The organism is Streptococcus mitis, from assembly GCF_023109105.1.
GTDB classification, from domain to species: Bacteria; Bacillota; Bacilli; order Lactobacillales; family Streptococcaceae; genus Streptococcus; species Streptococcus mitis_BW.
In genome coordinates, this window is the sequence record NZ_JALDTZ010000015.1 from 1 (window position 1) to 42,010 (window position 42,010).

At 39.1% G+C, this 42,010-nt stretch carries 39 protein-coding genes; 28 read left to right on the top strand and 11 right to left on the bottom strand.

The window, feature by feature from the left end; translation table 11 throughout:
• Nucleotides 1-114 precede the first annotated feature (114 nt).
• Nucleotides 115-315, bottom strand: coding sequence for a PTS ascorbate transporter subunit IIC (locus M1F37_RS08305; RefSeq protein WP_000796544.1), 201 nt, complete (start codon nt 313-315; stop codon nt 115-117).
• A gap of 2 nt (nt 316-317) precedes the next feature.
• On the bottom strand, nt 318-1,325 hold the full coding sequence (locus M1F37_RS08310) for an SPFH domain-containing protein (RefSeq protein WP_247935440.1): 1,008 nt from the start codon (nt 1,323-1,325) through the stop codon (nt 318-320).
• A gap of 191 nt (nt 1,326-1,516) precedes the next feature.
• On the opposite strand from M1F37_RS08310, the gene M1F37_RS08315 reads away from it, so the two are divergent.
• The 7 genes from M1F37_RS08315 (at nt 1,517) to M1F37_RS08345 (ending at nt 9,134) form a co-directional block, all read left to right on the top strand.
• Complete coding sequence (locus tag M1F37_RS08315; RefSeq protein ID WP_247935441.1) at nt 1,517-3,547, top strand: BglG family transcription antiterminator; 2,031 nt, start codon at nt 1,517-1,519, stop codon at nt 3,545-3,547.
• Between the two features lie 3 nt (nt 3,548-3,550).
• Nucleotides 3,551-3,835 carry a PTS sugar transporter subunit IIB gene (locus tag M1F37_RS08320; protein ID WP_000912474.1) on the top strand — a complete coding sequence of 95 codons (285 nt, stop codon included), beginning with the start codon at nt 3,551-3,553 and terminating at the stop codon, nt 3,833-3,835.
• A 12-nt stretch (nt 3,836-3,847) separates the two neighbouring features.
• Nucleotides 3,848-5,194: a PTS ascorbate transporter subunit IIC gene (locus M1F37_RS08325; RefSeq protein ID WP_247935442.1), complete on the top strand. Its 1,347-nt coding sequence runs from the start codon at nt 3,848-3,850 to the stop codon at nt 5,192-5,194.
• Nucleotides 5,195-5,197: 3 nt separating this feature from the next.
• Nucleotides 5,198-6,055, top strand: a complete 858-nt coding sequence (locus M1F37_RS08330) for a transketolase (protein ID WP_247935443.1) — start codon at nt 5,198-5,200, stop codon at nt 6,053-6,055.
• Nucleotides 6,052-6,984: a transketolase family protein gene (locus tag M1F37_RS08335; protein WP_247935444.1), complete on the top strand. Its 933-nt coding sequence runs from the start codon at nt 6,052-6,054 to the stop codon at nt 6,982-6,984. Before M1F37_RS08330 ends, M1F37_RS08335 begins: the two co-directional genes overlap by 4 nt.
• A gap of 230 nt (nt 6,985-7,214) precedes the next feature.
• Entirely contained in the window at nt 7,215-8,918 is a 1,704-nt protein-coding gene (gene ilvD, locus M1F37_RS08340; RefSeq protein ID WP_247935445.1) for a dihydroxy-acid dehydratase, read from the top strand.
• 69 nt (nt 8,919-8,987) lie between these two features.
• The gene (locus tag M1F37_RS08345; RefSeq protein ID WP_247935446.1) at nt 8,988-9,134 is read left to right on the top strand and encodes a hypothetical protein; all 147 of its coding nucleotides are present in this window, start codon (nt 8,988-8,990) and stop codon (nt 9,132-9,134) included.
• Here the strand turns inward: M1F37_RS08345 and M1F37_RS08350 are convergent.
• Nucleotides 9,131-9,472 carry a metal-sulfur cluster assembly factor gene (locus tag M1F37_RS08350; protein ID WP_001204052.1) on the bottom strand — a complete coding sequence of 114 codons (342 nt, stop codon included), beginning with the start codon at nt 9,470-9,472 and terminating at the stop codon, nt 9,131-9,133. The two genes, M1F37_RS08345 and M1F37_RS08350, sit on opposite strands and share 4 nt — an antisense overlap.
• 123 nt (nt 9,473-9,595) lie before the next feature.
• Here M1F37_RS08350 and M1F37_RS08355 point away from each other — a divergent pair, with 123 nt between their 5' ends.
• Nucleotides 9,596-10,444, top strand: a complete 849-nt coding sequence (locus M1F37_RS08355; RefSeq protein WP_247935447.1) for a helix-turn-helix domain-containing protein — start codon at nt 9,596-9,598, stop codon at nt 10,442-10,444.
• A 123-nt stretch (nt 10,445-10,567) separates the two neighbouring features.
• Here M1F37_RS08355 and M1F37_RS10040 read toward each other — a convergent pair whose 3' ends face one another.
• Nucleotides 10,568-10,690: a hypothetical protein gene (locus tag M1F37_RS10040; RefSeq protein WP_282184506.1), complete on the bottom strand. Its 123-nt coding sequence runs from the start codon at nt 10,688-10,690 to the stop codon at nt 10,568-10,570.
• A gap of 112 nt (nt 10,691-10,802) precedes the next feature.
• On the opposite strand from M1F37_RS10040, the gene M1F37_RS08360 reads away from it, so the two are divergent.
• The 15 genes from M1F37_RS08360 to M1F37_RS08430 all read left to right on the top strand — a co-directional run bounded on the left by M1F37_RS08360 (nt 10,803) and on the right by M1F37_RS08430 (nt 26,689).
• On the top strand, nt 10,803-12,050 hold the full coding sequence (locus tag M1F37_RS08360) for a transporter (protein ID WP_247935448.1): 1,248 nt from the start codon (nt 10,803-10,805) through the stop codon (nt 12,048-12,050).
• A gap of 77 nt (nt 12,051-12,127) precedes the next feature.
• Nucleotides 12,128-13,408 (top strand): histidine--tRNA ligase, encoded by a 1,281-nt coding sequence (gene hisS / locus M1F37_RS08365; RefSeq protein WP_247935449.1) that lies wholly within the window; start codon nt 12,128-12,130, stop codon nt 13,406-13,408.
• 717 nt (nt 13,409-14,125) lie between these two features.
• On the top strand, nt 14,126-15,778 hold the full coding sequence (locus M1F37_RS08370) for an LPXTG cell wall anchor domain-containing protein (protein WP_247935450.1): 1,653 nt from the start codon (nt 14,126-14,128) through the stop codon (nt 15,776-15,778).
• A 74-nt stretch (nt 15,779-15,852) separates the two neighbouring features.
• Complete coding sequence (gene pgfS, locus M1F37_RS08375; protein WP_247935451.1) at nt 15,853-16,812, top strand: glycosyltransferase PgfS; 960 nt, start codon at nt 15,853-15,855, stop codon at nt 16,810-16,812.
• A gap of 22 nt (nt 16,813-16,834) precedes the next feature.
• On the top strand, nt 16,835-19,774 hold the full coding sequence (gene pgfM1, locus M1F37_RS08380) for a glycosyltransferase PgfM1 (RefSeq protein WP_247935452.1): 2,940 nt from the start codon (nt 16,835-16,837) through the stop codon (nt 19,772-19,774).
• An 81-nt stretch (nt 19,775-19,855) separates the two neighbouring features.
• Nucleotides 19,856-20,269 (top strand): hypothetical protein, encoded by a 414-nt coding sequence (locus tag M1F37_RS08385; RefSeq protein WP_247935453.1) that lies wholly within the window; start codon nt 19,856-19,858, stop codon nt 20,267-20,269.
• 9 nt (nt 20,270-20,278) lie between these two features.
• Nucleotides 20,279-20,485, top strand: coding sequence for a helix-turn-helix transcriptional regulator (locus M1F37_RS08390; protein ID WP_050198123.1), 207 nt, complete (start codon nt 20,279-20,281; stop codon nt 20,483-20,485).
• The gene (locus tag M1F37_RS08395) at nt 20,485-20,682 is read left to right on the top strand and encodes a hypothetical protein (RefSeq protein WP_247935454.1); all 198 of its coding nucleotides are present in this window, start codon (nt 20,485-20,487) and stop codon (nt 20,680-20,682) included. Before M1F37_RS08390 ends, M1F37_RS08395 begins: the two co-directional genes overlap by 1 nt.
• Before the next feature lie 2 nt (nt 20,683-20,684).
• Nucleotides 20,685-21,425, top strand: a complete 741-nt coding sequence (locus tag M1F37_RS08400) for a DUF3169 family protein (RefSeq protein WP_049515788.1) — start codon at nt 20,685-20,687, stop codon at nt 21,423-21,425.
• A gap of 10 nt (nt 21,426-21,435) precedes the next feature.
• Nucleotides 21,436-22,260 carry an ABC transporter ATP-binding protein gene (locus M1F37_RS08405; protein WP_247935455.1) on the top strand — a complete coding sequence of 275 codons (825 nt, stop codon included), beginning with the start codon at nt 21,436-21,438 and terminating at the stop codon, nt 22,258-22,260.
• Nucleotides 22,253-22,951: an ABC transporter permease gene (locus M1F37_RS08410; RefSeq protein ID WP_045610929.1), complete on the top strand. Its 699-nt coding sequence runs from the start codon at nt 22,253-22,255 to the stop codon at nt 22,949-22,951. Before M1F37_RS08405 ends, M1F37_RS08410 begins: the two co-directional genes overlap by 8 nt.
• Nucleotides 22,952-22,960: 9 nt before the next feature.
• A complete protein-coding gene (locus M1F37_RS08415) occupies nt 22,961-23,602 on the top strand; it encodes a CPBP family intramembrane glutamic endopeptidase (RefSeq protein ID WP_247935456.1) in 642 nt (213 codons plus the stop codon).
• A gap of 17 nt (nt 23,603-23,619) precedes the next feature.
• On the top strand, nt 23,620-23,850 hold the full coding sequence (locus tag M1F37_RS08420) for a hypothetical protein (protein WP_033682917.1): 231 nt from the start codon (nt 23,620-23,622) through the stop codon (nt 23,848-23,850).
• Between the two features lie 156 nt (nt 23,851-24,006).
• Nucleotides 24,007-25,770, top strand: coding sequence for an aspartate--tRNA ligase (gene aspS / locus M1F37_RS08425; protein WP_247935457.1), 1,764 nt, complete (start codon nt 24,007-24,009; stop codon nt 25,768-25,770).
• The gene (locus M1F37_RS08430) at nt 25,748-26,689 is read left to right on the top strand and encodes a YitT family protein (protein ID WP_247935458.1); all 942 of its coding nucleotides are present in this window, start codon (nt 25,748-25,750) and stop codon (nt 26,687-26,689) included. The genes aspS and M1F37_RS08430 overlap by 23 nt, the downstream gene beginning before the upstream one ends.
• A gap of 31 nt (nt 26,690-26,720) precedes the next feature.
• Here the strand turns inward: M1F37_RS08430 and M1F37_RS08435 are convergent, their stop codons facing one another.
• The 5 genes from M1F37_RS08435 to M1F37_RS08455 all read right to left on the bottom strand — a co-directional run bounded on the left by M1F37_RS08435 (nt 26,721) and on the right by M1F37_RS08455 (nt 32,180).
• Nucleotides 26,721-27,707 carry a LacI family DNA-binding transcriptional regulator gene (locus tag M1F37_RS08435; protein ID WP_049487737.1) on the bottom strand — a complete coding sequence of 329 codons (987 nt, stop codon included), beginning with the start codon at nt 27,705-27,707 and terminating at the stop codon, nt 26,721-26,723.
• Between the two features lie 9 nt (nt 27,708-27,716).
• The gene (locus M1F37_RS08440; RefSeq protein WP_247935459.1) at nt 27,717-28,517 is read right to left on the bottom strand and encodes a DUF1189 domain-containing protein; all 801 of its coding nucleotides are present in this window, start codon (nt 28,515-28,517) and stop codon (nt 27,717-27,719) included.
• 145 nt (nt 28,518-28,662) lie between these two features.
• Nucleotides 28,663-29,505, bottom strand: a complete 843-nt coding sequence (locus tag M1F37_RS08445; protein ID WP_004249658.1) for a sugar ABC transporter permease — start codon at nt 29,503-29,505, stop codon at nt 28,663-28,665.
• A gap of 1 nt (nt 29,506) precedes the next feature.
• The gene (locus tag M1F37_RS08450) at nt 29,507-30,799 is read right to left on the bottom strand and encodes a carbohydrate ABC transporter permease (RefSeq protein WP_247935460.1); all 1,293 of its coding nucleotides are present in this window, start codon (nt 30,797-30,799) and stop codon (nt 29,507-29,509) included.
• Between the two features lie 109 nt (nt 30,800-30,908).
• Nucleotides 30,909-32,180: an extracellular solute-binding protein gene (locus M1F37_RS08455; RefSeq protein ID WP_247935461.1), complete on the bottom strand. Its 1,272-nt coding sequence runs from the start codon at nt 32,178-32,180 to the stop codon at nt 30,909-30,911.
• A gap of 479 nt (nt 32,181-32,659) precedes the next feature.
• Between M1F37_RS08455 and malQ the strand changes: the two genes are divergently transcribed.
• The 3 genes from malQ to M1F37_RS10095 all read left to right on the top strand — a co-directional run bounded on the left by malQ (nt 32,660) and on the right by M1F37_RS10095 (nt 37,049).
• Nucleotides 32,660-34,177 (top strand): 4-alpha-glucanotransferase, encoded by a 1,518-nt coding sequence (gene malQ, locus M1F37_RS08460; protein WP_247935462.1) that lies wholly within the window; start codon nt 32,660-32,662, stop codon nt 34,175-34,177.
• Between the two features lie 22 nt (nt 34,178-34,199).
• Entirely contained in the window at nt 34,200-36,458 is a 2,259-nt protein-coding gene (glgP, locus tag M1F37_RS08465) for a glycogen/starch/alpha-glucan family phosphorylase (protein ID WP_247935463.1), read from the top strand.
• A gap of 384 nt (nt 36,459-36,842) precedes the next feature.
• Nucleotides 36,843-37,049 carry a hypothetical protein gene (locus M1F37_RS10095; RefSeq protein WP_075227905.1) on the top strand — a complete coding sequence of 69 codons (207 nt, stop codon included), beginning with the start codon at nt 36,843-36,845 and terminating at the stop codon, nt 37,047-37,049.
• A gap of 108 nt (nt 37,050-37,157) precedes the next feature.
• Here M1F37_RS10095 and M1F37_RS08470 read toward each other — a convergent pair whose 3' ends face one another.
• The gene (locus M1F37_RS08470) at nt 37,158-38,006 is read right to left on the bottom strand and encodes a putative RNA methyltransferase (protein ID WP_075227904.1); all 849 of its coding nucleotides are present in this window, start codon (nt 38,004-38,006) and stop codon (nt 37,158-37,160) included.
• Nucleotides 38,007-38,156: 150 nt separating this feature from the next.
• Here M1F37_RS08470 and M1F37_RS08475 point away from each other — a divergent pair, with 150 nt between their 5' ends.
• Complete coding sequence (locus M1F37_RS08475) at nt 38,157-38,435, top strand: DUF6110 family protein (protein WP_000910910.1); 279 nt, start codon at nt 38,157-38,159, stop codon at nt 38,433-38,435.
• A gap of 1 nt (nt 38,436) precedes the next feature.
• A complete protein-coding gene (locus M1F37_RS08480) occupies nt 38,437-40,500 on the top strand; it encodes a heavy metal translocating P-type ATPase (protein ID WP_247935464.1) in 2,064 nt (687 codons plus the stop codon).
• Nucleotides 40,501-40,575: 75 nt separating this feature from the next.
• On the opposite strand, the gene tyrS is transcribed toward M1F37_RS08480, so the two are convergent.
• Nucleotides 40,576-41,832, bottom strand: a complete 1,257-nt coding sequence (gene tyrS / locus M1F37_RS08485; protein ID WP_247935465.1) for a tyrosine--tRNA ligase — start codon at nt 41,830-41,832, stop codon at nt 40,576-40,578.
• Between the last annotated feature and the right edge of the window lie 178 nt (nt 41,833-42,010).

A 42,010-nucleotide genomic window follows, 5' to 3' on the forward strand; every position in this document is an offset into this window, starting at 1 on the left:
GCCACTGGTTTTTAGGGTTTTTATCAGACTAACTTCCACTTGAATTAGCGATGGAACTTAGTTTGGGAATTTAGCAAAAATTCTCCTGTCCGACCTAGCAGACAGGAGAAGGTCTTAAATATCAATCTCAAATGGTTCGTCAATGGTTTCTGATACGTATTTTCCGTCTTTCTTCCGTTGTTTGACACATTCTGTGAGGAGATATTCGATTTGCCCATTGACTGAACGAAAGTCGTCTTCTGCCCATGATGCGAGTGCAGCGTATAACTTTGTTGAGAGTCGAAGGGGGATCTGCTTTTTTTTAGCTTCAGCCATCTTTAGTAAAGACTTCCTGTGTTGACAATTGGTTGTGCATCATGATTGCCACAGAGAACGACTAGGAGATTTGAGACCATGGCAGCTTTTCGTTCTTCGTCTAGCTCTACCAATTCCCCTTCATTGAGACGTTCTAGTGCCATTTCAACCATACCCACAGCACCATCCACAATCATCTTACGGGCATCAATAATGGCTGATGCTTGTTGACGTTGAAGCATGACAGCTGCAATTTCTGGGGCGTAAGCTAGGTAAGTAATACGTGCCTCAAGGATTTCCAAGCCAGCATCCTCAACACGACTTTGGATTTCTTCACGGATACGGTTGGCTACAATTTCACTAGAGCCACGGAGGCTACCTTCATCTGCTTGCCCGTCACCTGTAGTATCTACATTAGGAGACACATCATAAGGATAGATGCGGACAATATTACGGAGTGCACTATCACACTGCAATGAAAGATATTCTTTGTAGTTATCAACGTTGAAGACTGCCTTAGCAGTATCGACAACTCTCCAAGTTACTGCGATACCGATTTCTACAGGATTTCCTAAGCAATCATTGATTTTTTGACGAGAATTGCTCAAGGTCATAACCTTGAGGGAAATCTGTTTCTTGCCAATTTCAAGATTTACATCATTGCCATTTGATGATTTAGTTCCTAAAAAAGGAGATTTTGTGCTAACATCACCACTTTGACCAAGTCGAGTGTGGTTTGCAGGGTTGACTGCTATGCTAAAAGGATTGACAAAGTAAAAACCAGGTTCTTTGATGGTACCTGTATAGTTACCAAAGAGGGTCAGAACCAGAGCTTCCTGAGGTTTGACAACTTTTAAACCAGCATGAGCTAGGCCTGCAATTAAGCTTAATAAAAGTCCGATAATAATTCCAAAAATATTTTCCGAACCAGCACCCATTATAACTATAAAGACACCAAGTACGAGTGCCAACTCAATGAGTATCAATGCTACTACACCATTTGGTTTTGAATTGATTAGTTTTTCAGTCATAAGAATGACCTCCTGCTATTTGATATCTAAATGATATCACTTTGTTTTTAAAAGTCAATAGAAAGTTGAAAAATAATTACTAAAAAGTTTCAGCCCAATAATTACTTGTAGGAGGTGAGATTATATTGTGCTGAAATACTCTTTTATTCTTATAACTTTTACACTATAATTGTAGTTAGAAAGGAAGAGAAATGTTTGATTATAGAGCACTAGTTATTTTGATGACTTTGATGGATCATTGTGAGCTATCATTATATGAATTATCTGTTAAGGTGAGCTTACCTATAAAGGAAGTCAAAGAAGGAATAGATTATTTAGTGCCTTATCTAGCTAATAAAGGGATAGTGCTGGATAAAAAACAAGGTCGCTATAGTTTATCAAATCGTACGAAGCAGTCTTTGACAGATATTATTAAGTCGGATGAATTGGTTTTACCAAAGTCGACTCGCTTAGCATTAATCTATCTTTACACTTTTTGCCGATTAGATTTTATATCAAATAATCATTACCAAGACTTTTTGAAAGTAAGTAAGAATACAACCTTATCTGATATTCAATCATTAAGAAAGATTATGTTAGATAATGATTTGGAGCTAGGGTACAGTAGAGCAAAAGGTTATACTTTACACGGTTCAGAGTGGAATAAGCATCGTTTAGCTTTTCAAATGGTTAGTGAGCTGCTGGAATCCTCCATAGGGATTTGGGGGTTGGATTATGTTTTATCCAGTTGGGGGTATTCATTAACTTATGACTTGATAAATCAGGTAGTTAAAGATTATTATGAAAAGCTCCAGCTAGTACCTATTGTTAATCAATTAAAAGTTTGCCTGTTTGGTTTAGTGTTCATTATGTGTAGGTATCAAAGGGGTGTTGAAAGAGTATGTCTTTCAGAGACATTAGTATCTCCTATTATTCAAGATATAACCAATATTTTATTGGATACAGTGGTTGATTTGGGAATTATAGATACGGTGTTTTCTGAGGATGATTATCGCTATATTACAGTTTTATTATCAAGTTGTTTTGAAGGTGAAGTAGATGTTGCTCCAGTTTACTTTAATCAATTAACAGAGGCTATTATAAGTAGAATGGAAGATATTTCTTTGTTGCATTTTAAACAAAGGGAAGCATTGAGAGAAAATCTTCGCCGCCACCTTATACCGGCTTACTATAGATTAAAGTTCGGTTTACCTAGTTCAAATGAATATGTGTTGCATGTCAAAGAACATTATCCTGACTTATTTGAGTTAGTGAAGGATTCTTTGACTCCCTTGATGGAAGCCATCGATAAACCCATACCTGATAGTGAAACAGCATATTTTGTGATCCATTTTGGAGGCTATTTAAGGAAATCAGAGACTTTACCTCAAAAATCTTATAAAGCAACAGTTATTTGTCCTAATGGGGTTAGTTCTTCATTGATGTTAAAAGAGAATCTATTAGCATTATTTCCTCAAATTGAGTTCATAGAAACCTCAAATATGGATGATTTACAGGAGAAAACTAGTAGTGACTATGATATGGTTTTCTCTACTATAAAGGTGGAGACAGAGAAGCCAAATTATCTAGTTTCGGTTATGATGACTGAAGAACAAACAACGCAGTTAGTTGAACTGGTATCAAAAGATTTCCCAGATACAGGTTATCGAGATATTGAGCTGAATCAGATAATTAGTATAGTAAGACGATATAGTGTAATTACACAAGAATTAGAGTTGAAATTAGCCTTAAAGCGATATCTCTATCAAGAAATGAACAGAAAGGAAGTGTTACCATTGTTAGAAGAATTAATTACAAAAGAAACCTATCAGGTTAGTTCGAAAAAATTAGGATGGAAGGAGGCGATTCGTTTAGCAGCTAAACCGCTTTTGGATCAACATAAGATAACCGAGAACTACCCTGAGGCAATGATTCAAAAAGTAGAAGAGTTTGGACCTTTTATTAATTTAGGGAAGGGAGTCGCAATTCCTCACGCTCGGCCAGATGAGGGTGTGAATGAAATAGGAATGTCAATGTTAGTTTTGGAAGAACCGATTTATTTATTGGATAATCCAGAACAAGAGGTAAGATTGTTGATTTGTATTGCAGCCATTGATAATGAGAGTCATTTAAAGGCTTTGTCACATTTAACAACAATTTTAAGAGATAAAAATCATGTTCAAGCCTTAATTTCATCAAAAAACTATGATGACATTAAAATGATAATTAAACAGGAGGATTAGATAATGTTAAAAATTGGTACAGCTTGTGGTTCAGGATTAGGTTCAAGTTTTATGGTACAGATGAATATTGAATCTGTATTGAGTGATTTGAATGTTTCAGATGTAGAAGTTGAACATTATGATTTAGGTGGAGCAGATCCAAATGCAGCCGATATTTGGATTGTTGGTCGTGATTTAGCTGATTCAGCAAGTCATCTTGGAGATGTTCGTATCTTAAATAGTATTATTGATATGGACGAGCTACGAGAATTAATTACTAAAATTTGTGAAGAAAAAGGACTTATATAGGAGGCTAGCGTCATGATGAAGTTCATATTGGATATTGTTAGTACACCAGCTATTTTAGTAGCTTTAATTGCAATCTTAGGATTAGTTCTTCAGCAGAAGAAATTACCTGATATTATTAAAGGCGGGATTAAGACCTTTGTTGGTTTCTTAGTTGTATCTGGTGGTGCAGGAATTGTACAAAATTCTTTAAATCCATTTGGTACCATGTTTGAGCATGCCTTTCATTTATCTGGAGTTGTGCCGAATAATGAAGCAATTGTAGCTGTAGCTTTAACAACATATGGTTCAGCTACTGCAATGATTATGTTTGCAGGTATGGTGTTCAATATCTTAATCGCTCGTTTTACTCGATTCAAATATATCTTTTTAACAGGGCACCACACTCTATATATGGCGTGTATGATTGCGGTCATTTTATCAGTTGCTGGATTTACTAGTTTGCCTCTTATCTTACTAGGAGGATTAGCACTCGGTATTATTATGAGTATTTCCCCAGCATTTGTGCAAAAATATATGGTTCAATTAACTGGAAATGATAAGGTAGCTTTAGGTCATTTCAGTTCTTTGGGATATTGGTTGAGTGGTTTCACTGGTAGCCTTATCGGTGACAAATCAAAATCAACAGAGGACATTAAATTTCCAAAGAGTTTAGCTTTTTTACGTGATAGTACTGTTAGTATTACTTTATCTATGGCAGTTATTTACATTATTGTAGCTATCTTTGCAGGGTCAGAATATATAGAAAAAGAAATCAGTAATGGTACAAGTGGTCTAGTTTATGCTTTACAATTAGCAGGTCAATTTGCAGCAGGGGTATTTGTTATTTTAGCAGGTGTTCGCCTTATTTTGGGTGAAATTGTTCCAGCCTTTAAAGGTATTTCAGAGCGTATTGTACCTAATTCAAAACCTGCTTTGGATTGTCCGATTGTTTATACTTATGCCCCTAATGCAGTTCTAATTGGATTTATCTCTAGTTTTGTTGGTGGTTTAGTAAGTATGGCAATTATGATTGCTTCAGGAACGGTTGTTATCTTACCAGGCGTTGTGCCTCATTTCTTCTGTGGAGCGACTGCAGGCGTCATTGGGAATGCATCTGGTGGTGTTCGTGGAGCCACTATTGGAGCATTTTTACAAGGTATTTTAATTAGTTTTCTTCCAGTCTTTTTAATGCCAGTTTTGGGAGGACTTGGTTTCCAAGGGTCAACTTTCTCAGATGCAGATTTTGGTCTATCAGGAATTATTTTAGGAATGTTGAATCAATTTGGTTCACAAGCAGGCATTGTTATTGGTCTTGTTCTTATTTTAGCAGTTATGTTTGGAGTATCCTTTATTAAAAAGCCATCTGCAAAGGAGGAGTAAGGGATGATTTTAAGTGAAAATAGAGAAGATGAGTTAAGAAAATTTGCGACTAAAATCCGATTAAATACTCTTAGAACATTGAATCATCTTGGATTCGGCCATTATGGAGGGAGTCTATCTATCGTAGAAGTTTTAGCAGTGCTTTATGGTGAAATAATGCTAATGACTCCAGAAATTTTTGCATCACGAGATAGAGATTATTTCATATTATCAAAAGGTCACGGAGGCCCAGCTCTATACAGTACACTCTATTTAAATGGTTTCTTTGACAAAGAATTCTTATATTCTTTAAATACAAATGGAACCAAATTGCCGTCTCATCCTGATAGAAATTTAACGCCGGGCATAGATATGACAACTGGCTCTTTAGGACAAGGAATTAGTGTTGCAACCGGACTTGCATATGGTCAGAGAATAAGAAAGAGTCCCTTTTATACTTATGCTATTGTTGGAGATGGTGAGTTAAATGAGGGACAATGTTGGGAGGCTATACAGTTTGCTTCTCATCAACAGTTATCCAATTTAATTGTATTTGTTGACGATAACAAAAAACAATTAGATGGTTTTACAAAGGATATTTGTAGTCCAGGTGATTTTGTAGAAAAATTCTCAGCCTTTGGATTTGAATCCATTAGAGTCAATGGTTCAGATATTAGAGAAATTTATGAAGGGATTGTCCAATTAAAACAGTCAAATAATTCATCACCTAAGTGTATTGTATTAGATACTATTAAAGGTCAAGGGGTTCGAGAGCTGGAAGAAATGAAATCCAATCATCATCTTCGCCCTACTGTAGAGGAGAAACAAATGTTAACTTCAGTTGTAGAAAGATTAAGTCAGGAATTGGAGGAAACAGAATGATGAGAAGTACGAAAGAATTACGCCATGTGTATAGAGATTTCCTTATAGAGGCTAATCAAAGTTATTCTGATATAGTAGTTTTAGAAGCCGATTTGTCAAGTTCGATGGCTACTAATAATCTTGAAAAGGACTTTGGAGACCGTTATGTGAATGTTGGAATTATGGAAGCAGAAATGGTCGGCCTTGCAGCAGGGCTGTCTATTCAGGGGTTTAGACCTTATCTTCATACATTTGGCCCTTTTGCCTCACGACGAGTATTTGATCAATTATTTATTTCTCTTGGGTACGCACAATTGGATGCCACTGTGATTGGCTCAGATGCAGGAGTAACTGCAGAGATGAATGGTGGAACACATATGCCATTTGAAGAAATTGGATTGTTACGTTTAATTCCTAAATCAATCATTTTCGAAGCAACTGATGATATCCAATTTCGTGAAATCTTGAACCAGACATTAGACTTAAAAGGACTAAAATATATTCGAACAATTCGAAAAGCTCCAGAGCCTGTGTATCAAGGTGGAGAAGATTTTTCTAAAGGCTACATTGAGTTAAGACACGGTGAAGATGTTGTAATCGTTGCTTCTGGCATAATGGTTGCTCCAAGTGTTCGAGTTTCGGATGAACTGTCTAAATTAGGTTATTCAGTAGGCGTGATAGATTTATTTAGAATCAAACCGATACCAGAACAGATAAAAACAATGTTAGGTGGAAAAACTATATTTACTGTAGAAAACCACAATCAGATAGGTGGAATTGGTAGCGCTTTATGTGAATTATTCTCTGATGATGGAATGACAAAAATTCATCGGATGGGTGTTCAAGAAAGATTCGGTCAAGTAGGGAAAATGGATTATCTTCTTAATGAGTATGGTTTGAGTGAATCGAATATAAAAGAGAAGGTTCTAGAGTTTTATAATGCAAGATAGATGTTAAATACACTGTTCTGAAGGAATTTCTGTGAAAATTACAGTACGTTATTTAAAGCAAGCGGATTAAAAAGCATATTCTGGCAATCAGAAAGTGCACTGATCCGCTTTGTTGTTTTTAATTTTAAACATTTCATATATATAGAATTTTCTGAAAATTCAAGAATTTTCTTCTGTTCATTGCTTTTAAAATGTGCTATAATAGTAAAAACTGAAATGGGAGGGAACAAATGACTGAATTAGATAAACGTCACCGCAGTAGCATTTATGATAGTATGGTAAAATCACCAAACCGTGCCATGCTTCGTGCGACTGGTATGACAGATAAGGACTTTGAAACACCGATTGTGGGAGTGATTTCGACTTGGGCGGAAAATACACCATGTAACATTCACTTGCATGATTTTGGAAAATTGGCTAAAGAGGGTGTCAAATCTGCAGGTGCTTGGCCTGTGCAGTTTGGGACCATTACCGTAGCGGACGGGATTGCCATGGGAACGCCTGGTATGCGGTTCTCTTTGACATCTCGTGATATCATCGCGGACTCTATCGAGGCGGCTATGGGAGGCCACAACGTGGATGCCTTCGTCGCTATCGGTGGTTGTGACAAGAACATGCCTGGTTCCATGATTGCCATTGCCAACATGGATATCCCAGCTATTTTTGCCTATGGTGGAACTATTGCACCGGGAAATCTTGATGGTAAAGACATCGACTTGGTTTCTGTTTTTGAGGGTATCGGAAAATGGAATCATGGTGACATGACAGCTGAGGACGTGAAACGTCTCGAATGTAATGCCTGCCCTGGCCCAGGTGGCTGTGGTGGTATGTATACGGCTAATACCATGGCGACTGCTATCGAAGTTCTAGGAATGAGTTTGCCAGGATCATCCTCTCACCCAGCTGAATCAGCTGATAAGAAAGAAGATATCGAAGCAGCAGGACGTGCTGTTGTTAAGATGCTGGAACTTGGTCTCAAGCCATCAGATATCTTGACTCGTGAAGCCTTTGAAGATGCCATTACTGTAACGATGGCTCTCGGTGGTTCTACCAATGCTACTCTTCACTTGCTTGCCATTGCCCATGCTGCCAATGTTGACTTGTCACTTGAGGACTTCAATACGATCCAAGAACGTGTGCCTCACTTGGCCGACTTGAAACCTTCTGGTCAGTATGTCTTCCAAGACCTCTACGAAGTCGGTGGTGTCCCTGCGGTTATGAAGTACTTGCTGGCAAATGGATTCCTTCACGGAGATCGCATTACATGTACTGGTAAGACTGTTGCTGAGAACTTGGCTGACTTTGCAGATCTGACTCCAGGTCAAAAAGTCATCATGCCACTTGAAAATCCAAAACGTGCAGACGGTCCGCTTATCATCTTGAACGGGAACCTTGCTCCTGACGGTGCGGTTGCTAAAGTATCAGGTGTTAAAGTGCGTCGTCACGTTGGTCCAGCTAAGGTCTTTGACTCAGAAGAAGATGCTATTCAGGCCGTTCTGACAGATGAAATCGTTGATGGCGATGTAGTCGTTGTTCGTTTCGTTGGACCTAAGGGTGGTCCTGGTATGCCTGAGATGCTGTCACTTTCATCAATGATTGTCGGTAAAGGCCAAGGAGATAAGGTTGCCCTCTTGACAGACGGACGTTTCTCTGGTGGTACCTATGGTCTGGTTGTTGGACATATCGCTCCTGAAGCTCAGGATGGTGGACCAATTGCCTACCTTCGTACTGGCGATATCGTTACGGTTGACCAAGATACCAAAGAAATTTCCATGGCCGTATCCGACGAAGAACTTGAAAAACGCAAGGCAGAAACAACCTTGCCACCACTCTATAGCCGTGGTGTCCTCGGTAAATATGCCCATACCGTATCTTCTGCTTCTCGTGGTGCCGTTACAGATTTCTGGAATATGGACAAGTCAGGTAAAAAATAAACTTAAAAAGCAAGCCAACTTCGGCTTGCTTCTTTTCATCTTCAAAAGTAATTTACCTGCTTATACTCAATGAAAATCAAAGAGCAAACTAGCAAGCTAGCCGCAGGTTGCTCAAAACAGTGTTTTGAGGTTGTGGATAGAGCTGACGAAGTCAGTAACCATATCTACGGCAAGGCAACGCTGACGTGGTTTGAAGAGATTTTCGAAGAGTATTAACGTGGTGGCAATCCAAGGGCAATGCGGCCGTAGCGACTGATTCGTGTGATTTTCCAAGCAGGCGACCAGGTAACTTCAACCTTGACATCTTCGATACCCTCGATTTGTTTCAGACCTGCCACGATTTCGATAGGCAAGCTTTCGGCACAATCGCAGGCAGTATCGGTGAAGGTCATGACAATCTTACAGAGACCTGTTTCGTCCAGATTGATTTCATAAATCAATCCTAGATTGTAAACATCTAATTCCACATCTGTATCAAAAACCTTCTCTAGTTTTTCGATAATTTGGTCTTGCAAGGCCAAAGCACGGTCATTGATTTTGATATCGTCTCTCATAGCAGTCCCTCCACCTGATAAATATCCTCTATTTTCTCATAATTCTGACAATTTGGCAAGTTTTTGATGAATTTTCTGAAAAATATGATAAAATGAAGAAAATACTGAATCAAGGGGAAGCCTATGGAGCAGATTGGAAAAGTCTTTAGACAATTACGAGAGTCAAGAAATATCTCGCTGAGACAAGCAACTGGGGGACAATTTTCGCCGTCTATGTTGTCTCGCTTTGAAACAGGTCAGAGTGAGCTTTCGGTAGAAAAGTTTCTATTTGCCCTAGAAAATATATCTGCCAGTGTGGAGGAAATCCTCTTTCTGGCGAGAGGTTTTCAGTATGATACAGATTCTGAGTTGAGAAAAGAAATCCTAGATGTCTTGGATCCAAAGAATATAGCTCCGCTTGAGGACTTGTATTGCAAGGAGTATCAAAAGCATGCCCATTCTCAAAACAAACAGAAACATATTCTAAATGCCATTATTATCAAGTCTTATATGAAGGGCCTGGATGAAAGGGTAGAGTTAACAGCAGAGGAAGCGAAAGTTCTTCATGATTATTTGTTTTCTACCGAGATTTGGGGAAGATATGAACTCCATTTATTTTCAGTCAGTTCTCCCTTTTTATCTGTTTCTCTTTTTATTAGATATGCACGAGAAATGGTAAAATCTGATTTTCTAATGGAAATGTCTGGTAATCGAAACCTTTTTCACACTATACTATTGAATGGCTTTTTAGCTAGCATTGAGTGTGAAGAATTTACCAATGCCTTTTATTTTAAACGTGTTATCGAAGAGCATTTCTACAAGGAAAATGAGACCTATTTCCGAATTGTCTATTTGTGGGCAGAAGGTCTCCTTGATAGCAAGCAAGGTAGAGTCAAGGAAGGCCAGAAAAAGATGGAAGATGCTGTCCGTATTTTTGAGATGCTAGGCTGTAACAAATCTGCCGAATATTATAGAAAAACGACCGATTATTGAATATCTGCAAACCAAGAAAATAATTTAAAATTTGAAGCGATAGAACTGTTGATCTCTCTCAGGCCATCGAGAAAGTTCTATCGTTTTTTTGCTTATACTCTTCGAAAATCTCTTCAAACTACGTTAGCTTCCATCTGCAACCTCAAAGCAGTGCTTTGAGCTGACTTCGTCAGTTCTATCCACAACCTCAAAACACTGTTTTGAGCAACCTGCGGCTAGCTTCCTAGTTTGCTCTTTGATTTTCATTGAGTATTATTTTGTTTGTTGCATATATTCAAAAGTTTTTCCTCTAAAATTTCTTAGTGCTATACTATAGTCATACTTAATATAGGAATTAGAACAAGAAGGGAAATTACCTATGAAACTATTGTTTAGAAATCAAGCTTATCGACTCTTGACTTTTTCACGCTTCTTCAATGCTTTTGGTGCTTCGATTTTCAACCTGGTATTTATCGTCTATGCATCGACCTTGCCACAAGCATCTTTTGCTGTTGCTATGGCGAATATTGTCATGATTCTCCCGACTCTCTTTACAGTTTTTGTAGGGATTCGGGCAGATTACACGAGGGACAAGGTCAAATGGATGGTCTATAGCGGTTTGTTTCAGGCAGTTTTATTTTTTTTAGCAGCCCTAGTTGTTCAGCAAGCTAGTCTCTTTGCCTTTTCTAGTCTGTGTTTAATCAATGTCATTAGTGATATCGTCAGTGATTTTGCAGGTGGCCTGCGCATGCCTCTTATTAAGGAAAAAGTAGCTGAAGATGATCTGATGGAGGCTTACTCTTTTTCCCAGTTCATCACCTATATTTCAGCTATTGGTGGTCAAGCTTTTGGAGTCTGGCTCTTAGGCCTATCGGTCAACAATTTTTCCCTCGTTGCGGGAATCAATGCCTGTTTTTTCCTCGTATCAGCCTCTGTTCTCTTTTTAGGAAAAAGCAAATTGAGCCTGTCAATTTCATCTGCTGATGGCGAATCACTAAAAAATGAGAATCTTCCTATCAAAGACCAGTTCCTAACGATTTATCGAAATTTACGTCTTGTTTTTCTTAAAGGTGGACAGAAAAACTTTGGTTTTATGTTCTTTGCTGTTTTGCTTATCAATGCCTTGGGTGGCGCCTTGGGTGGAATTTATAATATCTTCTTTTTGAGCCATTCACTTTTGGATTTTTCTTACACAGAGGCGTTATTTATCAGTCAATTCTGTGCTTTGTTAGCAATCATCATCAGTAGCCTTACGGGCAATGATTATGTTGGGAAACAGTCCTTGCCTAGATTGATGATGTGGGCGACTGTAGGACTCAGTCTAGTTGGTTTAGCTAACGTATTCAATCAAGTCGTGCTTGGTTTGCTATTTCTCTTTTTAACTCTGTATGTGTGTGGTAAAGTTACACCAAAGATTAGTGCCATGCTCATGAAAAATCTAGCTCCAGAGGTTTTAGCTCGTACCAGTAATTTTTTAGGCTTATTGTTTACCTTATCCGTACCTGTGGGAACAGCTTGTTTTTCACTTGTAGCCGTATGGAATATACAGTTGACTTGGATGCTATTTGTTGGTCTTTCCTTGCTAGCTATTTTTTTGACAGTTCTTAATCTCAAAAATGATATCTAAATCCTAATTTTTTTCTTACTGTTTTAATCCCTTTATTTATGGTAAAATAAGACTATTAAGTTTAAAGAGGATTCCCTATGAAATTACAAAAACCAAAAGGAACACAGGATATTTTACCTGCTGAGTCTGCCAAGTGGCAGTACGTTGAGGGCTTTGCCCGTGAGATTTTCAAGCGCTATAACTATGCAGAAGTGCGCACGCCTATTTTTGAGCATTACGAGGTCATCAGTCGCTCTGTCGGAGATACAACGGATATCGTAACTAAGGAAATGTATGACTTTTATGACAAGGGTGACCGCCATATTACTCTCCGTCCAGAAGGAACTGCACCCGTTGTCCGTTCTTATGTGGAAAATAAACTCTTCGCCCCAGAAGTGCAAAAGCCAAGCAAGTTCTATTACATGGGCCCTATGTTCCGTTATGAGCGTCCACAGGCAGGGCGTTTGCGCCAGTTCCACCAGATTGGGGTTGAGTGCTTTGGCTCTAGCAATCCAGCTACCGATGTGGAAACCATCGCTATGGCAGCCCATTTCTTGAAAGAAATCGGCATCCAAGGTGTCAAATTGCACCTCAACACTCTTGGAAATCCTGAGAGTCGTGCAGCCTACCGCCAAGCCTTGATTGACTATTTGACACCTCTCAAGGAGACCTTGTCTAAGGACAGCCAGCGTCGCTTGGAGGAAAATCCTCTTCGTGTCTTGGACTCTAAGGAAAAAGAAGATAAGGTAGCAGTAGAGAATGCACCGTCTATCTTGGACTTCCTTGATGAAGAAAGTCAAGCTCATTTTGATGCTGTGCGTCAAATGTTGGAAAATCTTGGAGTAGACTATATCATTGACACCAATATGGTGCGTGGTCTGGATTACTACAACCACACCATTTTCGAGTTTATCACTGAGATCGAGGGCAATGACCTGACAGTCTGTGCGGGTGGTCGTTACGATGGTTTGGTTTCTTACTTTGGTGGCCCTGAAACTGCTGGATTTGGTTTTGGACTTGGTGTAGAGCGCCTGCTTCTCATTCTTGAAAAGCAAGGTGTGGCTCTCCCTATCGAAAACGCCCTAGATGTTTATATCGCAGTCTTGGGAGACGGGGCAAATGTCAAAGCTCTAGAACTAGTACAAGCTCTTCGCCAACAAGGTTTCAAAGCAGAGCGTGATTACCTCAACCGTAAACTCAAAGCTCAGTTCAAGTCAGCCGATGTCTTTGCGGCTAAGACCCTCATCACCCTAGGAGAAAGCGAAGTCGAAAGCGGACAAGTAACGGTCAAGAACAATCAAACTCGAGAAGAACTAGAAGTTTCACTTGAAACTATTAGCAAAAATTTCTCAGAAGTCTTTGAAAAATTAGTATTTTAATAGTAGAATAATGAGTCAGGATATCAGTCCTGGCTTTTTTGAAGCAATTACTAGTTGGAATAACTTAGTAGTTAAAATGATTTAAATAATATTTAAAAATAGAAGAAAACATCCAAGTAGAAGAACTCGATTGTGAAAAGCAAACGATTAAAAAGCCTGAACTTGCTAAAGGTACACAAGTTTTTCTGCAAAAAAGGTAAATAAGGTAGACGACAAGATGCGTGTCGCTGGTTCCTTAAGGATGGAGTGGAGTTCAAGAAAGAATTGATTCGCTCAGAAGAGCCTGAGCAAGTCCAAACCGATATCATTGAAATCGGAATATTGGTAGAAGAACAGATTCAAGAACCATCAGTACAGGTTTGCTAGCATCCCAATGGCTTCATCTCCTAAACAGGATAGGCAGATGAACTCATTGGGAGTTTCAAATCAAGAATCTCAAAAAGTTGAAGTTCCAGTAGTTCAAGGACAGCTCTTGTCAGAGATAGGGGAACAGTCAAGTTTGCTATGATCACTATATGGTTTCTTAATCCTATTCTTAACAATGTTGGGAATAAGTAATAAAAAGAAAGATATGTAATTTCAGTGTATTAGAAATAATTTGATTATAAATAATGCTAAATTGTTATTTTGTTAATGATATTTTCAATACATATTAATTTCTTGAATTTCTTGTAAAAAAATGCTATTATATGCTTGATAAAATTAAAGGAGATGGTAATGCATAATCTAACAAAGAATTCTATGCGTATGTTTGCATTTGTTGGTATGCTTGTATTATCTTTGACAATACTTACAACAGTATTTTCGTCTGATATTACAAATTATACTAACAAGACGGCTATTACAGTGGATGGGAAACCATTGACAGCTGACACTGAGGTTGTTACTGGAAAGACCATGGAAGCTACAAATACAATTTCTTTCCCAGATTCTCAGAAAATTAATGAAGGGGATACCCTTGTTCTTGACCTTCCTAAGGAATTAGGTTTAGTAACTAAGTTAGAATTTCCAATTCTGCATAGTGACGGTCAGGTAGTTGCTAATGCTGTTACTGATCCAAGTACACAAAAAGTAACCATTACATTTACGGACTACTTTTCTAAGAACTATCAAGACAAGGTTATGACTTTAAAGTACTCTGTACGTCCTAATACAGTTACTTTGACAAAGCCAGGGAAATATACATTTACGTTTGGAACTGAACAATATACTCTCAATTACCAAACTGATACGGGTGAGATAGGTGACTATGAAATGAAATATGGTTACCAAGATTCTGAAAATCCTAAACGAATTAAATGGCGTATTCTATTAAATGCTGTTCAAGATAAGCTAGATAACATGGTTATCAAAGATGACTTTAGCGATAACGGACAAGTTCTTGTAGAAGGTTCTCTTCGTGCTGTTCGTTATGCAACTCAACCACAGAAAATTCCTAATGAAGCTGCGCTTCTTAAATTGGAACCAATTGATAACTTTACTAAAAAAGCTGAATTTACACGAAATTCTGATGGTAAAATCACAGGCTTTACAATTAACTTCGGTGATAACTGGAATTGGGCTATGTATATTGAGTATACAACGGAATTAGCTTCAGAACTTCCTGCGGGAACTAATGTTAGCAATTTATTAGACTGGTCAGCAACAAACTTCACTAACCCTCGCTCAATCACTGCTTTGACAAGATTGGAAAGTGGTTCAGGTACTGGTAGTGGTGGTAAGACTACAACAACCACAACTACGACTACGTCAACTACAACAACCACAACGAAGGAGCCAACGACAACTTCAACAACTACAACGAAGGAGCCAACGACAACTTCGACAACTACAACGAAGGAACCAACGACAACTTCGACCACTACAACGAAGGAGCCAACGACAACTTCAACAACTACAACGAAGGAGCCAACGACAACTTCAACAACTACAACGAAGGAACCAACGACAACTTCAACAACTACAACGAAGGAGCCAACGACAACTTCGACCACTACAACGAAGGAGCCAACGACAACTTCGACCACTACGACGAAGGAGTCAACGACAACTTCAACAACTACAACGAAGGAGCCAACGACAACTTCGACAACCACAACGAAGGAGTCAGGAACAGATACTAAACATCCTACGAATCAAGACGGATCACAAGTAATAATTCCGTCAGAAGAGACTTCTACAAAGGGAACAAGCAATTCAACAACAGAAAATACTAATCAACCTACAACTCAGAAAGGATTAAAAAATACAGAAAAGGGACGTAAACTTCTCCCTCAAACTGGTGAAACAGTTGGAGCAGGTTTAGTCATTGCGGGTATCGTAATCCTATCTGGTACAGTTGTATTGAAACGTAAACATTCTAATAAATAATAGATAAGTATTTTTAGAGAGGAGAGAGCGTGGCTCTCTCCTTTTTGAAAAAGTAAATATAATGGAGCATTTAGATGAAACTTTCAATTCTTATCACACTTTTAAATGAAGAATTAGTTCTAGCCCAAACACATAAAGCTATTTCGGAACAACTCAATAGTATGCTCTCTTCAGAACAACTATCTGAGTATGAAATTCTTTATATCGATGACGGGAGTAGCGATAAGACTCTGGAGCTAATTGATAGCATTGCAAGCGAAAATCCAAACGTGAAGTATATCAGCTTTAGTAGAAATTTTGGACGTGAGAGTGGTATTCTTGCTGGCTTTAAATATGCAACTGGGGATGCTGTTATGGTAATGGATGGAGATTTGCAACATCCGCCGTACCTAATCCCTCTCTTTGTAGAAGCATATAAGGAGGGGTACGATATTGTTAGCGGCCAAAGGAGTAGAGAAGGTGAATCTGCAGTAGGTAGTTTCTTTGCTCGTTGTTTTTACGCATTTTCAAATCATTCAATGGATGTTAAGCTTACCGACGGGAAATCCGAGTTACGTTTATTAAGTAAAAGAGCTGTCGATGTATTTATTTCTCTGCCAGAGTACAATCGATTTAATAAGGGGCTATATGAATGGATTGGTTTTAAAGAGAAGGTCATTCCTTATAAGAATGAAGTTCGTAAGGCAGGAAAAAGCAAATTTGGTTTTAAAAAGTCTTTGAACTATGCAGTGCATGGTCTCATTTCTTTTAATGATCGTCCACTTAGGATTTGTATCCAGTTTGGTTTTATTAGTATGGCTCTGTCCTTACTCTACATTGTTTATGAGTTTTGTAAATTCATCGTTTCTTCAGATTATACGAGTGGTTATTTCACTACAATAGCAGCAATCATTTTGTTTAGTAGTGTTCAACTTATCTTTATAGGTGTACTTGGAGAATATATTGGGAAAATATACTATGAAGTGAAGCAGCGTCCTCATTTTATTATTGATAAAACCAATATTGCTAGAGCTAAAGAAGATAAGATTGGTTAAAATTACATGGGAGAAATCAATAATGCACAATTGGTTAATGTACTGGCAAGAATTTAGAAAAAAACATTCTAAAGCACTACTATATATGATGAGTGCTTTGTTACCGATGATGACCATGTTAATTGTTTGGTTTTTCATGGGTAGCTATCCATTTGGGAACAAAAGTCTGATGGCAGTTGACTTTGGTCAGCAGTATATCAGCTTTTTTGGCTTGCTTAAGAATGCAGTGCTTACAGGTGATTTGAGTAGCCTGACTTATTCCTTTACCAAATCGCTCGGCGGAGACATGATAGGGGTTTTAGGCTATTACTTGATGAGCCCTTTTAATATTTTTTATATTCTTATCCCCTTCAAACACTATGGTTTAGCAGTATTTCTGACCATTTGGCTCAGATATGGATCAATCGGCCTTTCTTTCTCTTACTTCCTTATTAAGCGTTATAAGGGAGCAGATTCACGTTTGTGGTTAGTGCCCTTATTTTCAACAGCCTATGCTCTTTCGGGGATGCTCGTTTCCTATCAGATGAACGTCATTTTTTATGACGCTATGATTATGCTTCCTCTGGTTATTGTCTATCTTGAAAAAATGTTAGATGGAGAAGCACCTTATCCATATGCCTTTGTATTAGGTTTAACAGTTCTCCTCCAATTCTATATGGGCTACATGATTTCAATTTTTGTCGTGTTGTATGCCTGTTATTATGTGTCTCCTCGTCTCTCAATTGAAGGTGATTTGAAACAAAAATTAAAGACCTTTATTCACCCATTGTTTAAGACCTTCATCTACTCTGTGCTCGGAGTAGCAACAGCTTCAATCTTGCTAGTTCCTGTATTTTTCAACTTGCTTGAAAGCAAGGGGCAAGTAGGAGATGGAATGCGATTTTCTTTTGCCTTTCAGATTAATCCTTTAGATATATTGTCGAAATTATCTATCGGAGGATTTGACACAACATCAGGCTGGTCAGCTGGTCCTAATTTACCGAACATTTATATCGGAGCACTCGGCTTTATCGGTTTTATCTTATTCTTTTCATCAACTAAAATCTTGAAGGAAAGAAGATGGTCAGCTGGAATCGTTACCCTCGTCTTCCTAATTTCTTTTGTTAACGAATTTGTTAGTAAGATTTGGCACATGGGGCAAAATCCTGCAGGTTTCTTCTTCCGCTTTTCATGGCTTTTCTCTTTCTTTATGCTAATTTTAGCTTATCAGGTTCTGAAAGAGAAGATTGAGACTTCCCGACAGGGGAAACTGATTTCAATTGCCCTTCTAGTACTTTCAGCAATCTATCTTTATACCAAGGAATTCACCTACCTTCCAAAAAAACAACCGGAAAATTTGACCCAGTTTATTTCCAGCAACTATGTCATCTTTTTACTTCTTCTTGTGATTGGAACAGGTGCAGGTTTCTACCTTTATTGGGATAGATCCTCCAAAACTCTAAAAGAGAAAAAAATACGCTTGCTGATTGCAACAGTAGTCATTTGTACTTTAGTTGTATTATTGCAAATAGGCTATCTTTTCTCTCAGGTAGTCCTAACCCTAATTGTCTATCTAGTCATTCTTGCTTTATTACGTCCGAGAATGACTCGATTAGCAGTTGTCTTACTATCAACGCTGACGATATTTGAACTAGGATACAATGCCTACTTATCACAGGTGACCTTGGGTTACGCAGATGTAGATAAATTTGTAGATGCAACGGTATCTGTAAAACGTGTGACTGATAACATTCAAGAAAATGCTGATCGACCTTTCTATCGAATAGCAACCACTTTTGCATATTCACGGACCTTCCCATCACTTGTGGGTTATCCAGGCTTAAGTACCTTCAGTTCGAGCTTGGAGCGTACGACGATGGACCAATTCGCTTATATGGGTGATTTGGGGATCAATGCTGCGACTGAATACGAAAATGGGACTCCTCTAACCGATGCTCTGTATGGTATCCGCTACTACATGGATATTAAGGATATTGACCAAAAAGAAAAAGATGCTCATCCTGAAAAGATCTACTTCAATCGCTTTGCAAGTCGATATGACATGAATCGTTACTTCACAGAGAAAGTCTATGAAGACGAACGCTATATTGTCTATAAAAATCCTAATTCATTCCCACTAGCATTTGCAATAAATGATTTAACGAGAAATATCAACTTTGGTACCAATAATGCTGTGAGGAATCAAGATATCATACTTAACTCTATGGAAGGTGTCCAAAAGAATCAAGAGAATTATTTAGAGTACTTTAAACCACTTGCCTTTGGAGAAGTCGAGACAGAAAATCTAGTGGAAGAAGAAGTGAATATAGAAACTGGAACAGCTATTTATAACCGCGAGGATTCGAGTAAAGAAGCTATCATTCGTTATCGAATTACTCCTCAGACTGATTTGACCTATTACTTCTTTGTACCGGCTTCACTCAATTCAGATAAAGAATACTCTGTCCTATTAAATGGTAAATGGTTGACTCATTCCAAGAGAAATACCCAGCGACAACTTTGGCAGATTGCAGACAATGCAAGTGGTCAAGAAATTGTCTTAGAGTTTCGATTTAAAACGGATAAGGTAGATATGTCAAATGTTGGTGTCTATCGAGCAGAAACTAGTCAAATTCAAAAAGTATTGGAAAACCGTAAAGCCCAAGGGATGCAAGTCGAGAAGTTTTCAAATACCCATATCGTAGGTTCTATTGATATTACTGATGATAGCAAGTTTATGATGACCTCGATTCCATTCAGTGAGGGTTGGAAAGTGAAAGTAGATGGTAAAGATGTACCGACGTCGAAAGCTTGGAATAGTTTTTTATCCTTCCCAATCACTTCTGGACAACATAAAGTTGAATTTGTATTCTCACAAAAAGGTACTTTGCTTGGATTCATCTTAAGCTTGGTAAGTGTAACAATCTTATACATAGATAGAAAATATTATCATAAAAAAGCTAAGCTTACCACTCAAGATTAAAAAAATGAGGAAGAACGAGTTTCTTCAAACTTAGCTAAGAACATGGTCAGGAACCTACTCCTGACCTTTTTCTTTTGCAAAATGACAAAAATCATAAACTTTTTGACAAATATGCTTGTCAAAAAGAAAAAGATGTGTTACAATATAAGCAAGTTAAGAGAAAAGGAGCAAGGAACGATTATGTGGGCATTAGGATTTGTACCTCTTGTGATTATGTATTATATCTACCATTCCCAAAAGGTCAAGAAACTAGAGAATAAAATCAAAAGAATTGAGCAAAAAGAGAAAGGAAATACAGATATGTCAAGATTATTAAAAGAATTGATTGGGAGAACGCCAGTCATCGTTGGACAATTGTTTGGGACAGACAACTGGGAAGTTGTGGATGTTGATGAGGAATGGGTCAAACTACGACGTGTAGATAAAAAGGGAAAAGAAAAATTCAAACTACAACGTATTGAGGAGATCCAAACAATTCAATTTGACGGAGAGTAGGTGTGTAACATGCAACTAAAAAATCGTCTAAAAGAGCTTCGGGCTCGCGATGGTCTCAATCAAACCGACCTAGCCAAGCTGGCAGGAGTTTCTAGGCAGACCATTAGCTTACTCGAACGGGATGAATACACCCCGTCCATTATCATTGCCCTGAAAATATCTCAGATTTTCAAGGAAACAGTCGAATCAGTATTTCGCTTGGAGGAGGACGAGTGATGAACAAGTATAAAGTGATCTATTATGTAGTTGCCATAGCTCTATTAGTCAGCGTGTGTCTACTAATTGGAACAAATCTAGGATGGTTTGATCTCTATTACAGCGACCAATTTACTTGGGTCTATTTTGCCCTCATACCAGTCGTTGAATGGATTGAAAAGAAATCCCAAAATTTAGCAAGTGAAAAAGGAGAATGAATATGAAAAAGAATAAGAAAGGTGGCTTGTTATTTTTAATGTCTATTGTCTTGGGAGGTTTCTTGTACATATTTGTAGATATGTTGAAGGCTGGTGCCGAATCCCACGAAATTATTTTAGATGTAAAAATCTTGATACCATGGATATCAGCTATTGGTTTAGTATTAGGTTTCATTAGCATTCTTTTGACGTTCAATTTCTTAAAGAAAAGCAGAAAATTTCACTCCTTGTATCAAGAGGAAATGGATGATGATCTGAATGAAAGCTATTATGTGCAGATGTATCGGAATCTCGAGTTTGGAACTATTGCTTTTAATAGTGCAAGCGTAGCGATTTTATTGGCTCTCTTCATTTCAGGAAGTGAAGTAATTGTACTCGATATAAGCCATATAACCTTATCCCTTTCCTTTTTGGGGTTAGTGTTAGTTTTAAATGCTCAAAAATATCTTTTTAAGACCATTGCGATTGTTCGTCAGTTTGATTTGGCATTTTTCTCTACACCAAAGGATGTCATGGACTTTATCAATTCTTACGATGAAGGGGAGCGCCAGGCTAATTTGGAACAGAGTTTTCGGATTTTATTCCAACTAAATCAGTATGTCTTGCCAGGTCTCTACATTCTAATTGCTCTCTTTTCCTTACTGACAGGAGAGATTCAGTTACTAGCCTTCTTGCTTGTAGGAGCAATCCATATTTATATCAATGTGATGCAGTTACCTATGGTAAAACGTTATTTCAAATAAAGGAGTTTCTATGATTCGTGTTGAAAATGTAAGCAAAAGTTTTGGGAGCAAAAAAGCTCTTCACCAGATTTCTTTTGAGATTAAGGAAGGTGAAATCTTTGGTTTTCTTGGCCCTTCTGGCTCAGGTAAAACAACCATGATCAACGTCTTGACAGGTCAGTTGGCTGCAGATCAAGGTAAAACAGTTTTGTTAGGCAAGAATTCTCAAGATTTAACTTCAAATGATTTGGAACAAATTGGTATTGTTAGTGATGGCAGTGGTTTTTATGAAAAGATGAGTCTTTACAAAAATCTTCTCATCTATGCTAAGTTATATGGTCTCAAGTCAGATAGAGTAAATCAGGTGCTCCAACAGGTTGGATTGGCAGATGCTAAAGATATTATCGCAGAAAAACTATCTACTGGAATGAAACAACGAATGTTCTTGGCTCGTGCCCTTCTTAATGCTCCTAAGATTCTCTTTCTAGATGAGCCAACCAGTGGTTTAGACCCTACAACATCTAAGATGGTTCATACCCTACTTCAAGAATTAAAGCAGGCGGGGACAACTATCTTTCTGACCACGCATGATATGAATGAAGCAACTCTGCTTTGTGATCGCTTATCTCTTTTGAATAAGGGGAACTTAATAGAGTATGGAAGTCCGCAAGATATTATCCAGAAGTACCATGTGGATAAGAAAGTACGTGTGGTTTATAACGACGGACGAGAACAGATAGTTCCATTTGATGAATTACCACATTTAGACACGACAGATTTGATGGTGGTTCACTCTTGTGAGCCAACTTTAGAAGAAATCTTTATCAGATTGACAGGAGAAAAGTTAGATGTTTAGAAAATTAAATGCCCTACTATGGTTAAGAGTGCAAGTTCTTATCAGCAATTCAACTTTGTTGGCGACTCTATTGATGCCTTTTGGAATAGCTGTTCTATATAATGAATTCTTCAATAAGAATGGAGAATTGAGTATGTTTCTCCTCTCTTCGAGTTTGACGATGGTCTTGAGTATGGGAAGTGGTTATATGGTATCGATTATGATGGCAGAAGATAAGGAAAAGCGCAATCTTAAATCACTCATCCTAAGTGGTGTGACAGCAACAGAATATACTTTCAGTATGCTTGTTCTCCCTATTTTGATAATGTTATTTGCTATGATTGTACTGCCCATCTATCTTAAAGTAGATCTATCAAGTTACTTATTGGCCTATGTTATCTATTTAATCCTAGCAACTATTAGTATTATTTTTCTCAACCTTTTAATCGGTGCAGTGTCAGATACTCAATCTAAAGCGCAAGTCTATAGTATCTTTCCTATGTTAATCGTCTCTTTTTTACCTATAATTGCTCTTCAAAATGATACGCTTCAGAAAGTGTTGGATTACTCTTTTATTGGTCCAATTGTAAATCTTTTAAATAAAAAAGGTGGGGAAATATCTTTTTCTAATATCGGTATGTTACTTGCCTGGGTACTTGTGTTAGGAATAGCAAACCTCTTTGTATTGAAAAACAGCTATAAAGCAAGATAGGAGATCTTTATGAAAATACTTAAAAATATTGGCTGGTTTCTTCTAGCTGTTCTATCCTTTTTCTTTATCTATGGTATCGTTCTGAGTATGGCTGTAGAATCTCTGAAACTAGGCGCTTCAGCTTATGCTGTTACCTTACTTTATGTGGCCTTGGCTGGAGTTTATGTATACTGTGTTTACAAATGGTATCAAAAGGCTCCTATTCATATTGAAGAGAATGGTTTTAACCGATTTATTTGGCTCCCTGCCTTGGTTTGGTTTTTATCTCTTGTCGTTCAATTCTTCCTGCCAAATGATCCTTCAGTAAATCAACAAATAGCGACAGACTTGACCTTGTCTCAACCACTTTTCTCATTCTTTGCTGTGGTTATTTTTGCTCCTTTGACGGAAGAACTTATCTTTAGAGGGATGCTGGCACGCTATCTCTTTCCTAAGCAGGACAATAGGAAACAAACTCTGATTTTTCTTCTGGTATCTAGTGTTCTGTTTGCCTTGATTCATTTTCCAGGTGATGTGCAACAATTTTTTGTCTATTTTAGCCTCGGTTTTAGTTTGGGATTGGCCTATATTAGCAGAAAAGGTCTCATCTACAGTATTTCTCTCCACGCTTTGAATAATTTAATCGGCTTTTTGATGATACTCATGCTATAATAGAGTCAGGAGGTCACATGAAACGAGTAATTTTATTAGCAGTGATTCAAGCAGTCGTTCTATTTTTCATCATTGGGGCGCTAGCTTATGCCTTTAAAGGTGATTTCTTCTACAGCCATCTCGCAGTAGTCTTTGCCCCTATTGCAGGTATCTGGCGTTTTGGGACAGCTTATACAACGGAAATTGTCTTGCCTCGAAAGGCAGCTGAAATCGCTGAAAAGCGTAAAGCAGGCAAAAATTCAAAATAAAAGAGTCCGGTGAAATTTTCATCGGATTTTTGTATGGGCGCTAATTTTTAGGGTCTTCACTTGATTTTTAAAGACTGGCAAACTTTTCTGATGATTTTCATGAAGAGCCTGCGCTTTTATGGTAAAATAGTAACAGAATAAAAGAGGAGAGAAACAATGAAACGTAGTATGTATGCTGGTCGTGTTCGTGAGGAACACATCGGACAAGAAATAACCTTGAAAGGATGGGTTGGCCGTCGTCGTGACCTTGGTGGTTTGATCTTTATCGACCTTCGTGACCGTGAAGGAATCATGCAGTTGGTTATCAACCCTGAAAAAGTCTCTGCAGAGGTTATGGCAACAGCTGAAAGCCTTCGTAGCGAATTTGTTATTGAGGTGACTGGTCAGGTCGCTGCGCGTGAGAAAGCCAATGATAAGTTGCCAACTGGTGCAGTTGAGTTAAACGTGACAGCTTTGACAGTGCTTAATACAGCTAAAACAACACCATTTGAGATTAAGGATGGCATTGAGGCTAATGACGATACGCGTTTGCGTTACCGTTACCTTGACCTTCGTCGTCCAGAAATGTTGGAAAATCTTAAACTTCGTGCTAAGGTGACTCACTCTATCCGCAATTACTTGGATGAGCTCGAGTTTATCGACGTGGAGACACCATTCCTTTCTAAGTCAACGCCAGAAGGAGCGCGTGACTATTTGGTACCGTCTCGTGTTAATAAAGGACATTTTTACGCGCTTCCTCAAAGTCCACAAATTACGAAACAGCTCTTGATGAATGCTGGTTTTGACCGCTATTACCAAATCGTTAAATGTTTCCGTGACGAGGACTTGCGTGGAGACCGCCAGCCTGAGTTTACCCAGGTCGACTTGGAAACGTCTTTCCTTACTGAGCAAGAAATTCAAGATATTACAGAAGGCTTGATTGCGCGCGTGATGAAGGAAACCAAAGGTATCGAAGTAACGTTACCATTCCCTCGTATGAAATACGATGACGCGATGGCTCTTTACGGTTCTGACAAACCAGATACCCGTTTTGACATGTTGCTTCAGGACTTGACAGAAGTGGTCAAGGGTGTAGACTTTAAAGTCTTTTCAGAAGCACCTGCTGTAAAAGCAATTGTAGTCAAAGGCGCAGCGGACAACTATTCACGTAAAGACATCGACAAGATGACGGAAGTAGCCAAACAGTACGGTGCCAAAGGTCTTGCTTGGGTCAAGGTAGTTGATGGAGAATTAAACGGCCCAGTGGCTAAATTCTTGACTTCTATCCAGGGAGAATTGATAGCAGCGCTTGCTCTTGAAGATAAGGACTTGGTTCTCTTTGTTGCTGATACGCTTGAGGTGGCCAATGCAACTCTTGGTGCCCTTCGTGGACGTATTGCCAAAGAGCTTGGCTTGATTGATAACGATAAATTTAACTTCCTTTGGGTGGTTGATTGGCCAATGTTTGAATGGTCTGAAGAAGAAGGCCGTTACATGAGCGCTCACCATCCATTCACTCTTCCACAGGAAGAGACTGCTCACGAATTAGAAGGTGATTTGGCTAAGGTTCGTGCCATTGCTTATGATATCGTCTTGAACGGTTATGAGCTTGGTGGTGGTAGCCTTCGTATCAACCAAAAAGATCTTCAAGAACGCATGTTCAAGGCTCTTGGTTTCTCATCTGAAGAAGCCAATGACCAGTTTGGCTTCCTTCTTGAAGCCATGGACTATGGTTTCCCACCACACGGTGGTTTGGCTATCGGACTTGACCGATTTGTCATGCTCTTAGCAGGAGAAGAAAATATCCGTGAAGTTATTGCCTTCCCTAAGAACAACAAGGCAACTGACCCAATGACACAAGCTCCTTCAACAGTAGCTCTCAAACAACTAGAGGAACTCAGCTTACAAGTAGAAGAAGATGAAACAAGCAAAACGAATTAAGCGGTGGCGCTATTATCTGCGCCGCTTTGCTCATCAGATAAAAATTTTACGTGTCTTACAAAGCATCTCTCGAGAAAAGTATGATGAGAAGATTTCAGCTTCTCTGGTCTATGGTTTTTTATCAGCAGTAGCGGTCAATTTCTTTTTCCAACCAGGACATGTGTATTCGAGTGGTGCGACAGGTCTGGCACAGATTATTTCTGCTTTGAGTAATCACTGGTTTGGTTTTCACATTCCGATTTCACTGACCTTTTACGCTATTAATTTTCCTTTGATGGTTTTGGCTTGGTATCAGATTGGCCATAAGTTTACGATCTTTACCTTTATTACGGTTTCCATGAGTTCCTTCTTTATCCAGTTTGTCCCTGTGGCGACCTTAACGGAGGATCCCATTATCAATGCCCTTTTTGGGGGTGTTGTCATGGGCTTGGGAATTGGTTTTGCTCTTCGCAACAATATCTCCAGCGGTGGGACGGATATCGTCAGCCTGACCATTCGCAAGAAAACAGGTAAGAATGTTGGTAGTATTTCTTTCTTGGTAAATGGGACTATCATGCTGATAGCTGGTTTGACTTTTGGTTGGAAATACGCTCTCTACTCTATGATTACCATCTTTGTCTCTAGCCGTGTGACAGACGCTGTCTTTACCAAGCAAAAACGGATGCAGGCCATGATTGTGACCAATCATCCAGAGAAGGTAATTGAAAAAATCCATAAAAAGTTGCACCGCGGAGCAACCATGATCCACGATGCAGAAGGAACCTATAATCACGAGAGAAAGGCAGTTTTAATTACTGTCATTACACGTGCAGAGTTTAATGAATTTAAACAGATTATGAAACAGGTGGATCCAGGTGCCTTTGTCTCTGTATCGGAGAATGTTCATATTCTGGGACGGTTCGTTGAAACAGATAATTAGTGATTAAAAAAAAACCAGCGTGAGCTGGTTTTTATTTTTCGATAATTTTGTGGGCGATTAACTGACGGTAACAAATTTGTTTATTGCTTTTAGCATCATTGATAATCTGGAGGATGGTTTCAAGGGAAACACGACCCAGTTCTAGGCTATTGATATCGACATAGGCCGCCAAGTTGAGCTTAGGATTGACCGAGTCAAAGCTGAGAACAGGAACATCTAGTTGGTGCTTAGCAATATAGTCACAGACCCCTTCGGCTAGGAGACTATCGGTTGTAATGATAGCATCAATCTGCGGGTCATGCTGAAAGAGGAGTTTGCTAAATTGATATCCTTTTTCTTCTAAGAATTCCGTTGCAAAATAGGTCAAATTTTCATCAATAGGCAGTTGGTGTTGTTTGAGTGCTGACTCATAGCCTGTTAAACGGTCTTGCGTTACGAAGAGTCGCTTAGTTCCTCCAATAAAGGCAATTCGTTTGCAGCCTTTTTTGATGAAATATTCAGTTGCATCAAAACCAGCTTGGACATTGTCGTTATCGACAAGAGGGATAAAGGGTGAAATGGATTTCCCTAGGATGAGGAAGGGGAACTGCTCATCAGCAACTAGTTTGACCAAGGGATCCTCCTCTTCGGCATAAAGGAAGATTAAACCATCCACACGTTTACCGTAAACCATCTGTGAAATAGCTTTCAGGCGCTCTTTTTCATCTTTACCTGTCGCAATCTGAATAGCATAGTGGTTTTCAGAAGCGACTTGGGCGATACCACGGAGGACAGATGGAAAGAAAGGATTTTGATAGAAGGCATCTGAGTCGTCAGGAAGGACCAAGCCAATAACTTGGGTATAACTGCTTACCAAACTACGAGCGTTGAGGTTGGGGTGGTAATTGAGCTCCTTCATAGCCTTGCGAACGCGTTTTTTTGTTTCGTCGCTAATGGTTGATTTATTTTGAATAACACGGGTTACGGTTGAAGGCGAAACACCAGCAGCCTTGGCCACGTCTTTAATCGTAACGGGCATAAAAATCTCCTATTTATGGTAATCTGGATCACGGAAATGCGTTTTATAAAAGATAGTGACCAGATATAGAACAAAAAGAATGTTTTGTACAGTAATGAGGGTTGTCATATTTTGGCCAAATAATCCCAAAATAAGCGTAATCAGAGTTGGCAATCCTAAACAGTTCAAGATAAAATGGTAGCACTCTTTAAAGGTTCTAAATGAAAAGAGGCGTGATTTCTTAGTGATATAAAGGAGAAGACTAGCCCCTAGAGAGATGATAAAGAAATTCAAACCAAAGAGGAAGCTGGCACCGAGAACTAGGAAGAGACTGATATAGACACGATTCTGTTGGTACCAGTCTGTAGAAATTGCTTGGGTCAAGCTGTCCTTGCTTTTGAAACTCTCAGTCTCAATCGCTCGGTAAGAGATGCGGGTCAGTTCTTTACTTTCCTTGCTGATGACCAGCTCATTCGTATCGAAATGCAGTTGCAAGTCCTTAGGTAATTCCTTGCTTTGATTTGGACCAATCACAATAGAAGGCGCTTGACTAGCTGTTCCTGTATAAGTTAATTTGCCATCAACAATTGCAGCATGTTCAGAGAGATCCTGGACAACCTCATCTGTCAATGGTTCATAGACATTATCGATAAAGGTTTCTAGCGGATAAGTCTCCTGGGAGCTGTTTTGGATGGCAATGGGTACCATAGACAAGCTGATAAGGAAGATACTGGTAAAGAGAAGCTGAAACCAGTTGAGTCCGAAACGTTTGGACAGGGGCTTACGAAATCCCCAAATACTTGAAAAATATGAAAATGGATATGGAAGCATTTGTATCTTTCTAAAAGGTGTTTTCTATATGAGTATTATTATATAGAGAAATGTGCTTTATTTCAAGTCTAGGAGGCAAATTGCTTGCTACAAGGATAGTTTTATAGTAACAAGCTCTAAAATGAAAAAGGGTGGCCGGGATATATTATCCCTTGTCGCCACCACTTGTAAGTCCTGAAACAAAGTTCTTTTGTAGGAAGAAGAAGAGAATACAGATTGGAAGTGCGATGAGGATAGCACCTGCTGAGAAGTAGGCAATCTTCAAGTTTTTCGCATTGTTAACGAAGGTTTGGAGACCTACGGCAACAGTAAAGTATTCTTTCTCACGAAGCAAGAAACTAGAGAGGATGTAGTCTCCGAAAGGTCCCATGAAGGCCCAGAGAGCTTGTACGGCAACCATTGGGCGAACAAGTGGAAGAACAATTTGCCAGAAGCGGCGGAAGTGTCCTGCACCGTCTAGTTTTGCAGATTCGTCTAGAGACATTGGCACTGTATCGAAGTAACCTTTCATCAACCAAGCATTCATCGGGATACCTCCACCAACATAAAGGAAGATGAGGAACCAGCTGTGGTTGAGGGCGTTCAACATAAGTGCCATAACGAAGAAGGCTGTCAAAGCGGCCATGGTTGGCACCATTTGGATAATCAAGAAGAAGACCAAACTTTGTTTACGAGCCAAGAAATTATAACGGCTGTAAGCATAACCAGCAAGTACGATGATACTTGTTTGAACAACCATGGTAATCAAGGCGATAATCAAGGTATTGAGATACCAAGTACCATATAAGGTTTCAGTGAAGAGTCCTTTAAAGTTATCAAAATTGAAGTCGATGTTAGTATCTAGTTTAAAGGCTGCGACGTTACCTGCCTTGAAGGCTGACATAATAGTAATTAACAATGGATAGATAATCACGACTGAGAGGCCAATCAAGTAGAGGTAAGTGAGGGTTTGAGTCAGTCTACGTTTGAGTTTAATTGAGTTATTCATCTTAGACGTCCTCCATATCAAATGCGTGTAGTTTCTTGAATGCGATCATAGAAATTGAGATGACAATGATAGAGATGATCAAGGTAACAGCTGCCGCCATTGAGTATTGAGGAGATGTACCTGTTGTCAAACGGTAGATCCATGAAATCAAGATATCAGTTGAACCAGCTCCACCTCCGACACTACCAGGTCCTCCACCATTGAAGAGGTACATGATAGAGAAGTTGTTAAAGTTAAAGGTGTATTGGCTAATTAAAGTAGGTGCCGCAACAGCCAAGATCATTGGGAAAGTGATGTTGCGGAATTTTTGCCAAGCATTAGCACCGTCAATATAAGCTGCTTCGTAGAGGTCGTTAGGAATAGACTGCAAGATACCCAAGGTCAAAACGTAGATGTATGGGAATCCAAGCCAACCTTGCATCATAATCAAAGCAATTTTAGTCCAAGTTGGGTCTGTTTTCCAAGGGATAAGAGCTCCATCTAGGAAGGGAAGGAACTTAGCCAAAATCGGTAAAACTTGAGTGTTGATAGCACCGACACTATCGTTAAACATGTTTGAGAATGTCAAGATAGTGATAAAGGCTGGGACAGCCCAAGGAAGAAGGAAAATAACACCAAAGATACGCTTTCCTTTGATAAATGGTTGGTTAGCAATGATAGCTGTGAAGATACCGATAACGATTTGTAAAGTTGAGGCAGCCAAAGCCCAGATGATAGTCCAAGAAAGAACGGCACCGAAGGCAGAACGGAAGGTACTCAAACTCCAGATATTCGTAAAGTTGGTCAAACCAACCCAGTCCAACAATTTGTTTGGTGGCAAGTGTTGGAAGTCGTAGTTAGTAAAGGCAATCATCAAGGTTACGATAACTGGGAAGATAATCGCAAAAGTCATTGCAACATAAGATGGAATGATCAAGAGGTAAGGGAAGCCATTTTCATAAATCCCTTTGATCATGTCTTTGAGGGTACGTGGAACTGGAATTCCATTGTTAATACGTTTTGCGATTGTATGTGCATCTTTAATATTTGAGAAATAGAAGAGTACATAAACGACTACAAAGATTAAATGGAAGGCACCACGAATCAGCATGAAGAGGGAATTATCACGACCTGGTTTGTCACCAAGAGTGATGAGATTGCTTAATTCAGGGGCTGCAAGTGCTAGGAAATAAAGGACAAATACAATGGTTACACCAAGGAATATAAAACCTTTGGCTTTTTGTTTATTGTAAATCTGTCCTAAGCCAGGAATGATAGACAGCAGGGCTGCTTTACTAGGTTGTTGCTTTTCCATAATAACTCCTTTCATAGGATACTGGTTTTCAATCAAAACCTAAACTATACATGTTTCTTATTGATAAATTCAAAGGGGGATTTGAATTCCCCCCCCTTGAACAAATTTTTTATTCACCAAATTTTTGTTTGATTGTTTCTTTGATCAATGTAACAGCGTCGTTAGCAGCTGTTTTCGCATCTTTCTTACCACTTACAGCATCAAAGAGCATAGTTTTCGCTGGATCCCAAACTGCAGACATTTGAGAGATGTTTGGCATTGGTTGAGCGTTCTTGAACTGTTTGATAACAGCTGTTGTCAACTCATCATTTTTACCTTCAGCGTATGAACGAGCTTCAGTGTTAGCTGGGATTTCGTTAGTTTTATCGTAGAATGCTTTTTGTTGTTCAGTTGAAACTAGGAAGTCTACAAATTTTTGTGCGCCTTCAAGGTTCTTAGTGCTTGATGGGATGATCCAAGCTTTACCACCACCGAATGCAGCGTAATCTTTTCCGTTTGGAAGAGTTGGGATAGTAGCAACACCGTAGTTTACTTTAGCATCTTTGAATGCTTGAGCTTTCCAAGGTCCATCGATAATAGCAGCTGTTTTACCTTCTTGGAATTGAGTTTGGATCAAGTTTCCAGCACCTTCAGTATCTTGCATACCTTTAGGCCATTTTTCGTACCAAGATTTAGCGTAGTTGATACCTGCAATAGAACCGTCGTTTGCAAGACCGATGTCTTTAGGATCTTTACCGTTTTGTCCGAATACGTAACCACCGTTACCAGCAAGGAGTCCGTATGCGTAGTAGAAGTTTGTCCAGTCAGCTAGGAAGGCAGTAGTTTTGCCATCTTCACCAGCGAAAGCGTATTTGCTGTCTTTAGCAAGGTTTTCCAAATCAGCAAATGTTTTAGGAGCTTCTTTCACCAAGTCTTTGTTATAGTACAAAACGAGTGATTCGATAACAGCTGGAGCACCATAGACTTTACCGTCAGCAGCTGTTACAAGAGATTTAGTTTTATCATCTGTTTTAGCGCCGTCGCTCAATTTCACTTCTGAAAGTTGTCCGTCAGTACCAAGGCTACCTACACGGTCGTATGGAGCCATCATAACGTCAGGAGCTTGACCTGATTGGTTGTCAAGAGAAAGTTTGTCAAGACCACCCATTTGGTCACCAGATTTGATGTTAACTGTTGTTCCTGATTGTTCTTTATAAGCTTTAGCAACTGTTTCAGCATAAGCTTTGTATTGGTCTTCAACGTAAAGAGTGATTTCTTTACCTTCAGATGAACCAGCATCAGCAGCTTTTTCAGCAGGTTTGCTTCCGCAAGCTACCAAAAGCAAGCTAGCAAGTGTAGCAGTTCCAAGCACAGCAGCGCTCTTCATGAATTTAGATGACATAGTGTATTCCTCCTAAAGAATAACAAATTTTATAATGAGGAAACGCAAACGTTTTCCTTTATGGGACTAGTATAGCACAATCAGAAAGCGGTTGCAAGTAATTTTTGTAAAAATTTTTAAAAAAATTGTAAAAAAAAGCAAACGCTTTAACGTTATATAATAGTAGAAAACCCCAAAAATCGATTTTATTTTAAATTTAAAAAAAGTTGAGAAAACGATTGCCTAATTTACAAATGGAAATGAGAGGAGTTTGTCTCCTTATTTTCACTTAATAAGATAAGTGAAACCCTGATTCTTATTTTGTTTGTTTTCTGAAAGAATATATATACGAGTAGGAAGAAAAAAATTTTAAAAAATAATCAAAAAAGTTTTTTAAAACCGCTTGCATTTATCGAAAAAATACGCTATACTTATCTTAACGCAAACGTTTGCGTTCGTAAAAATATAATATCTAACTATAAACACATGAGGTGCTTATTATGAAAAAACGTCAAAGTGGTGTGTTGATGCACATTTCTTCTCTTCCAGGAGCATACGGAATCGGTTCATTTGGTAAAAGTGCATACGACTTCGTTGATTTCTTGGTTCGCACAAAACAACGTTACTGGCAAATCCTTCCACTAGGAACAACTAGTTATGGAGATTCTCCCTACCAATCTTTCTCAGCCTTCGCAGGAAACACTCATTTCATCGATTTGGATATCTTGGTAGAGCAAGGCTTGTTGCAAGCAAGTGACCTTGAAGGAGTTGACTTTGGTAGCGATGCGTCTGAAGTTGACTATGCGAAAATCTACTATGCACGTCGTCCTCTTTTAGAAAAAGCGGTCAAACGTTTCTTGGAAGTAGGAGATGTTAAAGGTTTTGAGAAATTTGCTCAAGACAACCAATCATGGCTTGAACTCTTTGCAGAGTATATGGCTATTAAAGAGCATTTTGACAATCTTGCTTGGACTGAATGGCCAGATGCAGATGCTCGTGCTCGTAAAGCTTCAGCACTTGAAAGCTACCGTGAGCAATTGGCAGACAAGTTGGTTTACCACCGTGTGACTCAGTTCTTCTTCTTCCAACAATGGTTGAAATTGAAAGCTTACGCTAACGACAACCACATCGAAATCGTTGGGGACATGCCAATCTATGTAGCGGAAGATTCAAGCGATATGTGGGCAAATCCACATCTCTTCAAGACAGATGTCAACGGTAAGGCGACTTGCATCGCAGGATGCCCACCAGATGAATTTTCTGCAACTGGTCAGCTTTGGGGTAACCCAATCTATGACTGGGAAGCAATGGACAAAGACGGCTACAAATGGTGGATTGAACGCTTGCGTGAAAGCTTTAAGATCTACGACATCGTTCGTATCGACCACTTCCGTGGATTTGAGTCTTATTGGGAAATCCCTGCTGGTTCCGATACAGCAGCACCTGGTGAGTGGGTGAAAGGTCCTGGCTACAAGCTTTTTGCAGCCGTTAAGGAAGAACTTGGTGAGCTAAACATCATCGCCGAAGACCTTGGTTTCATGACAGACGAAGTTATCGAATTGCGTGAACGTACTGGCTTCCCAGGAATGAAGATTCTTCAATTTGCCTTCAACCCAGAAGACGAAAGCATTGATAGCCCACACTTGGCACCTGCTAACTCAGTTATGTACACAGGAACACACGATAACAATACGGTCCTTGGTTGGTACCGTAACGAGATCGATGATCCAACTCGTGAGTACATGGCTCGTTACACAAACCGTAAAGAGTACGAAACAGTGGTGCATGCTATGCTTCGTACAGCTTTTGCTTCAGTAAGTTTCATGACGATTGCTACTATGCAAGATTTGCTAGAGTTGGATGGTTCAGCTCGTATGAACTTCCCATCTACTCTTGGTGGAAACTGGTCATGGCGTATGACAGAGGAACAATTGACTCCTGCTGTCGAAGAAACTTTGCTTGACTTGACTACAATTTATCGCCGTATCAATGAAAATTTGGTAGAATTAAAGAAATAAGACATTATCAGGAGACACAAAAATGTTACCATTAAAAGAATTTGTACAAAACCGTTACAATAAATCTATCGCAGAATGTAGCAATGAGGAGCTTTACCTTGCTCTTCTTAACTACAGCAAACTTGCAAGCAGCCAAAAACCAGTGAACACTGGTAAGAAAAAAGTTTACTACATCTCAGCTGAGTTCTTGATTGGTAAACTCTTGTCAAACAACTTGATTAACCTTGGTCTTTATGACGAAGTTAAAAAAGAACTTGCTGACGCAGGTAAAGAGTTGATCGAAATCGAAGAAGTAGAATTGGAACCATCACTTGGTAATGGTGGTTTGGGACGTTTGGCAGCCTGCTTTATCGACTCAATCGCTACACTTGGTTTGAACGGTGACGGTGTTGGTTTGAACTACCACTTTGGTCTTTTCCAACAAGTTCTTAAAAACAACCAACAAGAAACAATTCCTAACGCTTGGTTGACTGACCAAAACTGGTTGGTTCGCTCAAGCCGTAGCTACCAAGTACCATTTGCACACTTCACATTAACATCTACTCTTTACGATATCGATGTACCTGGATACAAAACAGCTACTAAAAATCGCTTGCGTTTGTTTGACTTGGATTCAGTTGATTCTTCAATCATCAAAGATGGTATCAACTTTGATAAGACAGACATCGCTCGCAACTTGACTCTTTTCCTTTACCCAGACGATAGCGACAAACAAGGTGAATTGCTCCGTATCTTCCAACAATACTTCATGGTTTCAAACGGTGCTCAATTGATCATCGATGAAGCAATCGAAAAAGGAAGCAACTTGCATGACCTTGCTGACTACGCAGTTGTACAAATCAACGATACGCACCCATCAATGGTGATTCCTGAGTTGATCCGTCTTTTGACTGAACGTGGTATCGAACTTGATGAAGCAATCTCTATCGTTCGTAGCATGACTGCTTACACAAACCACACAATCCTTGCTGAAGCCCTTGAAAAATGGCCTCTTGAATTCTTGGAAGAAGTGGTTCCTCACTTGGTACCAATCATCAAAGAATTGGACCGTCGTGTTCGTGCTGAATACAAAGATCCAGCTGTTCAAATCATTGATGAAAACGATCGTGTACACATGGCCCACATGGATATCCACTATGGATACAGCGTAAACGGGGTTGCCGCTCTTCACACAGAAATTTTGAAGAACTCTGAGTTGAAACCTTTCTACGATCTTTACCCAGAAAAATTCAACAACAAAACAAACGGTATCACCTTCCGTCGTTGGCTCATGCATGCTAACCCAAGCTTGTCTCACTACTTGGATGAAATCCTTGGCCGCGAATGGCACCATGAAGCTTCTAAATTGGAAGACCTTCTTTCATACGAAGACAAGGCTGCTGTCAAAGAAAAATTGGAAAGCATCAAAGCCCACAACAAACGTAAATTGGCTCGTCACTTGAAAGAACACCAAGGTGTGGAAATCAATACAAACTCTATCTTTGATATCCAAATCAAACGTCTTCACGAGTACAAACGCCAACAAATGAACGCTTTGTATGTTATCCATAAATACCTTGACATCAAGGCTGGTAACATCCCTGCTCGTCCAATCACAGTCTTCTTTGGTGGTAAAGCAGCTCCTGCCTACACAATTGCTCAAGACATCATCCACTTGATCCTTTGCTTGTCAGAAGTGATTGCTAACGACCCAGCAGTTGCACCACACTTACAAGTGGTTATGGTTGAAAACTACAACGTTACTGCAGCAAGCTTCCTTATCCCAGCATGTGATATCTCAGAACAAATCTCACTTGCTTCTAAAGAAGCTTCAGGTACTGGTAACATGAAATTCATGTTGAACGGAGCTTTGACTCTTGGTACTATGGACGGTGCTAACGTGGAAATCGCTGAGTTGGTTGGAGACGAAAACATCTACATCTTTGGTGAAGATTCAGAAACTGTTATCGACCTTTACGCAAAATCAGCTTACAAATCAAGCGAATTCTACGCTCGTAAAGCGATCAAACCATTGGTTGACTTTATCGTGAGTGACGCTGTTCTTGCAGTTGGTAAGATTGAACGCTTGGAACGTCTTTATAACGAATTAATCAACAAAGACTGGTTCATGACTCTTCTTGACTTGGAAGACTACATCAAAGTTAAAGAGCAAATGTTGGCTGACTACGAAGACCGTGACGCATGGTTGGACAAAGTTATCGTTAACATTTCTAAAGCAGGATTCTTCTCATCTGACCGTACAATCGCTCAGTATAACGAAGATATCTGGCACTTGAACTAATACTCTTCGAAAATCAAATTCAAACCGCGTCAACGTCGCCTTGCCGTACTCAAGTACAGCCTGCGGCTAGTTTCCTAGTTTGCTCTTTGATTTTCATTGAGTATAAGATACGAAATTTTATAGTTATTACACTATCTAGCAAAAAAGCGAATTTCAATTGAAACTCGCTTTTTTTAATGTTGTGGATTTGAGGTTGACTGGTCTCAAAAGAAAAAATAATTTGTCAATAATTTCTAGACTTAAAAATCAAACCTAGAGAACACTAAGAAGGCTGGTTGTACTACCTTTAAGCCTAAGGTTCTTCTTAGCTGTTACCTCAAATTTCTTGTATTCGTTTACAAACAGTATTATAATAGTATTGTAGTAAAGAAGGAGGATGTTCTTATGTGGAAAAAATATTTTTCAAAATATAAATGGACTGATTTATTTTGGATTCTTTTTGTAATTTGGTCATGCCTTTATATGGGTAATAGTTCTTCATTTCCACTTACTCATCAAGAAATCTCTTTTCATGGATGTTGTTATGGGGTAGCACTTGCCTTATATCACTTGCTATTTATTGATAAATTTGTCATTTCAAATCGAAAATAAATGGAGAGGTTAAAATTTTTCCACTTTTCGGATAGATACTTGAAAAATCGTGATTTAAACCCGCATCTCAAGAAGAGGTGCGGGCTTTGTAGTATCTCAAAAATATATTTACAGTGCTTTCCCAACCAAAATCTCTGCTTCAATGGTAATCTCTGTCAGTTGGCTCCAGTCAATCTTGCTTTGGTCAACGTGAAAGAGGAGGGGTGTCATGCTGAGTAAAGCTTGTCTTTGCTCTGCTGTAATGGATTTGGTCAGGGAAGCAGTCTGGATAGATTGGATGCTGAAATGTTCCTGGAAATGCTCCTTGATATCTTGATTAGAATAATCCTTGTTTGTCAGCTGGTCCTGTACCCTTTGACGGATTTCCTTGAGGTGATTTTCAGTTGGGATAACCTTTATCAAGATACCGTCTTTGGATAAAACGCGACGAAATTCTCCATAGTTGGCAGGCGAAAAGATATCAAGCAGGATATCCATGCTAGCGTCTTTTATAGGAAGACGAGCCAGGTCACCAACGAACCAATTGACTGCCCAGTTGGGTTCGCTCTTGGCAGCGATTTGAACGGAATCTTTGGAAATATCAAAGGCATAGAAGGTTTTGTCAGGATGACTTTCTTGGAGCTTGCGAGAATAGAAACCTTCGCCACAACCGATATCTAAGATTGTGGTGCTAGTTTCTGAATTTGCTAACAAGTCAGATACAGCATCTAAAATAGCTTGGTAAAAGCCAGCTTCTAGGATTTGTTGGCGATTTTGAAAGTTTTCCTTGTCGTAGTTGGCAGATTGCTTGATTTGAGGTGCCAGATTGACATAGCCGAATTTCGCCAAGTCAAAAGAATGACGGTTGCAGCACTTGAGACTAGTCTCTACCAGAGTCAGATTTTCTCGACAGATAGGGCAGGCAAAGGCAGTCGCAGAAGCAAAACGCTGGAGTTTAGGTTTGAGATTTGTATTCATAGTTTAAGTGTATCAAAAGAGGCAAATGAAAGCAACTTTAGGATGATTTGTAATAGAATTAAATAGTAGTATAATTACTTTTTAAAGTACCAAAATTAAATTGCTTTTATATCTAAATTGCTATATAATAATATCTAGGAGGAAATAAGTATGTTAAAAGAAGTATTAACCGTTGCAAAAGTTGCGAAAAAATCATCACTCTTTTTAGGTGGTGTCGCATTTGGTACCCTTGGTTTGAAAATCTTAGCAAGTAAGGAAGCTAAAAAAGGTTATTCTAAAGCTTTGGCTAAGGCTTACAAGTTGAAAGACGGGCTAGATGCATCTGTTTCTGTTGTGAAACAACATGGAGACGATGTCTTGCAAGATGCCAAATATTTGTATGAGCAAGAGAAAAAAGAAGAGCAATTAGATAGCCTTATAGGGGAATAGTATGTCTTTTAAAGTGCTACATAGAGGATACCAACATATCCGACTATCATCTTCTTTTTCACTCACCTTGGATATTCAAGACTATCTTCGTTCCTTGGTGAGAGATGAAAAGGGGATTGAGTCTATCCAGTTTTACATGGATCAACAGCACTTTACTCTACGCATAAAAGAAGGCTTCTCTGTATTAGACAATGCAGAAGCCTTTTTAAAAAGAATTGATAAAGGGAAAGTTTCTGAGTTGATGACTCTTCCCATTCGTAGAGAAGAGAGTGCTTATTCTATTGTTTCAGGTGCAGCGATTAAGCGTATGATTTTTCGTAGTTTTGTGCCGTATCCTATTCGCTATATATGGACTTGTTATCAGGCTTTGGGTTATATTAGAGAAGCCTATCAAACACTAGCGCGTAAGGAACTAACGATGGAGGTCTTGGACTGTTCGGCGATTTTATTGTCCTTGTTTATGAACCAATCCAAGACAGCTAGCAATATCATGTTTATGCTTGATTTGGGGAATCATTTAGATCAGTGGTCCTTGAAAAAAACTGCAACAGATTTAGAACAAAGCCTTCTTGCAAAAGAGAGCGACGTATTCTTAGTACAGGGGGATATGGTCGTTAGTATCAAGAGTTCCGATGTTCAAATAGGAGATGTCTTGGTCCTATCTCAAGGAAATGAAATTCTGTTTGATGGACAAGTAGTTTCAGGTTTAGGTATGGTCAACGAAAGTTCCTTGACGGGAGAGAGTTTTCCAGTTGAAAAAAGAGAGTCTGATTTGGTTTGTGCAAATACAGTATTAGAAACTGGAGAGTTACGCATTCGTGTAACCGATAATCAGATGAACAGCCGGATTTTACAACTGATTGAGTTGATGAAGAAATCTGAAGAAAACAAGAAAACGAAACAACGCTATTTCATCAAAATGGCGGACAAGGTCGTCAAATATAATTTCTTGGGGGCTGGTCTGACTTACCTATTAACAGGTTCTTTTTCTAAGGCTATTTCTTTCCTATTGGTCGATTTCTCCTGCGCTTTGAAAATCTCTACTCCTGTAGCTTATTTAACAGCTATCAAGGAGGGGTTGAATCGTGAAATGGTGATTAAGGATGGGGATGTTCTGGAGAAATATCTGGAAGTCGATACTTTCTTGTTTGATAAGACGGGAACAATCACAACTAGTTATCCTATAGTTGAAAAGGTGTTACCTTTTGGGGACTATAGTGAGGAAGATATTCTCAGAATCAGTGCCTGTCTTGAGGAACACATTTATCATCCTATTGCTAATGCCATCGTCAAGCAAGCTGAGATAGAGGGGATTGAACATGAGGAAATGCATGGGAAACTTCAATATATCGCAAGTAAGGGGATTAAATCTCATATAGACGGCCAACCAGTTCTGATTGGTAATTATGTCTTGATGCAGGATGAGCAGATTCATATCAGTTCGGAACAAAATGCTTTAATTGAAGAGTACAAGAGTCACTACAATCTCTTATTCTTGGCTTATCAGAATGAATTGATTGGAATGTTCTGCATTCATACTCCTTTGAGAAAAGAAGCAAAAGCAGCCTTGGAGAAACTTAAGGCACAAGGGAAAAAATTGATTCTGGCAACAGGGGACACCTTGGTTAGAACAGAGGAATTAGTCAAAGATTTGCCCTTTGATCAGGTCTATACAGACTTGAAACCTGATGGAAAATTTGAGTTAGTAGAGGAACTGCAGAAAGCAGGTCACACTATTTTGATGGTTGGAGATGGCTTGAATGACTCAGCTGCTCTAACCCAATCAGATATTGGTGTGGTGATGAATGAGAGTGCAGATATTTCTAAGCAGATGAGCGATATCTTATTGTTAGATAATCGCTTGGATTTCTTCCAAGAGTTGGATTGGCTATCATCATCTTTGCAAACACTCATCAAGAAGAATATTCAAGATACCGTTGTCGTAAATAGTAGTTTGATTGGCTTTGGCTTGTTTAACTGGCTCAGTCCTTCAAATCTCTCTATCTTACATAATCTAACAACCTTGCGCATTGTCCTGCGTAGCCTGTCTATTAAGGCTAGATAGATGTGCTTATCAACAACAAAAAGGAGTTACCTTTCTCGAGGTTAACTCCTTTTTTATAGGTAAATGTTGAACAGTTTAGTAGGTCAATACGAAGTATTTTTTCTTCCCGCGACGGATAACAGTGAGTTCGTTTTCCAACTTATCTGCGTCACTCAAGACATAGTCAAGGTCTTGGATGCGGTCGCCGTTGACGTAGATAGCTCCATTTTGTACGTCTTCACGGGCTTGGCGTTTTGAGTTAACCACGCCAGAAGATACAAGAAGTTCAACGATGTTGTGATTTTCGTCTGCCTGTACTTGGTAGTTTGGCACGCCACGAAGTCCTTGTTTGAGTTCTTTGACAGAAAGATTTTTGATATTTCCTGCGAAGAGTTGTTCAGTGATGTTAAGGGCTTCTTTGTAAGCTTCTTCTCCGTGAACAAGAGTCACAACTTCACGAGCGAGGACTTTTTGAGCCAAGCGTTCGTGTGGTGCTGCTTCGAATTGTTTACGGATGTCTTCAATCTCGTCTAATGACAAGAAAGTAAAGATTTTCAAGAAGCGAACAGCATCAGCATCCATGACGTTCATCCAGAATTGGTACATTTCGTATGGAGAAGTCTTTTCAGGATTGAGCCAAACAGCATTTCCTTCTGATTTACCAAATTTCTTACCAGTTGCGTCTGTAATCAGTGGGACAGTAATAACGTGGGCAGTCTTGTCAGCCTTACGACGAAGCAATTCGGTACCAGCTGTCATGTTTCCCCATTGGTCAGATCCACCGATTTGCAGGGTAACATTGTGATCTTGGTTAAGGACAAAGAAGTCGTATCCTTGCATGATTTGGTAGGCAAACTCAGTGTAAGAAATCCCTGTTTCAATCCGTTTTTTCACAGACTCCTTGCTCATCATGTAGTTGACAGTGAAGTATTTTCCGATATCACGGAGGAAGTCAATGAAGCTGATACTGCCAAACCAGTCGTAGTTGTTGACCATGACAGCTTTATTTTCACCATTTTCAAAGTCAAGAAAGCGAGAAAGTTGTCCTTGGATAGACTTGACCCAGCCATCTACTGTGTCTTTTGTTTGGAGACTACGTTCAGCATCTTTGAAGGACGGATCTCCGATGAGACCTGTAGCACCGCCAACGAGCGCATATGGTTTGTGACCTGCTAACTGCAAGCGACGACTTGTCAAGATTGCGACAAGGTGACCTAGGTGAAGGCTGTCAGCAGTTGGATCGTAGCCAGTATAATAAGAAACTTGACCTTCTTCTAGGGCTTTACGCAAAGCTTCTTCATCAGTCGTTTGAAAAATCAAACCACGCTCTTTTAGCTCATCAAAAATGTGCATGTGTCTTTTCTCCTTTTTAAAAATATTGTTTCTACCTATTGTATCACAAACTTGGGCAATAGCCTAGTAGAATAGGGAAGAAAGTGGCTATTTTATTGAAAGGGTAACTTCTCAAAGTAACTTCCACTTGTCTAACCAAAGTGGAAGTTAGTCTAAAACGGATTTTTATGGTGGAATT

Excerpts from the sequence above, each read along its gene's own strand:
- M1F37_RS08305 (WP_000796544.1), bottom strand. The coding sequence starts at position 315 with ATGGCTGAAGCTAAAAAAAAGCAGATCCCCCTTCGACTCTCAACAAAG.
- M1F37_RS08310 (WP_247935440.1), bottom strand. The coding sequence starts at position 1,325 with ATGACTGAAAAACTAATCAATTCAAAACCAAATGGTGTAGTAGCATTG.
- M1F37_RS08315 (WP_247935441.1), top strand. The coding sequence starts at position 1,517 with ATGTTTGATTATAGAGCACTAGTTATTTTGATGACTTTGATGGATCAT.
- M1F37_RS08320 (WP_000912474.1), top strand. The coding sequence starts at position 3,551 with ATGTTAAAAATTGGTACAGCTTGTGGTTCAGGATTAGGTTCAAGTTTT.
- M1F37_RS08325 (WP_247935442.1), top strand. The coding sequence starts at position 3,848 with ATGATGAAGTTCATATTGGATATTGTTAGTACACCAGCTATTTTAGTA.
- M1F37_RS08330 (WP_247935443.1), top strand. The coding sequence starts at position 5,198 with ATGATTTTAAGTGAAAATAGAGAAGATGAGTTAAGAAAATTTGCGACT.
- M1F37_RS08335 (WP_247935444.1), top strand. The coding sequence starts at position 6,052 with ATGATGAGAAGTACGAAAGAATTACGCCATGTGTATAGAGATTTCCTT.
- ilvD (WP_247935445.1), top strand. The coding sequence starts at position 7,215 with ATGACTGAATTAGATAAACGTCACCGCAGTAGCATTTATGATAGTATG.
- M1F37_RS08345 (WP_247935446.1), top strand. The coding sequence starts at position 8,988 with ATGAAAATCAAAGAGCAAACTAGCAAGCTAGCCGCAGGTTGCTCAAAA.
- M1F37_RS08350 (WP_001204052.1), bottom strand. The coding sequence starts at position 9,472 with ATGAGAGACGATATCAAAATCAATGACCGTGCTTTGGCCTTGCAAGAC.
- M1F37_RS08355 (WP_247935447.1), top strand. The coding sequence starts at position 9,596 with ATGGAGCAGATTGGAAAAGTCTTTAGACAATTACGAGAGTCAAGAAAT.
- M1F37_RS10040 (WP_282184506.1), bottom strand. The coding sequence starts at position 10,690 with ATGAAAATCAAAGAGCAAACTAGGAAGCTAGCCGCAGGTTGCTCAAAA.
- M1F37_RS08360 (WP_247935448.1), top strand. The coding sequence starts at position 10,803 with ATGAAACTATTGTTTAGAAATCAAGCTTATCGACTCTTGACTTTTTCA.
- hisS (WP_247935449.1), top strand. The coding sequence starts at position 12,128 with ATGAAATTACAAAAACCAAAAGGAACACAGGATATTTTACCTGCTGAG.
- M1F37_RS08370 (WP_247935450.1), top strand. The coding sequence starts at position 14,126 with ATGCATAATCTAACAAAGAATTCTATGCGTATGTTTGCATTTGTTGGT.
- pgfS (WP_247935451.1), top strand. The coding sequence starts at position 15,853 with ATGAAACTTTCAATTCTTATCACACTTTTAAATGAAGAATTAGTTCTA.
- pgfM1 (WP_247935452.1), top strand. The coding sequence starts at position 16,835 with ATGCACAATTGGTTAATGTACTGGCAAGAATTTAGAAAAAAACATTCT.
- M1F37_RS08385 (WP_247935453.1), top strand. The coding sequence starts at position 19,856 with ATGACAAAAATCATAAACTTTTTGACAAATATGCTTGTCAAAAAGAAA.
- M1F37_RS08390 (WP_050198123.1), top strand. The coding sequence starts at position 20,279 with ATGCAACTAAAAAATCGTCTAAAAGAGCTTCGGGCTCGCGATGGTCTC.
- M1F37_RS08395 (WP_247935454.1), top strand. The coding sequence starts at position 20,485 with ATGAACAAGTATAAAGTGATCTATTATGTAGTTGCCATAGCTCTATTA.
- M1F37_RS08400 (WP_049515788.1), top strand. The coding sequence starts at position 20,685 with ATGAAAAAGAATAAGAAAGGTGGCTTGTTATTTTTAATGTCTATTGTC.
- M1F37_RS08405 (WP_247935455.1), top strand. The coding sequence starts at position 21,436 with ATGATTCGTGTTGAAAATGTAAGCAAAAGTTTTGGGAGCAAAAAAGCT.
- M1F37_RS08410 (WP_045610929.1), top strand. The coding sequence starts at position 22,253 with ATGTTTAGAAAATTAAATGCCCTACTATGGTTAAGAGTGCAAGTTCTT.
- M1F37_RS08415 (WP_247935456.1), top strand. The coding sequence starts at position 22,961 with ATGAAAATACTTAAAAATATTGGCTGGTTTCTTCTAGCTGTTCTATCC.
- M1F37_RS08420 (WP_033682917.1), top strand. The coding sequence starts at position 23,620 with ATGAAACGAGTAATTTTATTAGCAGTGATTCAAGCAGTCGTTCTATTT.
- aspS (WP_247935457.1), top strand. The coding sequence starts at position 24,007 with ATGAAACGTAGTATGTATGCTGGTCGTGTTCGTGAGGAACACATCGGA.
- M1F37_RS08430 (WP_247935458.1), top strand. The coding sequence starts at position 25,748 with ATGAAACAAGCAAAACGAATTAAGCGGTGGCGCTATTATCTGCGCCGC.
- M1F37_RS08435 (WP_049487737.1), bottom strand. The coding sequence starts at position 27,707 with ATGCCCGTTACGATTAAAGACGTGGCCAAGGCTGCTGGTGTTTCGCCT.
- M1F37_RS08440 (WP_247935459.1), bottom strand. The coding sequence starts at position 28,517 with ATGCTTCCATATCCATTTTCATATTTTTCAAGTATTTGGGGATTTCGT.
- M1F37_RS08445 (WP_004249658.1), bottom strand. The coding sequence starts at position 29,505 with ATGAATAACTCAATTAAACTCAAACGTAGACTGACTCAAACCCTCACT.
- M1F37_RS08450 (WP_247935460.1), bottom strand. The coding sequence starts at position 30,799 with ATGGAAAAGCAACAACCTAGTAAAGCAGCCCTGCTGTCTATCATTCCT.
- M1F37_RS08455 (WP_247935461.1), bottom strand. The coding sequence starts at position 32,180 with ATGTCATCTAAATTCATGAAGAGCGCTGCTGTGCTTGGAACTGCTACA.
- malQ (WP_247935462.1), top strand. The coding sequence starts at position 32,660 with ATGAAAAAACGTCAAAGTGGTGTGTTGATGCACATTTCTTCTCTTCCA.
- glgP (WP_247935463.1), top strand. The coding sequence starts at position 34,200 with ATGTTACCATTAAAAGAATTTGTACAAAACCGTTACAATAAATCTATC.
- M1F37_RS10095 (WP_075227905.1), top strand. The coding sequence starts at position 36,843 with ATGTGGAAAAAATATTTTTCAAAATATAAATGGACTGATTTATTTTGG.
- M1F37_RS08470 (WP_075227904.1), bottom strand. The coding sequence starts at position 38,006 with ATGAATACAAATCTCAAACCTAAACTCCAGCGTTTTGCTTCTGCGACT.
- M1F37_RS08475 (WP_000910910.1), top strand. The coding sequence starts at position 38,157 with ATGTTAAAAGAAGTATTAACCGTTGCAAAAGTTGCGAAAAAATCATCA.
- M1F37_RS08480 (WP_247935464.1), top strand. The coding sequence starts at position 38,437 with ATGTCTTTTAAAGTGCTACATAGAGGATACCAACATATCCGACTATCA.
- tyrS (WP_247935465.1), bottom strand. The coding sequence starts at position 41,832 with ATGCACATTTTTGATGAGCTAAAAGAGCGTGGTTTGATTTTTCAAACG.